Source organism: uncultured Dysosmobacter sp., assembly GCF_947631635.1.
In the GTDB taxonomy this organism is placed as follows: domain Bacteria; phylum Bacillota; class Clostridia; order Oscillospirales; family Oscillospiraceae; genus Oscillibacter.
In genome coordinates this window covers 1-56,257 of record NZ_CANRMB010000008.1, presented here as the reverse complement: position 1 = coordinate 56,257, position 56,257 = coordinate 1, and the positions used below count along the sequence as shown (strand labels likewise).

Annotated in this window: 53 protein-coding genes, 1 pseudogene and 1 other annotated feature (1 of these 55 cut by a window edge); of the genes and pseudogenes, 31 read left to right on the top strand and 23 right to left on the bottom strand. The window is 60.9% G+C overall.

The annotated features are described in order from the left end of the window. From Q0Z71_RS06065 to Q0Z71_RS06050, 4 genes are all read left to right on the top strand, one after another. A protein-coding gene (locus tag Q0Z71_RS06065; protein WP_298019621.1) for an ABC transporter substrate-binding protein crosses the window boundary here: on the top strand, positions 1-1,013 show its 3' portion. It extends 58 nt beyond the left edge of the window; 1,013 of the gene's 1,071 nt are visible here — the last part of the coding sequence; its start codon lies off the left edge, out of view; it ends in the stop codon at positions 1,011-1,013. A gap of 1 nt (position 1,014) precedes the next feature. Further along, the gene (locus tag Q0Z71_RS06060) at positions 1,015-2,082 is read left to right on the top strand and encodes an iron ABC transporter permease (RefSeq protein WP_298019619.1); all 1,068 of its coding nucleotides are present in this window, start codon (positions 1,015-1,017) and stop codon (positions 2,080-2,082) included. Further along, positions 2,079-2,873 carry an ABC transporter ATP-binding protein gene (locus tag Q0Z71_RS06055; RefSeq protein ID WP_298019616.1) on the top strand — a complete coding sequence of 265 codons (795 nt, stop codon included), beginning with the start codon at positions 2,079-2,081 and terminating at the stop codon, positions 2,871-2,873. The genes Q0Z71_RS06060 and Q0Z71_RS06055 overlap by 4 nt, the downstream gene beginning before the upstream one ends. A gap of 228 nt (positions 2,874-3,101) precedes the next feature. Next, a complete protein-coding gene (locus tag Q0Z71_RS06050) occupies positions 3,102-4,004 on the top strand; it encodes a DMT family transporter (RefSeq protein ID WP_298019614.1) in 903 nt (300 codons plus the stop codon). Positions 4,005-4,038: 34 nt separating this feature from the next. Here Q0Z71_RS06050 and Q0Z71_RS06045 read toward each other — a convergent pair whose 3' ends face one another. The 5 genes and pseudogenes from Q0Z71_RS06045 to Q0Z71_RS06025 form a co-directional block, all read right to left on the bottom strand. Then, entirely contained in the window at positions 4,039-5,703 is a 1,665-nt protein-coding gene (locus Q0Z71_RS06045; protein ID WP_298019612.1) for an S-layer homology domain-containing protein, read from the bottom strand. Between the two features lie 305 nt (positions 5,704-6,008). Next, positions 6,009-7,385: a permease prefix domain 1-containing protein gene (locus Q0Z71_RS06040; RefSeq protein WP_298019610.1), complete on the bottom strand. Its 1,377-nt coding sequence runs from the start codon at positions 7,383-7,385 to the stop codon at positions 6,009-6,011. Beyond that, positions 7,355-8,728, bottom strand: coding sequence for a permease prefix domain 1-containing protein (locus tag Q0Z71_RS06035; RefSeq protein ID WP_298019608.1), 1,374 nt, complete (start codon positions 8,726-8,728; stop codon positions 7,355-7,357). Before Q0Z71_RS06035 ends, Q0Z71_RS06040 begins: the two co-directional genes overlap by 31 nt. Beyond that, positions 8,715-9,062 carry a PadR family transcriptional regulator gene (locus Q0Z71_RS06030; RefSeq protein ID WP_298019606.1) on the bottom strand — a complete coding sequence of 116 codons (348 nt, stop codon included), beginning with the start codon at positions 9,060-9,062 and terminating at the stop codon, positions 8,715-8,717. The genes Q0Z71_RS06035 and Q0Z71_RS06030 overlap by 14 nt, the downstream gene beginning before the upstream one ends. A gap of 101 nt (positions 9,063-9,163) precedes the next feature. After that, a pseudogene (locus Q0Z71_RS06025) lies at positions 9,164-9,981 on the bottom strand (MerR family transcriptional regulator). A 280-nt stretch (positions 9,982-10,261) separates the two neighbouring features. Here Q0Z71_RS06025 and nrdR point away from each other — a divergent pair. Continuing rightward, entirely contained in the window at positions 10,262-10,717 is a 456-nt protein-coding gene (gene nrdR / locus Q0Z71_RS06020) for a transcriptional regulator NrdR (RefSeq protein ID WP_298019604.1), read from the top strand. A gap of 7 nt (positions 10,718-10,724) precedes the next feature. Here the strand turns inward: nrdR and Q0Z71_RS06015 are convergent, their stop codons facing one another. Further along, positions 10,725-11,108: a DUF4363 family protein gene (locus Q0Z71_RS06015; RefSeq protein ID WP_298019602.1), complete on the bottom strand. Its 384-nt coding sequence runs from the start codon at positions 11,106-11,108 to the stop codon at positions 10,725-10,727. Continuing rightward, the gene (locus Q0Z71_RS06010) at positions 11,105-11,788 is read right to left on the bottom strand and encodes a DUF421 domain-containing protein (RefSeq protein ID WP_298019600.1); all 684 of its coding nucleotides are present in this window, start codon (positions 11,786-11,788) and stop codon (positions 11,105-11,107) included. Before Q0Z71_RS06010 ends, Q0Z71_RS06015 begins: the two co-directional genes overlap by 4 nt. 469 nt (positions 11,789-12,257) lie before the next feature. On the opposite strand from Q0Z71_RS06010, the gene glmS reads away from it, so the two are divergent. Beyond that, the gene (gene glmS, locus Q0Z71_RS06005; RefSeq protein ID WP_298019599.1) at positions 12,258-14,096 is read left to right on the top strand and encodes a glutamine--fructose-6-phosphate transaminase (isomerizing); all 1,839 of its coding nucleotides are present in this window, start codon (positions 12,258-12,260) and stop codon (positions 14,094-14,096) included. Positions 14,097-14,380: 284 nt separating this feature from the next. Beyond that, positions 14,381-15,061: a GyrI-like domain-containing protein gene (locus Q0Z71_RS06000; RefSeq protein ID WP_298019596.1), complete on the top strand. Its 681-nt coding sequence runs from the start codon at positions 14,381-14,383 to the stop codon at positions 15,059-15,061. Here Q0Z71_RS06000 and Q0Z71_RS05995 read toward each other — a convergent pair. From Q0Z71_RS05995 to Q0Z71_RS05970, 6 genes are all read right to left on the bottom strand, one after another. Continuing rightward, complete coding sequence (locus Q0Z71_RS05995; RefSeq protein WP_298019594.1) at positions 15,013-15,540, bottom strand: hypothetical protein; 528 nt, start codon at positions 15,538-15,540, stop codon at positions 15,013-15,015. The genes Q0Z71_RS06000 and Q0Z71_RS05995 overlap by 49 nt on opposite strands. A 70-nt stretch (positions 15,541-15,610) precedes the next feature. Beyond that, positions 15,611-16,117, bottom strand: a complete 507-nt coding sequence (locus Q0Z71_RS05990) for a hypothetical protein (protein WP_298019592.1) — start codon at positions 16,115-16,117, stop codon at positions 15,611-15,613. Between the two features lie 85 nt (positions 16,118-16,202). Then, entirely contained in the window at positions 16,203-16,571 is a 369-nt protein-coding gene (locus Q0Z71_RS05985) for a type II toxin-antitoxin system PemK/MazF family toxin (RefSeq protein ID WP_298019590.1), read from the bottom strand. Between the two features lie 169 nt (positions 16,572-16,740). Continuing rightward, positions 16,741-17,907: an alanine racemase gene (gene alr, locus Q0Z71_RS05980; protein WP_298019588.1), complete on the bottom strand. Its 1,167-nt coding sequence runs from the start codon at positions 17,905-17,907 to the stop codon at positions 16,741-16,743. A gap of 30 nt (positions 17,908-17,937) precedes the next feature. Further along, positions 17,938-18,543, bottom strand: coding sequence for a hypothetical protein (locus tag Q0Z71_RS05975; protein WP_298019586.1), 606 nt, complete (start codon positions 18,541-18,543; stop codon positions 17,938-17,940). A gap of 50 nt (positions 18,544-18,593) precedes the next feature. Then, positions 18,594-20,138, bottom strand: a complete 1,545-nt coding sequence (locus Q0Z71_RS05970) for an NAD(P)H-hydrate dehydratase (protein ID WP_298019584.1) — start codon at positions 20,136-20,138, stop codon at positions 18,594-18,596. 391 nt (positions 20,139-20,529) lie between these two features. On the opposite strand from Q0Z71_RS05970, the gene Q0Z71_RS05965 reads away from it, so the two are divergent. The 8 genes from Q0Z71_RS05965 (at position 20,530) to Q0Z71_RS05930 (ending at position 28,816) form a co-directional block, all read left to right on the top strand. After that, positions 20,530-21,441, top strand: a complete 912-nt coding sequence (locus Q0Z71_RS05965) for a helix-turn-helix domain-containing protein (RefSeq protein ID WP_298019582.1) — start codon at positions 20,530-20,532, stop codon at positions 21,439-21,441. A 340-nt stretch (positions 21,442-21,781) separates the two neighbouring features. Further along, positions 21,782-22,837: an ankyrin repeat domain-containing protein gene (locus tag Q0Z71_RS05960; protein WP_298019580.1), complete on the top strand. Its 1,056-nt coding sequence runs from the start codon at positions 21,782-21,784 to the stop codon at positions 22,835-22,837. A gap of 71 nt (positions 22,838-22,908) precedes the next feature. After that, on the top strand, positions 22,909-23,934 hold the full coding sequence (gene pheS, locus Q0Z71_RS05955; RefSeq protein ID WP_298019578.1) for a phenylalanine--tRNA ligase subunit alpha: 1,026 nt from the start codon (positions 22,909-22,911) through the stop codon (positions 23,932-23,934). Positions 23,935-24,048: 114 nt separating this feature from the next. Then, entirely contained in the window at positions 24,049-24,201 is a 153-nt protein-coding gene (locus Q0Z71_RS05950; protein ID WP_298019576.1) for a hypothetical protein, read from the top strand. 2 nt (positions 24,202-24,203) lie between these two features. Further along, positions 24,204-26,927: a phenylalanine--tRNA ligase subunit beta gene (gene pheT, locus Q0Z71_RS05945; protein ID WP_298019574.1), complete on the top strand. Its 2,724-nt coding sequence runs from the start codon at positions 24,204-24,206 to the stop codon at positions 26,925-26,927. A gap of 169 nt (positions 26,928-27,096) precedes the next feature. Continuing rightward, positions 27,097-27,342 (top strand): IreB family regulatory phosphoprotein, encoded by a 246-nt coding sequence (locus Q0Z71_RS05940; protein ID WP_022290582.1) that lies wholly within the window; start codon positions 27,097-27,099, stop codon positions 27,340-27,342. Between the two features lie 218 nt (positions 27,343-27,560). Further along, positions 27,561-27,869 (top strand): hypothetical protein, encoded by a 309-nt coding sequence (locus Q0Z71_RS05935; RefSeq protein WP_298019572.1) that lies wholly within the window; start codon positions 27,561-27,563, stop codon positions 27,867-27,869. 47 nt (positions 27,870-27,916) lie between these two features. Further along, positions 27,917-28,816, top strand: coding sequence for an SH3 domain-containing C40 family peptidase (locus Q0Z71_RS05930; protein ID WP_298019570.1), 900 nt, complete (start codon positions 27,917-27,919; stop codon positions 28,814-28,816). Positions 28,817-28,858: 42 nt separating this feature from the next. On the opposite strand, the gene Q0Z71_RS05925 is transcribed toward Q0Z71_RS05930, so the two are convergent. Then, positions 28,859-29,650, bottom strand: coding sequence for a hypothetical protein (locus Q0Z71_RS05925; RefSeq protein WP_298019568.1), 792 nt, complete (start codon positions 29,648-29,650; stop codon positions 28,859-28,861). Positions 29,651-29,874: 224 nt separating this feature from the next. Here Q0Z71_RS05925 and Q0Z71_RS05920 point away from each other — a divergent pair, with 224 nt between their 5' ends. Continuing rightward, positions 29,875-31,170, top strand: coding sequence for a methionine gamma-lyase family protein (locus Q0Z71_RS05920; protein ID WP_363316686.1), 1,296 nt, complete (start codon positions 29,875-29,877; stop codon positions 31,168-31,170). 37 nt (positions 31,171-31,207) lie between these two features. On the opposite strand, the gene Q0Z71_RS05915 is transcribed toward Q0Z71_RS05920, so the two are convergent. Then, positions 31,208-32,026, bottom strand: a complete 819-nt coding sequence (locus Q0Z71_RS05915) for a DUF368 domain-containing protein (RefSeq protein WP_298019564.1) — start codon at positions 32,024-32,026, stop codon at positions 31,208-31,210. A gap of 255 nt (positions 32,027-32,281) precedes the next feature. Next, positions 32,282-32,525 (top strand) — a binding site (T-box leader). 71 nt (positions 32,526-32,596) lie between these two features. Between Q0Z71_RS05915 and Q0Z71_RS05910 the strand changes: the two genes are divergently transcribed. The 4 genes from Q0Z71_RS05910 to Q0Z71_RS05895 all read left to right on the top strand — a co-directional run bounded on the left by Q0Z71_RS05910 (position 32,597) and on the right by Q0Z71_RS05895 (position 36,860). Continuing rightward, on the top strand, positions 32,597-33,637 hold the full coding sequence (locus tag Q0Z71_RS05910) for a methionine ABC transporter ATP-binding protein (protein ID WP_298019727.1): 1,041 nt from the start codon (positions 32,597-32,599) through the stop codon (positions 33,635-33,637). Then, positions 33,630-34,370, top strand: coding sequence for a methionine ABC transporter permease (locus Q0Z71_RS05905; protein WP_298019562.1), 741 nt, complete (start codon positions 33,630-33,632; stop codon positions 34,368-34,370). The genes Q0Z71_RS05910 and Q0Z71_RS05905 overlap by 8 nt, the downstream gene beginning before the upstream one ends. A gap of 102 nt (positions 34,371-34,472) precedes the next feature. After that, entirely contained in the window at positions 34,473-35,303 is an 831-nt protein-coding gene (locus Q0Z71_RS05900) for a MetQ/NlpA family ABC transporter substrate-binding protein (RefSeq protein WP_298019560.1), read from the top strand. A 165-nt stretch (positions 35,304-35,468) separates the two neighbouring features. Next, positions 35,469-36,860, top strand: a complete 1,392-nt coding sequence (locus Q0Z71_RS05895; protein ID WP_298019558.1) for an MATE family efflux transporter — start codon at positions 35,469-35,471, stop codon at positions 36,858-36,860. Positions 36,861-36,892: 32 nt separating this feature from the next. Here Q0Z71_RS05895 and Q0Z71_RS05890 read toward each other — a convergent pair whose 3' ends face one another. The 3 genes from Q0Z71_RS05890 to Q0Z71_RS05880 all read right to left on the bottom strand — a co-directional run bounded on the left by Q0Z71_RS05890 (position 36,893) and on the right by Q0Z71_RS05880 (position 40,557). Beyond that, entirely contained in the window at positions 36,893-37,195 is a 303-nt protein-coding gene (locus Q0Z71_RS05890) for a hypothetical protein (RefSeq protein WP_298019556.1), read from the bottom strand. Positions 37,196-37,382: 187 nt separating this feature from the next. Continuing rightward, on the bottom strand, positions 37,383-38,750 hold the full coding sequence (locus Q0Z71_RS05885; protein WP_298019554.1) for a penicillin-binding transpeptidase domain-containing protein: 1,368 nt from the start codon (positions 38,748-38,750) through the stop codon (positions 37,383-37,385). After that, positions 38,737-40,557 (bottom strand): FtsW/RodA/SpoVE family cell cycle protein, encoded by a 1,821-nt coding sequence (locus tag Q0Z71_RS05880; RefSeq protein WP_298019552.1) that lies wholly within the window; start codon positions 40,555-40,557, stop codon positions 38,737-38,739. The genes Q0Z71_RS05885 and Q0Z71_RS05880 overlap by 14 nt, the downstream gene beginning before the upstream one ends. A 238-nt stretch (positions 40,558-40,795) precedes the next feature. Here Q0Z71_RS05880 and Q0Z71_RS05875 point away from each other — a divergent pair, with 238 nt between their 5' ends. Then, positions 40,796-41,683, top strand: a complete 888-nt coding sequence (locus Q0Z71_RS05875) for a 4Fe-4S cluster-binding domain-containing protein (protein ID WP_298019550.1) — start codon at positions 40,796-40,798, stop codon at positions 41,681-41,683. Positions 41,684-42,000: 317 nt separating this feature from the next. After that, a complete protein-coding gene (locus tag Q0Z71_RS05870; RefSeq protein ID WP_298019548.1) occupies positions 42,001-42,822 on the top strand; it encodes a polysaccharide deacetylase family protein in 822 nt (273 codons plus the stop codon). Positions 42,823-42,864: 42 nt separating this feature from the next. On the opposite strand, the gene selD is transcribed toward Q0Z71_RS05870, so the two are convergent. The 4 genes from selD to yqeC are packed head-to-tail and all read right to left on the bottom strand — an operon-like array spanning position 42,865 to position 46,082. Further along, complete coding sequence (gene selD / locus Q0Z71_RS05865; protein ID WP_298019546.1) at positions 42,865-43,905, bottom strand: selenide, water dikinase SelD; 1,041 nt, start codon at positions 43,903-43,905, stop codon at positions 42,865-42,867. Then, positions 43,898-44,581 (bottom strand): hypothetical protein, encoded by a 684-nt coding sequence (locus tag Q0Z71_RS05860; RefSeq protein ID WP_298019544.1) that lies wholly within the window; start codon positions 44,579-44,581, stop codon positions 43,898-43,900. Before Q0Z71_RS05860 ends, selD begins: the two co-directional genes overlap by 8 nt. A gap of 11 nt (positions 44,582-44,592) precedes the next feature. Next, entirely contained in the window at positions 44,593-45,393 is an 801-nt protein-coding gene (gene yqeB / locus Q0Z71_RS05855) for a selenium-dependent molybdenum cofactor biosynthesis protein YqeB (protein ID WP_298019542.1), read from the bottom strand. Then, positions 45,387-46,082: a selenium cofactor biosynthesis protein YqeC gene (gene yqeC, locus Q0Z71_RS05850; RefSeq protein WP_298019540.1), complete on the bottom strand. Its 696-nt coding sequence runs from the start codon at positions 46,080-46,082 to the stop codon at positions 45,387-45,389. The genes yqeB and yqeC overlap by 7 nt, the downstream gene beginning before the upstream one ends. Before the next feature lie 137 nt (positions 46,083-46,219). Between yqeC and moaA the strand changes: the two genes are divergently transcribed. The 8 genes from moaA to Q0Z71_RS05810 all read left to right on the top strand — a co-directional run bounded on the left by moaA (position 46,220) and on the right by Q0Z71_RS05810 (position 52,589). After that, positions 46,220-47,164, top strand: coding sequence for a GTP 3',8-cyclase MoaA (gene moaA / locus Q0Z71_RS05845; protein ID WP_298019538.1), 945 nt, complete (start codon positions 46,220-46,222; stop codon positions 47,162-47,164). A 3-nt stretch (positions 47,165-47,167) separates the two neighbouring features. Continuing rightward, positions 47,168-47,647, top strand: a complete 480-nt coding sequence (moaC, locus tag Q0Z71_RS05840; RefSeq protein ID WP_298019536.1) for a cyclic pyranopterin monophosphate synthase MoaC — start codon at positions 47,168-47,170, stop codon at positions 47,645-47,647. Positions 47,648-47,831: 184 nt separating this feature from the next. After that, a complete protein-coding gene (locus Q0Z71_RS05835) occupies positions 47,832-48,275 on the top strand; it encodes an MOSC domain-containing protein (RefSeq protein WP_298019534.1) in 444 nt (147 codons plus the stop codon). Continuing rightward, complete coding sequence (locus Q0Z71_RS05830; RefSeq protein WP_298019532.1) at positions 48,272-49,291, top strand: molybdopterin-binding protein; 1,020 nt, start codon at positions 48,272-48,274, stop codon at positions 49,289-49,291. Before Q0Z71_RS05835 ends, Q0Z71_RS05830 begins: the two co-directional genes overlap by 4 nt. Positions 49,292-49,414: 123 nt before the next feature. Then, positions 49,415-50,281 carry a molybdate ABC transporter substrate-binding protein gene (gene modA / locus Q0Z71_RS05825; RefSeq protein ID WP_298019530.1) on the top strand — a complete coding sequence of 289 codons (867 nt, stop codon included), beginning with the start codon at positions 49,415-49,417 and terminating at the stop codon, positions 50,279-50,281. A 74-nt stretch (positions 50,282-50,355) separates the two neighbouring features. After that, complete coding sequence (modB, locus tag Q0Z71_RS05820; RefSeq protein ID WP_298019528.1) at positions 50,356-51,036, top strand: molybdate ABC transporter permease subunit; 681 nt, start codon at positions 50,356-50,358, stop codon at positions 51,034-51,036. Continuing rightward, complete coding sequence (locus Q0Z71_RS05815) at positions 51,036-52,079, top strand: sulfate/molybdate ABC transporter ATP-binding protein (protein ID WP_298019526.1); 1,044 nt, start codon at positions 51,036-51,038, stop codon at positions 52,077-52,079. Before modB ends, Q0Z71_RS05815 begins: the two co-directional genes overlap by 1 nt. A 12-nt stretch (positions 52,080-52,091) precedes the next feature. Beyond that, the gene (locus Q0Z71_RS05810; RefSeq protein ID WP_298019524.1) at positions 52,092-52,589 is read left to right on the top strand and encodes a molybdenum cofactor biosynthesis protein B; all 498 of its coding nucleotides are present in this window, start codon (positions 52,092-52,094) and stop codon (positions 52,587-52,589) included. Between the two features lie 261 nt (positions 52,590-52,850). Here Q0Z71_RS05810 and Q0Z71_RS05805 read toward each other — a convergent pair whose 3' ends face one another. Further along, complete coding sequence (locus tag Q0Z71_RS05805; RefSeq protein WP_298019522.1) at positions 52,851-55,487, bottom strand: transglycosylase domain-containing protein; 2,637 nt, start codon at positions 55,485-55,487, stop codon at positions 52,851-52,853. Between the two features lie 295 nt (positions 55,488-55,782). Here Q0Z71_RS05805 and Q0Z71_RS05800 point away from each other — a divergent pair, with 295 nt between their 5' ends. Beyond that, the gene (locus Q0Z71_RS05800; RefSeq protein WP_298019520.1) at positions 55,783-56,070 is read left to right on the top strand and encodes a DUF1292 domain-containing protein; all 288 of its coding nucleotides are present in this window, start codon (positions 55,783-55,785) and stop codon (positions 56,068-56,070) included. Positions 56,071-56,257: the final 187 nt, after the last annotated feature.

Genomic DNA, 56,257 nt, shown 5'->3' with positions numbered 1-56,257 from the left:
TGGCCGGCTGTACGGCCGGTGAATCATCCCCGGAACCGCCTTCCGAAGCAGCCGCCGATCCCGCCGAGGCCCCCCAACAGGAGAGTTCCTCGGATACCATTACCATCGTAGATTTTAACGACCGCGAAGTTGAGGTCCCCCGGGATGTACAGCGGATCGTGGCGGGATGGGGCATCAAAAACTACATCTGCATGGATGTGGACGACAAGATCGTCAATTCGACAACAGACGATTTCTGCCTGATGATCAACCCTGATCTGGCCAACAGAGGCTCTATCAAAAGAGACGGAACTACCAGCGCCGAGGCCATTGCGGACCTGGAGCCGGATGTGGTCATCATGAAGTGGAACAGCAAGCTGATCGACACGCTTGATGAGCTTGGTATTCCTACTCTCGCGCTCAGGATGGAGACGGAGGAAGAGGTCCTGTATGCAATCGATATGTTCGGCAAGGCTTTTGGCAAAGAGGAGCGCGCCAAGGAGCTGATCGATTATTATGAAAAGCTGACGGGCATGGCGGAGGACCTGGTGGCGGACATTCCTGACTCCGAAAAGCCGACCGCCATCTTCCTTGGCGAATATGTGGGTTCTACGGCCCCGGATACGATGCTGCAGGGCATGGCTCTCGAAAAAGCCGGTGCCGTCAATCCCGCTGCCGCAGTCGGCAGAGGTGAGCTCTGGGCGCAGGTCGGCATGGAACAGATCATGGAGTGGGACCCGGATTATATCTTTATGGCCAACGATCTGACCAGCAGAGACTATACCCTGGAGAGCTTCATCAATGACCCTGCCAATGCAAGCCTCAAGGCCGTTCAGAATGGCCATGTATATGAATCTCCCGCTGATATCGACCTGTGGATGTATCCCGGCTTTGTCATTTCTCTGGGTACATTGTGGCTTATCCACACCATGTATCCCGACCGCTTGAGCGATGCGGAACTGGAGGAAATCGCGCTGGAATATTACGACACTGTTTACGGTCTGACTCTGACGAGAGAAGAACTGGGCTTCTGATATGTACAGCAAAGATAAGGCCGCAGATCTGAAATCAAATAGAGTGGGCAGAAAGTATGCTCTGCCCACTCTCATTTGGGTACTTATTCTGGCAGTGCTGCTTCTGTTTATATCGCTGGTCTGCCTGTGTCTGGGGCAATATTCCATGACGATGGGGGAAAGCATACAGGTCCTTTTTGGAAAGATGCTGCACACCCAAGTGACCTGGAAGCCCATGATGGAGAAGGTCATATTCTATCTAAGGCTCCCCAGGATCATCGCCGCCGGACTGGTTGGGGCCTCGCTGGCTCTGTCAGGCTCGGCATACCAGGGCATTTTCAGGAATCCCCTGGTATCCCCTGATCTCCTGGGCGTTTCCTCCGGCGCCTGCGTGGGCGCCGCGCTGGCCATATTGATGGGATTAAATGGAACGTGGATCCAGCAGGTGATGGCTTTTGGCACCGGCCTGCTGTCCGTTGGCCTCACACTCCTGATCCCCAAAATGCTGGGCAGCACCTCCAACATCATGCTTGTGCTCTCCGGGGTGATCGTTTCCGGCCTGATGAGTTCGGTCATGGGCATGATCAAATATGTGGCCGATCCACAGAGTCAGCTGCAGGCCATCACCTTCTGGCAGATGGGCAGTTTCGCATATGTGAAATACGATGAGATCGGGAGCGTTCTTGCTCCCATGGCTGTCGGGACGGTCATTCTGCTTCTCATTTCATGGTGGATCGATATCCTTTCCATGGGTGAGACGGAAGCAAAGCTTTTGGGCGCCAATGCAAGGCCCATCAGAAATGTCGCCATCCTGTGTTCTTCCATCTTGACAGCAAGCGCTGTCTGCTTATGCGGGACCATCAGTTGGGTCGGTTTGGTGATCCCCCACTTTGCGCGTATGCTGGTAGGGCCAAACAGCACGAAACTGATGCCGGTGGCATGCCTGCTGGGCGCTATATTTATGATCGTAGTGGACACCTGTTCCCGTAATATAGCCGGAGTGGAACTCCCCGTCAGCATCCTGACCAGCCTTATCGGGGCCCCATTTTATATTATGCTGATGAAACGCCAAAAAGGAGAACTGCAGTGATATACGATGTACGAGGTTTGCGGTTCGCTTACCCTGGCGGACGCACCGTTATAAAGGACGCCTCATTCACATTGGACAAAGGAGAAGTACTGACTATTTTAGGTCCCAACGGGGCTGGGAAAAGCACGCTCTTCAACTGCCTTGCAAACATTCGCTCTCCCAGCTCCGGCACGATCCTCTTGAACGGAAAGCCCATGGCTGAAATGTCTGTGCGGGAGATCGCCGGCGTGATCGGATATGTGCAGCAGTCTCACATCCCGGTATTCGACTATACCGTGCTTTATTTTGTGATGATGGGTCGTGCCGCTAAAATAGGGGTCTTTTCCAAGCCCAAAGAAGAGGACCGCCGGATAGCCATGCAGTCACTGGAGACACTGCATATCGCGCATTTGGCGGAAAAACCTTATACCGAGATCAGCGGCGGAGAGCGGCAGCTGGTTTTGATCGCCAGGGCACTCACCCAGCAGCCCCAGGCCATCCTGCTGGACGAGCCCACATCTCATCTGGATTTTGGCCGTTCCACATACATCCTTGAGCTTGTGCAGAACATGAGCGCCAGCGGATATTCCATCATTATGACCACCCATGATCCCAACCACGCGATCCTGCTTGGCGGCAAAGCGGCGATATTGGACAGGGACGGCGTCCTGCATGTCGGGTACACACGCGAACTCGTTACAGAGGAATGCCTGCGGGATCTATACCGCAGCGAGCTGCACCTGATCGATGTACCGCAGCTGCACCGGACTGCCTGCCTAAGTGCAGGACTTCGCTGTCATTGCCATACTTAGAGGATCCTTGATGCAGGCGAAAAGGCGGATCGAAGATCGAAGGCGTGTACAATAGACCGCGCAAATTGGAAAAGGTCAAAACTCCAGTCCTCCGGCGGCATGTAAGGAGTGGGGAAAAAGTCTGCGCAATCCCCTGCCGGACATGTACAAATCGTTGGTTGCGCTCCCCCTTGAAGTGTGCTATCATAGCCACTGATATCAAATTTTCCCAGGAGCGGTCGAATCAACATGGAAACACGTCAAAAACACATCGGGCGCCTGTTCGCCCTCTTCACCATCACGGTCTGGGGCTCCACCTTTATCTCCAGCAAAAAGCTGCTGGCCATCTATACGCCAGCCCAGATCATGCTGACCCGCTTTCTGCTGGCGTACTGCGCGCTGTGGCTGCTGCGGCCCAGGAGGCTTGCCCTCACGCGGAAGCAGGAGGCCGTTTTCTTTCTGATGGGCCTGACGGGATGCTCCGTCTATTTCTACACGGAGAACACGGCGCTGACCTACACGCTGGCCTCCAATGTCAGCATCATCGTGGCCGCCGCCCCCATCCTCACCGCCATCCTGGCCCACTTCACCGGAGAGGAGCGCTTTCACCGCGGCACCCTCTGGGGCTTTCTGACCGCCTTTTCCGGCGTGGTGCTGGTGGTGTGCAACGGCACCTTTGTGCTGAAGCTGAATCCCCGGGGGGATCTGCTGGCCCTGGCGGCCGCCGCCTGCTGGGCGGTGTACTCCATCCTGCTGCGGCGCATGGGCCAGGGACTGGACCCGGTCCTGGTGACCCGGCGTACCCTGTTTTGGGGTGCGGTGACTGCCATTCCCCTTGCGGTGCTGGGGGGAGCGCCCTTCCCCGCCGCGCCGCTGCTGACGCCGGTGGTGGCCGGAAACTTCCTCTTTTTGGGCCTCATCGGCAGCGGCCTCTGCTATGTGCTGTGGAACAAGGCCTTCCGCCTGCTGGGCGTGGTGGCCACCAACAACTTCATCTATTTGAACCCCTTTGTCACCATCGTGACCGCCAAGCTGTTTTTAAACGAGCCGATCTCTCCCCTGGCCCTGCTGGGTGCGGCCCTCATCACCCTGGGCGTTGTGATTTCCCAGCGTCCCGCAAAACAGGAGACAGAAAAAAGCTGTGCCGGATGACCGGCACAGCTTTTTCATATTTCATATCCCAGACTCAGCGGATGAATTGGATATTTGCGTCCACCCGGCCCGTGATGCCGTCGATGGAACAGCTGCTGGAGAACTGCCAATAGTCCATCTGGTAATAGAAGGTGGGATACTGCTTTTCGGAGGTCTCGTTCTTGTACTCCGGATACCAGTAGAGATAGGGAGCCATGGCGCCCTGGTCATATTTGATGTAGCTGACATACTGTCCAGCGTAGATCATCGGCTCATAGCCCGCCTCCGCCACGCGCTCACAGAAGGCGATGGCGCAGGCCGTGGCCATCTCCGGCGTGGTGCCGTAGACCCGATAGGAGGCGTCGTGCATCTCCCAGTCGTAGGCAACAGGGCCGTCGATGTCATAGTCCCGCAGAAGCTCGATGACGTAATCCGCCTCCTCAATGGCCTCCTCCACGGTGATGGCCTGGGCGAAGAAGTACACGCCGGTCTCGATGCCCGCATCCATGGCGCCCTCGATGTTCTTTCCGTAGAAGGCGTCCGTGTTCAGAGAGCCTGAGCTGTATCCCCGGAAGCCCGCGCGCACCATGACAAAGTCCACGCCGTCCGCCGCCACGGCCTCCCAGTCGATGGTCTTGTCGGGGCAGGACTGGTTCTGGAAGGAGGAGACGTCGATGCCGAAGCGGGTGTCAAAGCGGTCCCCCACATAGACCAGACGGTCGTCCTCCCACACGAAGTCCCCCTCGCCCAGCCGGATGGGGTCCGCCTCCTCATAGACCGGGATGCGCTTGCCGCTGTATTCGATGTACTCCCCTGTGGTCTCTCCGGGCGTATAGACCTCGCTGGGCTGGATGCCCGGCACCACCGGGTCCTCAGGCTCCTCCGGGTCCATCGGGTCCTCAGGCTCCTCCGGGATAACGGGGTCCGTGATCGTCGTCGGCAGGATGGCGCTGAAATTCCGGGTGTGTCCCATGACCGTCACGTTGGAGAGCGTCACATCTCCCACAACACCGGGGGCCAAAATCAAATCGCCGTAAATGGTCATGTCCTCCAGGGCCGCGCCGTCGGCGGCGTTGATCATCAGCGTCCCATGGACATCCTCCGAATAGGTCCCGGAGGTATGGATCAGGGTCTGGATCATATTGCCCAGGATGTTGACGATCTCCGCCCGGGTGATGGGCTCCTGAGGGCGGAAATTGCCGTCCCAGCAGTCCGTGATATAACCCCGGACCGTCATCTCTGCCACCGGCCCCTTCGCGTACTCCGCGAACTGCTCCGCGTCGCCGTAGGGCAGGTCGGTGGTGGAGGCGTCGATGCGGAAGGCACGGGCGATCATCGTCACAGCCTGCTGGCGGGTGATGGTGTCCCCCGCCAGGGCCTTGCCGTTGTTGCCTAGGTAGACCCCCGCAGCATGGAGCTTCAAAATGGCGCTCTCCCAGTAATTCCCCCGGATGTCGGAGAAGGTTTCCGCCCCGGAGATGGTCTGGAACTGCAAAAAGCGGTCCATGATGCCCGCGAAAGCGCCCCGGGTGATGGAGTTGTCCGGGCGGAAGGTCCCATCCTCATATCCTTGGATGATGCTGTACTCCTCGCTCCACTTGGCGATGGAGTTCTCGGCCCAGTGTCCGGCGGTATCGGAAAACGCGGCTACGGGCGTCAGCGCCAGAGCAGCGGCCAGTGCCGCGGATGCCAGCCGTTTCGGCAGTCGAATGTGATGCATGGCAGTTCCTTTCTGTCGTTTTTTGTCGGTTCGGATGTTAAAAAACGCCGCAGCCCGTACTTGGGCTGCGGTGTTATGTCACCTATTTGGCAGCGCCTTTTTTTATTATAACGGAGGTTGCTGCTCCGGTCAAGCCGCATGTGGGGATTTGTCAAATAATGTTATGTCTCCCAATACAGGGGAGGTCTGCCTCTCCTGCCTCCATCTGTAAGACGAATGGACGCCGGGTTTTGTTTCACCCTGCAAGAAAAACTGGCAAAACCCCCAAAAAAGTTTTCCTTTTTGGAGGGTTTTGCCCAATAAAGCTATGTGGTTTCTCGGGGAATGTACGACCGTCTCCGGCTGTCCTCCCGGACGATGGAGCCATTGCGGAACACCGACGCCAGCAGCCCCAGCAGGGCGCAGTCCGCAGCCAGAGCCGTGCCGCCGTCGGAGATCAACGGGTATGGGAAGGGCGTCAGCAGTCCCTGATAACCCAAGAGGCCTGTCAGCGTCTGGATCACATACGCGGCGGCCTGCCAGGTCAGCGTCAGCAGGATGGCAGCGGCCAGCAGCCGCCCCAGCGCCGCCGTCTGGCGGCGGCACTTCCTCCAGCCAACGGCCAGCAGGACCGCCATGGGGGCCTGCACCGCCAGAAAAGCCAGCCAGCCGAAGTTCGCCAAAATCGCCAGCAGCATACCATCATACATTTCATAGCGGAGCAGCCAGCGCAGGTCCTCCAGCCATTGCGCCGGATTCTCCACGCCCTCCGGGATATCGGCCATGTCCACAAGACCGGCGTTGGACACAAGCTCCCGGACATACTGCTTCTGCCAGATGATATAGTCATCATTTCCCCCCTGCGCCCGCAGAACGGCGTCGATCAGGGAATAGGGCGCTCCGTCAGCCAGGACCGTCAGCGCCAGCAGGATGGCTCCCAGCGCTGCCAGGGCATAGCCCGCCACCAGCAGCCAGTTCCGCTTCTGTCCGCCGAACCAGCCGCTCTTCACGGCTAGGGCCAGCAGCGCCGTGCCGCACAGCAGCGTGGGCCAGAGCATCTGCACCCACCCCAGGGCGATCCACGGAAGCGCGGGCGCAAGCCCCAGGGCGCAGCAGGCCGCAAGTCCCCTGCTCCCCTTTTCCCGCAGGGCGTAGATGGACAGCGCCATGGCAAGCGGCAGCAGCAGGGGCAGATAATCCCCCACGTCAAGCGGATAATCCATGGTGATCTCCAGAAGAGGTCGGCCGAATACCGCCGCGGTCAGCAGCATTGCCGCCAGCAGCGGCCTTTTTCCCAGAAAGGTATAGTCCAGAAAATACAGCAGTGCCATGACCCCCAGCGCCAGAGCCAGAGTGCCGCCCCAGCGGGGGAAATAATAGCCCGTGAGCGCGCTCACGCCCCAGTGCTGGAACACCCGGAAGCCCAGCCAGACCGCCAAGGAAAGCAGTGCCGGGATAAAGATCCCCCAGCTGGGCCGGGGGCGGTGGATGCGGTCCAGCTCCGTGCCCACGGATACCGGGTCTCCCATCTCCTCCATAGCCAGGCGCTCCGCCTCCTCCGGGGTGCTTCCCTCCTCCGCGAAAGCGTCCCGCTGGTCCTCTAAGTGCCCCTTGAGTTCCAGCGCCACTACGGGCCCTGCCCGCTTCCAGCGGATCTGTTCCTCCACCGCTGTCAGATATTCCTGAATGGTGCTGCAAGCCAATGGGGCCACCTCCCCTCCCCCATGGATGGCGCAGTGCTTTCCGGGCAGCTCTCCCGAACAATGGAACTGCCGCGGAATACAGAGAGGGCCAGGCCGATCAGGGCCATGTCGATCACAGTATGTAAATTGCCGCCTAACAGGGGCATACAGACGTTTGCTACTATTATATAGCCCATATTCATGAAAAGGCTGAATACCGCTTGGATAGTGAGCGTCATCACCACGGCCAGGGCAATCAGCCGCCCCGCCTGGTTCCGTTGGCGCAGGCAGCGCCGGAACAGCCACACCAGCAGGGCAGCGATGGCGGCGGCCAGCGCCAGGAAGGGCAGCCAGCCCAGCTTATAGACCATCTCGCTGAGCAGGAAATCCTGTGGCCAGTCCAACACACCCAGGGCATACGGTGAAACCGTCTCCCGGTCGGCGCTGCCCAGCAGATGGGAAAGCCCCAGGCTGGTTTTGACGGACATCGACAGATAACCAGCACCAGATGCGTCCAGCTCCGGGTGGAGCAGCTGTGTCAGCCTCTCCGCCAGGGACAGGCCTCCCCTCCAGATCGAGAATATGGCCAGCGCCGCCGTCACCCCCAGAGTCGCTTTGACAGTCTTTTTCCGTCCCACGCCGAACCAGTCCATCCCGGCGGCGCAGACCATCAGGGCAAAGCCCGCCAGGAGCAGCGTCAGCAGTCCCGCCGTGGTCGGTACCACGACGGTCAAAGCCGCCAGCAGCACGCCGCCAAGGGCCGCAAGTAAAATTCCTTTCCAGCCCTTTCCCCTGCAAATATACAGCCAGGCGGCATAGACCACCGGGAACAGCAGTACCAGATAACCGGCATAGTAGTTCCGCCCGCCGGAATAACGCGGTGTCAGCAGCAGGCCGGCCCCGGTCAGCAGCAGCGTGCCAACGTACACCACCCCCGCGTGGCGGACCAGCCAGGTGTAGTCCAGGAAATAAGCGCCCAGCAGACAGGCGGTTCCCAGAAGCAGGGCCGCCGCTGTCCGGACGGGGTCTGCGGCGTAAATATGAGAAAAGACGCCCGCCCGTTCCAGCAGCACCCGCAGCAAGGCTCCGGTCACAGCCAGCGCCACCGTCAACAGCAGCAGCCCCCACTGGGGCCGGGGGCGGTGGATGCGGTCCAGCTCCGTGCCCACGGATACCGGGTCCCCCATCTCCTCCACAGCCAGGCGCTCCGCCTCTTCCGGGGCGCTTCCCTCCTCCGCAAAGGCGTCCCGCTGGTCCTCCAGATGCCGCTTCAATTCCAGCGCCACCACAGGCCTTGCCCGCTTCCAGCGGATCTGTTCCTCCACGGCCGCCAGATATTCCTGTATCGTTTTACGCTCCGGCACAGCAGGCACCTCCTTTCAGGACCCGGCCCACGGCGCGGGCATAGGCGTTCCAGGATTCCTCCTTCTCCCGCAGGGCCGCGCCGCCCTCCTTCGTCAGATGATAGTACCGCCGGGGCTTTCCCGCGGCGGCCTCCCGCTCATAGGCTGTGACGAAGCCCTTCTCCTCCAGGCCGTGGAGCAGCGGATACAGCGTTCCGGCCTTCAAGTGGAAGGTGTCATCGCTGCGCCGCTTCAATTCCTCGATCATCTGATAGCCGTACTTGTCCCCATCCTCCAGCAGCTTCAGCACCAGCAGCGCCATACTGCCGCTGACCAGGCTCTTGTCCAGTTCCATACCGCTTCCTCCTTATATAGATCATCTATATATCGGATTATATATCGATATCCTATATATGTCAAGGAAAAAAACGGCGTACGAAAGGTCCGCCGTTTTTCTCACTTGCGCCGCACCGGGTAGCAGACCTCGGTGACGAACTGATCAGGGTCCCGGGTCTCGTGGGGGCTGACATGGTAGATGTTGAAAAACAGGCCGTCAAAGACATAGCCGTTGTCCCTCACCCAGGCGGCCACCGCCTCGTTGACCTCGCTGATCTGGCCGTAGCTGCCCCGGAAGGTGGCGGAGGCCACCTGGACCGCGGGGACGGTCTTGAATCTCACGTGCTCGGTGTCGGGATACGTCCCCTTCACGCTCTTCTGGATCTCCACATCCACGTCGCCCTCCTTGAACTCGCCGTCGTGGTAGATGCCGGTGCACAGGGCCGGGTCGCCCTCCTGGATGTCCATGTGGGCGGTCTCCCTCACAAAGATATGCCACAGGTCGCCCTCCCGGTCATAGCTGGGGATGATCTGCCGGACGCTGGCCACATACCGCTCCGGCAGGGTCTTGATCGTCACATCATACTTCATGGCTGTCTTGTCCTTTCTCAGCCGTTCAATGGCTGTGTCCAGGAGCCGCAGGCGCCGTGCCGCCTCCGCCGCCTCTTCCTCCGCCTCCGCCCGCTTTTTCAGCAGGCGCCCCTCCAACGCCGCCCGGTCGTCCCAGCAGGCCAGCAGCTCTGCAATGCCCGCCAGGGAAAAGCCCATGTTTTTCAGTGCGGTGATCCGATTGGCCGTGATGAGCTGGGCCTCACTGTAATAGCGGTAGCCGGTGAAAAGGTCGATGCTCTCCGGGCCAGAAGGCCGATCTCGTCGTAATGGCGCAGCATGCGGATGCTGACTCTGGACAGTTTTGAAAATTCGCCGATCTTCAGCATGGGTTCCCTCCACATCGATGTGATTCTTGAGCTCAGGTACAGCATACGCCCTCCCTCCATGAGAGAGTCAAGGGGGAACTTCAAATTTTTTCTCCGGCCCGCTGGTCCGTCTTGGCAGCAGGGCGCTGAAACTTGAAAAATTTTTGTAAATATGAGAATTATGTATACCATATTTTGTGGTGCTATGATATAATATCCCCAATTCCGGAATGTGTCTGGAATTGTCGCCGCATATGAAAAACCGCCGGGTATCCCCGGCGGAAAATTGGGAGGTCCCGCTATGAAATGTCCGTTTTGCGGATACAGTGAGAGCAAGGTCATCGATTCCCGCCCCGCAGATGAGGGCGCCAGCATTCGCCGCAGGAGGGAGTGCCTCTCCTGTTCCAAGCGGTTCACCACATATGAGACGGTGGAGAGCCTGCCCATGGTAGTGGTGAAAAAGGACGGCAGCCGGCAGAGCTTTGACCGCCGGAAGGTGCTGGGCGGCATGATCCGGGCCTGTGAAAAGCGGCCTGTTCCCCTGGCGGAGCTGGAGCGCATCGCCGAGGAGATCGAGCAGGACCTGCAAAACTCCATGGAGCGGGAGATCAGAACGGAGACCATCGGCGAGAAGGTCATGGACCGCCTGCGGACGGTGGATCAGGTTGCCTATGTCCGCTTTGCCTCCGTGTACCGTCAGTTCAAAGACATCGACACCTTCATGGCGGAGCTGAACAAGCTTCTGGCCGAAAAGTAAATATCCTTTACAGCACGTTTTTGACGCTGAACCGCTCCATATCCGCCAGCAGGCGCAGCTGATCCCGCAGGTCGGAGATCTCCGCCCGGAATTCCGTGATCTCCCGGGTGGCGGCAAAGGCCATGGCGCGGCGGTACATGGCCTCCGCGTCCTCCACCGCGTCGTGTTCGGAGACGATGTGGAGATACGTTTGGCGGTCAGACCAGTCCGCGTAGCTGTCCGAGAGGGCGGAGAGGGCCTGGGACCAATCCTCCGCCTGGGCCAGCGCATCCGCCTGTTGGAGCTGTTCCCGCCAGCGCTCTGTGTGCGCGGACATCCTGCCGCTGTTCCAAAGGGCAAAGGCCAGGATCGCCGCCAGAACGGCGATGGGGGGCAGAAACGCTTTTCTCATGCCGGTCTCTCCTTTTTGACGCAGATCACCTGTCCGTGTTCGTCCAGTGTGAGGAGAAAGACCTCTTTGGGCGAGGACAGGTGCCGTTTTCGCAGCTCCTCCTGGAGCCACTGCTCGTCCTTCCCGCAGGAAATGAGGTTTTTCCGCAGGGCGCGGCCGTCGTTGACAAGGACCACCGGCAACGTGACGTCATCCTCCAACTTCAGTCCCAGCTGGCTGGCAGTGGGCGGCTTCTGCCGCGTCCAGGGCAGGATGGACAGCTGACCGGAATTCTCCAGGATCGCGTATTTCACATCCTCGATGCCGGAGATGCCCTGGCCCCGCAGCTCCTCCAGCAGCTCATCCAGTGTGTAGCGGTTTTTCCGCATGGCCTCCTGCTGGAGCTGGCCGTTGCGGATCAGGATGGACGGCGTGCCGCACACCAGCGCCCGGAAGCGCAGGTTGTGCAGGGACAGCTGGCTCAAGAGCATGGAGAGGGACAGCAGCGTCAGGATGGGGATGATGCCCGCCAGCAGCGGGATGCCGAAATCCTGCATGGGAACGGCGGCCAGGTCCGAGAGCATCATGGTCAGGACCAGCTCGCTGGGCTCCAGCTCGCCGATCTGCCGCTTGCCCATCAGGCGCAGGCCGATCATAATGAGAAAATAGAGTATCACAGTGCGCGTAAAGGCGGTTATCATAGGCAGTCTCCTCCATTGAAGAAGTATCTGCCTTTTTCCGCCGTTCCATACGTGGATAATGCTCCCACGGGGGAGTTTTATCATATACTACATTGAAATCGCAGAGGTGAAAGGAGGCTCATGGGAGAGATCCCATCATAAGCGCCATGTGCCTGCCGGACGGACGGTCCGGCAGGACGACGAGGTGAGGGAAGCACAGCACGGCATCCAGCGCCGCGGCCGCCCTTTTGCGGCCGCAGTCCGGTGGGACGCGTGCTGTCACACAGGTCTTGGAAGCCGCGGAAAAATTTCCGGCAGGCGGCCTGTGGGATCGAAGCATTCGGCGGATGTCCCTCCGTGCCCGCGGGCATGTGACACAGTCGGCAAATATGCGGGCGACCGCAAAACAGAGAGGCTGTGACCGCGGTAAAAGTGACAAATGACTGCGCGTTTGTCCTTTTGATATCATAGATCATCAGGAGGATCTTTTATGTGCGGAATCATTGGATTTGTGGGCAGCGAACAGGCGGCCCCGATCTTGCTGGACGGATTGGCCCGGATGGAATACCGGGGCTATGACTCCGCCGGCATTGCGGTGCGCTCCGAACAGGCAGGGCTGCAGGTGAAAAAGGCCAAGGGCCGTTTGCAGGTCCTGGCGGACCTGACCCACGGCGGCGCCGACCTGAAGGGGACGCTTGGCATCGGACACACCCGCTGGGCCACCCACGGCGAGCCCAACGACATCAACGCCCACCCCCATATCAGCGAAAACGGCAGCATCGCCCTGGTGCACAACGGCATCATCGAAAACTATCTGGAGATCAAGGAGCATCTGATCCAGCGGGGCGTCACCTTCACCTCGGACACGGACTCCGAGGTGGTGGCCCAGCTGCTGGAATTCCACTACAACGAATGCCACAGCATGCTGGAGGCCGTGGGCCGCGTCCTGCGGCGCATCAAGGGTTCCTACGCCTTCGGCATCATCTGCTCCGACTATCCCAACGCCCTCATCGCCGCCCGGAAGGACAGTCCGCTGATCCTGGGCTTTGGCGAAACCGGCAACTTCATCGCCTCCGATGTGACGGCGGTCATCAAATACACCCGGGACGTGGTCTACATGGATGACGGCGAGATCGCCGTGGTGACGTCCGACAGCGTGGATGTGTTCGACGACGAGCTGGTCCCGGTGGAAAAGCAGCACGCGCTGGTGGACTGGGACGTCTCCGCCGCGGAAAAGGGCGGCTACGCCCACTTCATGTTCAAGGAGATCATGGAGCAGCCGGAGGCCATCCGCAAAACCGTCTCCCCCCGCATCCGGGATGGCCGGGTGGTCCTGGACGATGTGGCGATGACGGCGGAATATGTGAAAAACATCTCCCGCATCTTCATCATCGCCTGCGGCTCGTCCTACCATGTGGGCATGGTCAGCAAATACAACTGGGAGCGCCTGCTGCGCCGCCCGGTGCAGGTGGAGCTGGCCTCCGAGTTCCGGTACAGCGACCCGCTGGTGGATGAAAACACCCTGGTCATCGTCATCAGCCAGTCCGGCGAGACGCTGGACACCATGGCCGCCATGCGGGAGGCCAAGCGCCGGGGCGCCCGGACGCTGGCCGTGGTCAACGTGGTGGGCAGCTCCATTGCCCGGGAGGCCCACGATGTGCTGTACACCTGGGCGGGCCCGGAGATCGCTGTGGCCACCACCAAGGCCTATTCCACCCAGCTGGTGCTGATGGATCTGGTGGGCCTGTATCTGGCGGACCTGCTGGGGACCGTGGAGCACCAGGAATACGACGCCATCCTGGCGGAGGTCCAGAGGCTGCCGGAGAAGATGGAGCACTTCCTGGAACACTTCGAGGATGTGCAGTATTTTGCCTCCCGGTATTTCAACCACAACTCCATCTTCTTCATCGGCCGGAACCTGGATTACGCCCTGGGCCTGGAGGGTTCCCTGAAGCTGAAGGAGATCAGCTATATCCACTCCGAGGCCTACGCCTCCGGCGAGCTGAAGCACGGCACCATCTCCCTGATCGAGCCTGGCACCCTGGTGGTGGCCCTGGGGACCTACACTCCCCTGTTCGACAAGGCCATGAGCAATGTGGTGGAGGTGAAGGCCCGGGGCGCGGAGGTCCTGGCCGTCACCACGGAGGCATTCCAGGAGAAGATGGAAAAGACCGCGGACTCCACCATCGTGATCCCGGATACCCACCTGATCCTCCAGCCCTCTCTGGGCGTGGTGCCGCTGCAATTGTTTGCCTACTATGTGGCGCTGCAGCGCGGATGCGATATCGACAAGCCCCGGAACCTGGCGAAATCCGTCACCGTGGAATAACGCACAAGCCCGTGCCGTTCCGGCACGGGCTTGATCACTCTTGACTCTCCCATCGTGTGAGGCTCTATCATGGTCTTATAATCAAATAACTTGAAAAGTGGTAAATCCACTTTTCAAGTGTCGCAGCGCACATGTGCTGTGACAGGCCGCGGACCGCGGCCTCGATTTGCATTTCATAGTCCATCACTGTGTGCTTTACGCACAGCGGGCATCGCCCGCTTGAAAAATCCCATGGGATTTTTCAAGTGAATGGACTATATCCACAGAGGAAGGAGATGACCACCATGGCATTTGACTTTAAAAAAGAATATAAAGAACTGTATGTCCCGGCGGAGAAACCGGAGATCATAACAGTTCCCCGGATGCGCTTCGCGGCAGTCCGCGGGGCCGGGGACCCCAACGCGGAAGGCGGGGCCTACCAGCAGGCCGTCGCCATTCTGTACGCGGCCTCCTATGCGCTGAAAACCAGCTGGAAAAAAGGCCGGGAGATAGAGGGCTTCTATGACTACGTGGTGCCGCCGCTGGAGGGGTTCTGGCAGCAGGACGGCACCGCGGACGTGGACTACGGCCGCAAAGAATCGTTCCGCTGGATATCGGTGATCCGCCTGCCGGATTTCGTGACGGAGGCCCATTTCGCCTGGGCCGTTGAAGCCGCGGCGCAGAAAAAGAAGCTGGACTGCTCCGCCGCGGAATTCTGGCCCCTGGAGGAGGGCCTCTGTGTACAGATGATGCACAGGGGGCCCTTTGAACGGGAGCCCGCCACAGTCGCCGTCATGGACGCTTATTTGCGGGAAAACGGATATGAAAACGACTTCTCCGACTGCCGCCTGCACCATGAGATCTACCTCTCCGACGCCCGGAAAGTGCCGCCTGAAAAGTGGCGGACCGTTATCCGTCACCCCGTCAGAAGGTGTTCTCACCAGAACACCGGCGTCTCCCGGTCATCGAAGGCGAATACGGCATAAGCCTCTCCCCGTATGCACTTGATCCGCGCAAAGCAAAACAGCGTCGTTATGGGAAAGGGTTTTCCCTTGTCATACGGAAGTGCTAGATACCGGCATCCGCGCGCTGTCCGCGTCAAGGCTCCTTCCCTGCCCCGCAGCCGCTGCCGCAGCCATCCGGCCCGGAACAGCTCCTCCGGCTTTGGCGCCGCCTCCCACCTCTCCGCCTCCGGCCGCCCGCCGGCCAGCCGCAGCTCGCCCCGCAGGACCCGTCCCAGGGGCGCCGTCATCTGGCCTGAAAACCGCCGGCGGATAGACGCCTGCCTGCCGTCGGGTTCCAGCAGCCCCAGGCGCAGCTCGCCCCGGTCCCCCACCACCCAGGCGCACCACAGGCCCGCCCGGGGCAGCTGACAGCGGGCGGAAAACCAGGTGTAGAGCGCCTCCCGCTCTATTGTCAGCTCTCCCAGCGCCTTGCCATCCCACAGCAGAGGAAACTTGTCCATGCCCCCTGGCCCCCTTTCAAAAAAAGCCCGCCTGCGCAAGACTATGCGCAGACGGGCTTTTTTATGTGAGTCAGGTGATGGTATAGGTCCCCCGCACCAGCAGCTTGGTGGTGGCGGAGGTGGCTTTCACGCCGCGGCCCTCAATGGTCATCATATACAGGTGGTTCTGCGCCAGCGCCCCGCCGTTGTTCAGGGTCCCGGCTGTGGTCTCGTCGATCAGGCCCGGACTGGAGGGTGACACGCACGCGGCGCCGCCCACCCGCAGCATCACCTCGCAGCCAATGTCTCCGGTGAGGATCTGCCCGCTGGACAAGGTCACCACCGTAAAGGTGGCGGAGGTGCCTGTCCCGCCGTTTAAGACCAGGCCGCCCTCCTGGGCCAGCTGGCTGTTCCGAACGGCGATCTTCTGGTCCACACGCTGCATGATGGTGTTCATGAACGTATCGTTCAGATAGCTCAAGGTGACCAGCGGGTCGCTGGAGGAGCCCGCCTCCGCCGCCAGCGACACCGTCGTATTCAGTATGCCGCAGACCAGCAGCAATACCACCATCCGCAGCACCCATCTGTTCTTTTTCATATGTACCTCCGTTATCCTCTGTGTTGGAAAACTGTTCTCCCGGAAAGAAGCCCCTTCCGGGAGAACCGCCCATCAAATCCACCTGTCAGACCAGCTGGTCGTGAGGCAGGCCAAAACTCACCGCGATCGCGGTATCGACTTTTCCCATCACGGTCTCCTCCACATGGCCCATCCGCTCCCGCAGCCGCTTTTTGTCCAGGGTCCGGATCTGCTCCAGCAGAACGACGGAATCCCGGCTCAGGCCGCAGTTCTGGTCCACGGGAAGGTCGATATGTGTCGGCAGCCGTGCCTTGCCCGTCTGGGAGGTAATGGCCGCCGCGATCACAGTGGGGCTGTAACGGTTGCCGGTGTCGTTCTGAATGATCAGAACGGGCCGGACGCCGCCCTGTTCGCTGCCCACCACCGGGGAGAGATCGGCATAGTAAATATCGCCGCGCTTGACACTCGTATCCACAAAGTTCACACTCCGCCGAAAGAAGTACCCGTCACCGAAGGCTCGTTCGGTGAGGCCACTTTCATTCTCCCACGCAGTTTCGGAATTTATACGCTGTCGGGAAGGCAAAATTCCGGCGTCCTTGCCCCGTACTATCCTATGCATGGGACAGGGCATGAGTGTATTGGGCCTATAACAGCCGCAGGCTCCGCTCCACCACTTCTTCCGCCTCCATGTACAGGCGGGGCACCCGCTTGCTGACCGCGCAGGTCAATTCGTACGGGATGGTGCCCAGGATATCCGCCAGATCGTCCACACGCTGGCAGGGCCCAAACAGCTCCACCGTGTCCCCAACGTGGACATCCGGCTTATCCGTAAGGTCCACCATGGTCATATCCATGCAGATCCTGCCCCGGACAGGCGCCCCTCCCTGGCTGGTCTGGACCGCCATGCGGTTGGAGAGACCCCGGAACAGTCCGTCCGCGTAGCCGATGGGCAGCACGCCCATCCGCGTCCTGTCCGCTGTGCGGAACGTCCGCCCATAGCTCACATCGGTCTCCGGGTCGAACACCTTGATGGTGGAGACGCAGGACTTCAGGGCCATCACAGGCCGCAGGTCCAGCCGCCGGGCGTCTGCACCCACGCCGTACAGGGCAATGCCGGGGCGCACCATGTCCAGATACATCTCCGGATACCGGGCCAGGGCGCCGCTGTTGGCGCAGTGCCGGATGGCGAAGGTCCGGCCTCTGTCCGCCAGCGCGCTGATGACGCCGGTAAACACCGCGAACTGCTCCCGGGTATAGGCTTCATCCTCCTCGCCGTCCTCATCGGCAGCGGCAAAGTGGGTGAAGATCCCCTCCGGCTCCAGATGAGGCAGGGCGCAGGAGGCGCAGATGGCCTCCACGCCGCCGTCAAAGTGCCTGCCCCGAACCAGGAAGCCCAGGCGGGACATGCCGGTGTCCACCTTGATGTGGACCTTCAGGGTGCCGCCGCATTCTGTCGCGGCGGCGCTGTACGCCTCCGCCTTGGCCTGGGCGGAGACGGTCTGTGTGATGTGGTATCGAATGAGCTGCGGCACCATCTCCGGCGGCGTGTGCCCCAGGATCAGGATGGGCATCTCAATGCCACCGTGCCGCAGTTCCCGGGCCTCATCCAGGCTGGAGACCGCCAGATAGTCCGCCCCCAGCGCCTCCAGCTTTCGGGAGACCTGGACCGCGCCGTGGCCGTAGGCATCCGCCTTCACCACGCCCAGATATTTCGTCTGTGGTCCGGTGAGCCGCCGGGCCTGTTGATAATTGTGGGCCAGGGCATCCAGATCGATCTCCGCCCAGGTCCGCCGCAAAACCGTGTCTTCCATGGATCGCTCCCCTCTCCTGTTCCGCAGGGGTCAATTCTCTTGAGTTTCCATTGTATCATAAAAGGCAAAACTCGTAAACTCCGCTGTCAAAATAATTTCTCCGTCCACGGCGATCTCCCCCCGCAGCGGCGTGCCGTCATCCCGCCGGAGCCAGACTGTGGAGACGATCTTGCCGTCCTGGGCGCCGCTTTGGTCCACGGTGACCCGCAGGCAGGGCACATCGTTCCATTCCTCCTCATTCTCCTCCAGCAGCCAGCCGTCCCGCAGGGCGTTCATCAGCCGGGGCAGGCACATGGCCGGGCTGATCTCCTCCTGGCTGAGCGTCCCGGCGTTGAGACACAGATCCTCATATTCCAGCCGCCAGTCCGTGTCGTTCAGCACCGCTTTCACCCCGGCGATGGTCTCCGGCGCCAGGACCTCCACGGTGCTCTCCCCGCCCGGGATGTAGCCGCACCGCAGTTCCGCCTCCCACGCAAGCCCCTCCTGGTCGCAGGAGACCAGGGCCTCCATGGTGCAGCCGGTCATATCGTGATAGAGGTCCCGCAAGTTCGCCGCCTCCGCCTCCCCGCTCCCGCCGCAGGCGGTGAGCAGCAGGCACAGGGTCATCATTGGTACGTACTTCAGCAGTTTACGCATCGACGCACCTCCAAATCCAGATAGAAGCGATCCATGGCTCCTATCTGCTGCTATCCCAATATCTCCCAAAATGCCTCCGGCATTTTTCGGATCACGTCCTCCGGCGTCATGCCGTAGGCCGTCAGCGCCTGGGCCGCCAGGTCTCCGGCCCGGCCGTGGAGCCAGACTCCGGCTGCCGCCGCCTGGACCGCTGTGGCTCCCTGGGCCAGCAGGGACGCAATGACGCCCGTCAGCACATCGCCGCTGCCGCCCTTTGCCAATCCGGAGTTCCCGGTGGTGTTCACCAGCACATTTCCCTGCGGTGCGGCGGTCACGGTCCGGTGGCCCTTCAGCACCAGGGTGCAGCCGTGGGTCTTTGCAAAGTCCCCGGCCGCCTGTACCCGGCCCGTCTGGGACAGCTCCCCGCCGATCCGGGCGAATTCTCCGTCATGGGGCGTCAGGATGGTGACCCGGCCCCGCCGCTGGTCCAAGACATCTATATGTCCCGCCAGGGCATTTATGCCGTCGGCGTCCAGGACCACCGGCTTTTCCGTCCGGAGCAAAAGCTCCCGGACCATCCAGGCCGTCTGCTCGTTCCGCCCAAGACCAGGCCCCAGGGCCAGCACGTCACAGGCGGACAGCTTTTCCAAAATGGCGGGCAGGGCTTTCTTCCCCAGATACGAGAGCTTTCCCGGCAGGGGGAACGGCATGGCGGAGACGCACTTTGCCGCCTCCACCGCCCAGATGCCCGCCGGGACCCCCAGATACACCAGTCCGCAGCCGGAGCGGGCCGCCGCCGAGGCCGTGAGATAGGGCGCGCCGGTGTATCCCTCCGCGCCGCCGACGATCAGAAGCTTGCCGAAATCCCCCTTGTGGCCGTCGGTCTTTCGGGGCGGCAGAGCGGTCCTTACAAAATCAGCCTCCACCGTCTGCACCGGGCAGGCCGCCTTCTTGATCAAATCGGCGGGGATGCCGATGTCCCGCACCTCCACCTCGCCGGACAGCAGGAAACCGTCTCCCACCGCCTGGCCGATCTTTTTCGCTGTAAAGGTAACTGTCCTGTCAGCTTTTATCCCGCAGCCCAAAACCCGTCCTGTGTCCGTTTCCACGCCGCTGGCGATATCCGCCGCCACCACCTTGCCCCGGCATTCGTTCACCAGGCGGATGGCAGAGGCAAAGGCGGAATCCGAAGCGATCTCCCGGGAGAGGCCCACGCCGAAGATGGCGTCCACCAGCACATGACAGCTCCTGACCCAGGCGGTCTGGTCCCCGTTCTTTGGGTCAAAAGGCTCCAGCTCCACGCCGCACTCGGAAAGCCGCCGGGTCTCCTCCAGGGCGTCCGGCGTCAGCTTTTCATACGTTCCAACCAGAAAGGCTCTTACCTTTACACCTTTCAAAAACAAAAGGCGTGCCGCGGCGATGCCGTCTCCGCCGTTGTTGCCCGCGCCGCAGAACACCGCCGCCCGGCACTTCCCCGGCCTGTCTGGCAAAAGGTCCAGCGCCGCCTGGGCCACGCCCTCCGCCGCCCGCTCCATCAGGTCAATGGAGGGAATGCCCCGTTTCTCAATGGCCTGCCGGTCCAGTTCCCACATCTGTGCCGCTGTCGCCAATTTCATCGTCCACGCCTCCTGTGTCGTTTTTTCTCATTATAGGGGGAATGCTTCGGTATTGCAATCCGATTTTCCCTTTCTTTTCCCCAAAAATGTGTTATAATCAAATAACTTGAAAAGTGGTAAACCCACTTTTCAAACGTCACAGCGCGTATGCGCTGTAACAGGCCGCGAAAGCGGCCATGATTTGGATTTCATAGTCAATAACCGTGCGCTTCGCGCACAGCGGGCATCGCCCGTTTGAAAAATAGCTTTGCTATTTTTCAAGTTCATTGACTATATCATGATGCTGTGCAACCGAAACTGTACACGCTTTTCTTCAAACGCAACACAAAATCGCTGGAATTGCGTCCGGCACAGCTGTAGAATAGCCCCATCAAATTTTAGGAGGTCTCCCATGGCATTTTCTGAAAATCTGCAATTTATCCGCACCCAGGCGGGTGTTACACAGGAACAGCTGGCGGAGCAGCTGGAAGTCTCCCGCCAATCCGTGAGCAAGTGGGAGGGCGGACAGAGCTTTCCCGAGATGGACACCCTGCTGCGCATCTGCGATCTCTATGACGTGAATCTGGACACCCTGCTGCGGGGCAGCGTGGAGGAGAGCCGGGTCAGCGACACTGCCCAGTACGACGCCTTCATGAACCGTTTCGCCAAGCGGATCGCCGGGGCCGTCGCCGCCATCATCGCAGCCGTGGGCGTGTTCTTCCCCACCTCGGAGCTGTGGGGCGGCAGCACCGCCGAGCTGCTGGCGGGGACGCTATTCATGCTGGTGGTCACGGTCTCCGTAGTCGTTCTGGTAGCCACCGGCATCCAGCACGGGAATTTCCGCAAGCGCTATCCCGTTCTGGCGGATTTCTATACCCAGGCAGAGAAGGACGCCTTCCACCAGAAATTTGTCTGGTACATCGCCGGGGGTGTGGGGGCCATTCTCTTCGGCGTGGTACTGATATTTCTGTTCGCCACCGTCTTTGGAGAGGAAAAGCAGCCCTATGAGACCCTCAGCACCGGCCTTTTTCTGCTGTTGACGGCGGGAGCGGTATACTGCTTTATCTACGGCGGTATCATGGATGACAAGTACAAGATCTGGAAGTACAACCGGGACAACAATCCCACGCCGGAGGCTAAGAAAAAGCTGGACCTCATCGGCGTATGCTGCGCCGTCATCATGCTGGCGGCCACCGCCATCTACGTGGCCCTGGGCCTGGGCTTCGGACGCTGGGGGACGGAATCCGTGTGGCTGTTCGCTGTGGGCGGCATTCTCTGCGGCGCGGTGAGCGTCATTCTGAATCCCTATAAGGGCGAGGACTGAAATTTTCCCCCAGGCCGCCGAAATCGGCGGAATGGGGGATTTTTCTCTTGCATTTCCCGGTTTTCTATGGTATAAGTGGTATTTGATATCAGCGATGAACGGGAAAATAACGAGTTCGCGCCGCCAAGAGAGGACAGGCCACCGGCTGAAAGCCAGTCCGCGGTGTTTCGTTTGGTTCGCCCGGGAGCCGCCATGGAGACATGGCCGGAGGCCCACCGTTACAGGGGCTTCAAGTGCGCGCCGGACAAGGGCGTGAATTTGGGTGGTACCGCGGAAGGCATGCCTTTCGTCCCAACTGTTGGGACGGAGGGCTTTTTTATTGTGTCAGGAGTGAAATCGGATGGCAAAAAAACGATCGACGCTGCCTAAGGAGCTGGACGCTCTGCTGGAGGCCGGGGATATCGAGGGGCTGAAAACCCTCTTTGCCCGGTGCGAGCCCAACGCCTTGACCAGCAGGACCTACGGCTCCAACATCTTCTCCAAAACGCCGCTCCCCCGTGACTTCGCTTTCTGGGCCAGGGAGCAGGGCGCGGATGTGAATTTTGTGGACTACTACGGCAAAACGCCCATTTTCCATCAGGCCGGCTCCTGGCGGGGCGAGGTGCAGCTGCTCATTGATTTGGGCGCGGAGGTCCGGGTAGCCGCGGGCGGCGTCACGCCCCTGCACTATGCTGCCATGTATGGCCGCCCCAAGGCGGCGCAAGCCCTGCTGGACGCCGGGGCGGATGTGGAGGCCCGGCCCGAGGATAAGCTCTTTCACACGCGGCAGTCCCCTCTGGAGATGGCCCTGGAGCAAAACCGCGTGCCCTTTGCCACGCTTTTAGAGGTCTGCGACCTGCTGCTGGAGCGCGGTGGGAAGATCACCGAGGCGGCCCGAAAGTCTGTGGCTGGGATCGGTGAGCAGTTTGAGCGGGTCAAGCCTGGCATCCAAAACCCGGAGTTTCTGGCCCAGCAGACAAAATCATTACAGCGGCTCTACGAGATCTTCGATGTGGCGCCGGCAAAACCGGTGGAGATCCACGACGGGGTCTCCCCCATCGTGATCACGGAGGAGGGGTTTGCCCGGCAGTACCAAAAGCTGTGGGACTATTTGGTGCCGCCCCGCGGCCGGGCCAGGACCGCCCAGGGCGAGGCCATCCGCATCGTGGGCCGGGTCTCCCATGAGATCCTGGACAACGGCGGCATGAACTGGGACAGTGATTTTCCCAAAATGCTGCGGGTCCTGCCGGAGTATTTCAAGCTGGGCAATCCCCTGCCCGAAGAGGCCCTGGCCGACGTGAGCCGCCTGACCCGCGCCCTTCGGAACGGCCGGGGCTGGGACGAGCCGGAAAAACTGTGCGCCTACGCGGTGGCATGGGTGCTGAAAAACCCGGACGTGCTTCCGCTTCTTCCATAGGATTATAACCGATGACCGATAGATACCGTCCAAATATGAAATAAAATCCATCCATAAAAGGAGTTTTAGAAATGAAAGAACAACTGGAAGCCATTCGCAAGAGTGCGCTGGAATCCATCGCCGGCACCCAGGCGGGGGCCGACCTGGAGGCCCTCCGGGTCAAGTACCTGGGCAAAAAGGGCGAGCTGACCGCTGTTTTGAAGCAGATGGGCAGTCTGTCTGCCGAGCTGCGGCCCGTCATGGGCCAGATGGCCAACGAGGTCCGCGCCAGCGTGGAAAAGGCCATCGAGACCCAGTCCGCCATCCTGGCGGAGAAGGCCATGGAGGCCAAGCTGGACATGGAGACCGTGGACGTGACCATTCCCGGCAAAGCTGTGAAGCTGGGCCACAAGCATCCCATGTACCTGGCTCTGGACGAGATCAAGGACATCTTCGTGGGCATGGGCTTCACCGTGCTGGACGGCCCCGAGGTGGAGCTGGCCGAGCTGAACTTCGACCGCCTGAACGCCGAGGAGGGCCATCCCTCCCGGGACTGGTCCGACACCTTTTATTTCGACGAGGACAGCCGGGTGATGCTCCGCAGCCAGACCAGCCCCATGCAGGTCCGGGCCATGGACTCCATGCCCCTGCCCATCCGCATCATCGCCCCCGGCCGGGTGTACCGCAAGGACGAGGTGGACGCCACCCACTCCCCCATGTTCCACCAGGTGGAGGGCATGGCCATCGACAAGGGGATCACCATGGCGGACCTGAAGGGCACCCTGAACACCGTGGTCAAGCAGCTGTACGGTGAGAACACCGTCACCCGCTTCCGCCCCCACCACTTCCCCTTCACCGAGCCCTCCTGTGAGATGGACGTCCAGTGCCACAAGTGCGGCGGCGTGGGCTGCCCCACCTGCAAGGGCGAAGGGTGGATCGAGCTGCTGGGCGCCGGTATGATCCATCCCCGGGTGCTGGAGATGGCCGGCATCGACCCGGAGGTCTACTCCGGCTGGGCCTTCGGCATGGGCTTGGAGCGCACCGCCATGCGCCGGTTCAAGATTGCCGACCTGCGGCTGATCTTTGAAAACGACGTGCGGTTCCTGGAGCAGTTCTGATGTGCCGGGGGCGGCATTCGCACCGTCCCGCTCCCGCAGGGCAAGACACAGGGCGGCAGAGACCGTTGTCTCCACGAATGCAGCACAGGGCGGCGCGCAGAGGCTGCCGTCTCCATGAATGCAGCGCGGGGCGGCGCAGAGGCTGCCGTCTCCATGAATGCAGCGCGGGGCGGCGCAGAGGCTGCCGTCTCCATGAACGCAGCACGGGGCGGCGCAGAGACCGCCCCCTACGACGAAAAACACGACCTGAAACAGAAAGGGTTTTGAATATGAATCTATCTCGTAAATGGCTCAGCGAATTCGTCACCGTTGACGCCAATGACAAGGATTTCTCCGAGGCTATGACGCTGTCCGGCTCCAAGGTGGAGGTCACTGTGGACCTGGGCGCTGAAATCTCCAACGTGGTGGTGGGCCGCATTAAGAAAATGGAGCGCCACCCCGACTCCGACCATATGTGGGTGTGCCAGGTGGATGTGGGCCAGCCAGAACTGGTCCAGATCGTCACCGGGGCCTGGAACATCCACGAGGGGGACCTGGTGCCCGTGGCCCTGCACAAGTCCACCCTGCCCGGCGGCAAGAAGATCGAGAAGGGCAAGCTGCGGGGGGTGCTGTCCAACGGCATGCTCTGCTCCCTGAAGGAGCTGGGCCTGGACGAGCGGGACTTCCCCTATGCCGTCATCGAGGCTGCCGCCCTGCTGAACGACTATCACCCCATCGATCCGGAAAAGCCCTCCATCCCCGCGGATATCAAGCCCGGCGATAAGGTTTTCGGACCGGTGGTAGCCGCTGAGGTCCAGGTGGTGCTCAACGACGGCGGCGGCTACTGGACCATCGCCCTGAACTGGGGCAGCGGCAGCGGCAATGTCCACCAGACCCGGCTTCAAAACGTCCACAAGGGCGATCTGGTGGCTTACAATACCAAAACCGGCATGATCTGCACCCTGGCGGACCTCCACGCCGAACAGCGGGAGTTCCCCCATTGCATCACCGACGGTATTTTCGTCCTCCACGAGGACTGCAAGCCCGGCGACGACATCAAATCTATCACCGGGCTGGACGACCATGTGGTGGAGTTTGAGATCACCCCCAACCGGCCCGACTGCCTGAGCGTCATCGGCCTGGCTCGGGAGGCAGCGGCCACCTTCAACGTCCCCCTGCACCTCCATGAGCCGGTGGTGAAGGGCTGCCCCGAGGACGCGGACAACCCCCTGGCCCGGACTCTGCCTGAACTGCTGGACGTGGAGACCCCCGCCGCCGACCTGGTGCCCCGGTATACCGCCCGGATGGTCCGCAACGTGAAGATCGCCCCCTCCCCCAAGTGGATGCGGGAGCGGCTCCGGGCCATGGGCGTGCGCCCCATCAACAACATCGTGGACATCACCAACTATGTCATGCTGGAATACGGCCAGCCCATGCACGCCTTTGACTACCGCTATGTGAAGGGCGGCAAGATCATCGTCCGCCGGGCGGAGGAGGGTGAAAAGCTCACCACCCTGGATGGCAAGGAGCACACCCTCACCGCGGGCCACCTGGTCATCGCCGACGAGACCCGGGCCGTGGGCCTGGCGGGTATCATGGGCGGATTGAACAGCGAGATTGTGGCCGACACCACCGACGTGGTGTTTGAGTCCGCCTGCTTCGACGGCACCTGCATCCGCAAGGGTGCCCTGGCCCTGGGCATGCGCACCGAGGCCAGCGCCAAGTTTGAAAAGGGCCTGGACCCCCTGAACACCCTGCCCGCCGTCAACCGGGCCTGCGAGCTGGTGGAGCTGCTGGGCGCCGGCGAGGTGCTGGACGGCGTCATCGATATTCTGAACTATGTGCCCCAGCCCACGGTGCTGAAACTGGAGCCGGAGAAGATCAACGCCCTGCTGGGCACCGACGTATCCCGTGAGGAGATGGTCCGCATTCTGGAGAAGCTGGACTTCCAGGTGGACGGCGACCAGGTCACCGTGCCCTCCTGGCGCGGCGACGTGCAGCGGATGGCGGACCTGGCCGAGGAGGTGGCCCGGTTCCACGGCTACAACAACATTCCCTCTACCCTGATCCGGGGCGAGACCACCCGGGGCGGCTACTCCCCCGCCCAGAAGCTGGAGCAGACCCTGGGCAGCGTGTGCCGCGCCTGCGGATATGACGAGATCATCACCTACTCCTTCATCTCCCCCGCCTACTACGACAAGATCCGCTGGCCGGAGGACTTTGTCCGGCGCAAGAGCTTCAAGATCCTGAACCCCCTGGGCGAGGATACCTCCATCATGCGCACCACGGTCCTGCCCTCCATGCTGGAGATCCTGACCAGAAATTACAACTACCGCAACAAGTCCGCCAAGCTGTATGAGGTGGGCCGCGTCTATCTGCCCGGCGGTGAGGACGGTCTGGCCAACGAGGCCAAGGTGCTGTCCATGAGCGCCTATGGCGCGGACATGGACTTCTTCGCCATGAAGGGCGTCGTTGAGGCCCTGCTGACCGAGATCCGGGCCGGGGACGTGCACTTTGAACCCGCCGATCCCACCCTGCCCCAGTACCAGTCCTACCACCCCGGCCGCTGCGCCACCGTGTGGAGCGGCAGCGGCTGCATCGGTGTGTTCGGCCAGATCCATCCCCTGGTGGGCAAGAACTACGGTGTGGACAGCGAGTTCTACTGCGCCGAGCTGAGCTTCGACGCGCTGATGAACGCCCGGGGCGCCGATCCCGAGTACGTGCCCCTGCCCAAATTCCCCGCCGTCACCCGGGACATCGCCGTGGTCTGCGACGAGGCCATCACGGTGGGCGCGCTGGAGGACTGCATCCGCCGCGGCGCCAAGGGCCTGCTGAAGGACGTGTCCCTGTTCGATATCTACCGCGGCAAGGGCGTGGACGCGGGCAAGAAGTCCGTGGCCTTCAACCTCACCCTCCGCTCCGACGACCGCAGCCTCACCGCCCAGGAAGCGGACGAGGATGTCAGGAATATTCTGGAGCTGCTGAAAGACGAGCTGAGCGCCGTTCTGCGCTGAGGCTGACCCGGCACCTCCGTCTGGCCCATGCTGCATGCCCTTTCGGCATGGGCCAGTAAAAATCTTTTGTAAAATTCCCAACGAAAAGCTTTACAGTTTTTAAAAAAGCGAGTATACTATCTTTATATTGCTGTAAGCTGATCCACAGAGAAAGAAAGGTGGTGTCTGTATGGACGATTTTACCCGGAAATTCAGCATTGCGATGGAAAAGGACGCGGAGATTCACCAGATCCTGTCCACTGTCTATCAGGCATTGGAGGAAAAAGGCTATAACCCCATCAACCAGATCGTGGGGTATATTCTCTCTGAGGACCCCACCTATATCACCAATCACAACAACGCGCGGACCCTGATCCGCAAGATCGACCGGGACGAATTATTGCAGGTATTGGTGCGCAAATACCTGGGTCAGTAACAAAAGTTACAATTTGTCATTTTTTCAGACGGCAATTCCGCAGGTCTCAAGTCGGCCTTTTTTAGGGCAAATGCTTGTATCTGCGGAATTTTTTTGCGTTTTTTGTGCACTTTTCAGAGAATTGGCGAATTTTTTCCGCAAATTCTCGAGGTCGTATCATTGACAAAGCGGAAAAATTCTGTTACAATTTGGTTACAATTTTTCAAAGGAGTGTTTCCATGGCAGAATCCAAAGCCGCAAAAGCGGAAGGCTTGATCTACAAGGGCCACCCTCTCCGCCGGGTAGACAATCTGATCTACTACGGGTCGATGGCCGAAAAATATATCATCATGATGCAGGTTCTGGACACCAAGAAGGAGCAGGATCTGGACATGGCCACCAGAGTCTCCGTTCAGTTACAGCTGACCGACTCCAATCTGCGGTCCCGGGACCGTATCATCAAGAAGAGCGAAAAGGAAAGCCTCTACGCGGCAATGGATATCGCCGCCATCTGGCTCAACCGTGCGCTGGCCGGCAAGGAGAAATAAGCGTACTTCCCGTACACAAAAGATCAAACGAAAGGAAGCATCCACTTATGACACACTTCGCAGGAAAAGCAGCAAAGGCTGTTGTCCTCTCTGCTATCACAGTTTTGTTGCTGTCCGCCTCCGCTCTGGCCGCTGAAAGTGAACAGGCCGTTGCCGTGGGCGCCACCACCGGCTCCTCTCTGAGAATGCGTGCGGAGGCCTCTACCTCCGCCTCTGTCGTCACAATGCTGGACAAGAACGTAGCCGTCGCCGTTTTGGACGACACCCTGGACGGCTGGTACGAGGTCAGCTACAACGGCAATCGGGGCTTCGTGTCCGCTGATTTCCTCATCATTGATCGGGACAATGTCTTTGAATCCTATGGCCGCATCAACGGCGACGGCGTGAATGTCCGCTCCGAGGCCTCTACCGACAGCGATAAGCTGGCCGCCCTGGACAGCGGCGAGATCGTCACCGTCACCGAGTTGGTGGACGGCTGGTACGCGGTCACCTGTGAATACGGGACCGAAGGGTACATCCGCAGTGATTTCGTGGATCTGACCTCCTCCAGCTCCAGCTCTGCCGCCAGCGGCATCGTGGACTATGCCAAGCAGTTCCTGGGCACCCGCTATTCCTACGGCGGCTCCTCCCCCAGCGGCTTTGACTGCTCCGGCTTCACGATGTACATCTATAAGCAGTTGGGCTATAACCTGCCCCACACCGCCACCGGCCAGTGGCAGAGCGGCATCGGCACCAGGGTCTACAGCATCAGCGAGCTGCAGCCCGGCGATCTGGTGTTCTTCAACGATCCCAGCCGCAACGCCGGAAAGGCCTGCTCCCACGCCGGTATCTACATCGGCAACGGCCAGCACATCCACGCCTCCTCTTCCCGGAGCAACGGCGTCATCATCAGTGACCTGACCAGCGGTTATTACAACCAGTACTTTGTGGGCGGGATCCACGTCTGAATTTCAATACATAAACGCGGCACGCAATGCGTGCCGCGTTTTTTATACCCGCTTCACTGCGGTCTTTTGCCGGTCTCCCGGTGTATTCACATCTAAATATGGCACACTTATGCTGAAAACCTCCCTGCCAAATCGCTCAAGCAGCACAAACGTGTTTCCGCGCCACTCCGCCTTTGCATACAGGCGGCTGTTCAGCCGGTCTACATATCGAATACCACCGCCGATCATCTCCTGAGAGAAAATGTTCCCCTTTCGGTCCGTAATCTTGAGATACCACCCCTCCCCCACTTCAGCGGAGAGGACCCGATAAACATGTGCGGTCAATCCGGTGCTCTGGGAGCGTTTGGTCAGCTTGTCAATGCGTTCCTCCCGTACAAAACGACTGCTGACGATCTCTTCAAACGCCCGCCTGATCTTTTCAACCGTATTTTCGGGACACTGATTTCGCCGCGCGATATCCAACAAGGCGTTTCTCAAAATTCCCAAAACGACCATCGGCTCCGTATCTTTGTCCGCCTCTTCAATTTGCCGGATCTCCGCTTGTTCCAGATAATAGATCGAGACATGAAACTTTTGATCGCAAATGTATTTTTCTCTCCCTGGAACAAGACCATCCCGGTGGGCACAGACCGTTATTTTTCCGCTTCCATCCAAGGTGACACCTTTGAGCGCCTCCTCGATCATACGGCACAAATAGAAGCTTCTATTGCGCAGGGGCGGCCGGTCCTCTCGCCATTTGCGGCGCAGGTACTCTTGTTTCGTGTACACGGGCAGGTGTTCCTTTTTCTTTTCAGCTTTTTGATCCCCTTCAAGTACAAGTGTATGGAATTTCATCGCAACGACCTCCTGTGCCGCATGGTATGACATGCGGCTTTTTTTGCCCCGCGCTAAAATGACAATCATGCCGGACACGTTTGCAGGCAGGCGGAGCAGCGGCAGCGTCTGCCTGTTTCACAGGTTTCCCCATACTTGCTGCACATGATTTTGGGGAGATACCGCTTGCTATTTCTCCAAGAGCCTGCTATAATTCGCATTTGTGTGAGAAATACAGAAAAAGGATGGAATTTATGGAACTGGAAAGCATGTATGAACAGCTGGGCATCAGCCGGGCCGTGTATGGATTCGGCGAAGCGGTGCTGCGGGACCTGCGGCCCCGGTTTGACGCCATCGACCAGACGGCGGAGTACAACCAGGCCAAGGTCATCGCCGCCATGCAGAAAAACCGGGTGAACGCCACCCACTTTGCCGCCACCACCGGCTACGGCTACGACGACGAGGGCCGGGACAACCTGGAGCGGGTCTACGCCGACGTGTTCCACACCGAGGCCGCCCTGGTCCGCCCTCAGATCACCTGCGGCACCCACGCCCTGACCGTGGCTCTCTCCGCCAACCTGCTGCCGGGGGACGAGCTGCTCTCCCCTGTGGGCGCTCCCTATGACACGCTGGAGGAGGTCATCGGCATCCGGGAGAGCAAATGCTCCTTGAAGGAGTACGGCGTCACCTATGCCCAGGCGGACCTGAAGGCCGACGGCACCTTTGACTATGACGCCATCCGGGCCGCCATCAATGGCCGGACCAAGCTCATCACCATCCAGCGCTCCAAGGGCTATGCCACCCGGCCCTCCTTCTCCGTGGCGCAGATCGGCCAGCTGACCGCCTTCTGCAAGTCCGTAAAGCCGGATGTAAAGGTCATGGTGGACAACTGCTACGGCGAATTCGTGGAGACAATAGAGCCCTCGGACCTGGGCGCCGACATGGTGGTTGGCAGCCTTATCAAGAACCCCGGCGGCGGTCTGGCCCCCATCGGCGGCTATATCTGCGGCACCAGGGAATGCGTGGAGCGCTGCGCCTACCGCCTCTCCGCCCCCGGTCTGGGCCAGGAGGTGGGCGCCAACCTGGGACTGATGCCCGCCTTCTATCAGGGCCTCTTCCTCTCCCCTACGGTGGTCTCCGGCGCTTTGAAGGGGGCCATCTTTGCCGCCAACGTCTATGAAAAGCTGGGCTTCGCCTGCGTCCCCAACGCCGCGGAGGACCGCCACGACATCATCCAGGCCGTGACGCTGGGCAGCCGGGAGGCCATGGTGGCCTTCTGCAAGGGCATCCAGGCCGCCGCTCCGGTGGACAGCTATGTCACCCCCGAGCCCTGGGCCATGCCCGGATATGACTCCGACGTTATCATGGCGGCAGGCGCCTTTGTTCAGGGCAGCTCCATCGAGCTGTCCGCCGACGGTCCCATCCGCCCGCCCTACGCCGTCTACTTCCAGGGTGGCCTGACCTGGTATCACGCCAAGCTGGGCATCCTCATGAGCCTGCAAAAGCTGGTGGAGGCCGGACTGGTGAAGCTCCCCATGTAAAAAATCTCCCTGTGCCGCGGCGCAGGGAGTTCTTTTTTCAGGCGGCATCCTGGAGCCGCCGGTCCATGCGGTCCAGGAAAAAGGCCAGCAGGAACCCGCCCAGGCAGCAGAGGATGGAGAGAAGGACCTCTCCGCCGCTTCTGTACGCCGTGGGAATGATGACCAGCGTGGACGCCAGCACAAAGCCCAGAATGCCGTGGAACGCCACAGCGTAATGGGTCCGGAAGAACCAGGTCACCAGCCGGGCCAGCAGGATGATCGACAGGAACATCCCGGGAAGGCATGCGGACAGCACCAGCAGGTCCAGATTCGCCAGTCCCTCCAGCATGGGCTGGTACAGGCCCAGCGCCATCATCACGGAGGAGGACGTCATGCCGGGGATCACGATGCTCATGCCCCAGAGGACACCGCAGAAATTATACCACCAGAAGTTGGGCTCCACGCAGACGCAGACGATCCGGCTGATGTAAAACAGTCCCCCAAACACGGCCAGCGCGCACAACACAAGGCTCACCCAGGCCGAAGCGCCGCGCCCCTCCTTCCCGGCCTCCCGAAAGAGGGATGGTCCCGTCCCGACGATCAGTCCGATGAACAGCCAGGTGGTCACGGTGCTGGAGCTGTCAATGGCCGCCGCGATCCCCTTGGCAAAGCCCAGAAACCCGGCGCACCAGCCCAGCGCAATGGGCGGGAACCATTTCCAATATTTTTTCACAGCGGTCCGGGGATGGGTCAGAAGCTCCATGAAGGGGCGGTAGATGTCGAACACCACCGCAAGCACGCCGCCGGAGACCCCCGGCAGGATCGCCCCTGCGCCGATCAGCGCACCGCAGAGCAGGTCCCGCAGCCAATGCATCATAAAGTTTTTGCTCCGCGGCCGCCTCATCTGCTGCTCCCTCCACCGGTTTGATCTTATTTATGATAGCAGTTTTGCCCGCCCGTTTCAATCCGATACTGTATCTTTATTTGTAAAAAATGCCGGTGGTTTCCAGCGGATTGTGCATCCTGTCCATATCTCTCCTGCTGTATCTCCGACTTTTTGAGTTGTTTCACCGGTTGACATATTAAGTGATAACGTGTAAACTGCAAAACAGATAACAAACAACTGCATATTGCAAAGACGATGAAGAGAAGAGTACGCAGGCAGATATGTCACAGAGAGCCTCGGTTGGTGGGAAGAGGTACGGAAGGGCTTGCCGAACATGGTCTCGGAGTTGCGTGGCCGACTGCGGAGGCATAGGTTACGACGTGTGCGCACGTCACAGCGCAGGGGTGTGTTGGCACTCTCAAAGGCCGTTTTCGCGAGGAGACGGCGAACCAAGGTGGTACCACGGCGTAAAGTTACGTTCGTCCTTGAAGCATTTGCTTCAAGGACTTTTTTGTTGTCAAAAATCATCCGAAAAGGAGTTACGATCCTGTGAGTGAATCGATCATTCAAATTCAGCATCTGACCAAGACCTTCGGCACCGGCGAGAGCGCCGTCCACGCCCTGGAGGATATCAATCTGGATATCAAGCAGGGTGAGATCTTCGGCATCATCGGCCTGTCCGGCGCGGGTAAGTCCACGCTGGTCCGCTGCATGAACCTGCTGGAGCGCCCCACCTCCGGCAGCGTGACTGTCAACGGCCGCCGCCTGGCCTGGATGGAGCCGGACGGCGATGGGGAAACGCCGGCCTTCGTCAGTGAAAAAGAACTGCGGCTGGCCCGGCGGGAAGTCACCATGATCTTCCAGAGCTTCAACCTGCTGATGCAGCGCACCTGTTTGAAAAACGTCTGCTTCCCCATGGAACTCAGCGGCACCCCTGCCGCCCAGGCGAAAAAGCGGGCGCTGGAGCTGTTGGACATCGTGGGCCTGCGGGACAAGGCGGACGCCTATCCCGCCCAGCTGTCCGGCGGGCAAAAGCAGCGGGTGGCCATCGCCCGCGCCCTGGCCACGGACCCCAAGGTGCTTCTGTGCGACGAGGCCACCTCCGCCCTGGACCCCACCACCACCGCCTCCATCCTGGGCCTTTTGAAGGACCTGAACCAGAAGCTGGGCGTCACCGTGGTGGTCATCACCCACCAGATGAGCGTGATCGAGGAGATCTGCTCCCAGGTCGCCATTCTGGACGGCGGCGTGGTGGCGGAGCAGGGCAATGTGGAGGATATCTTCTCCCATCCCTCCACCGACGCGGCCCGCCGCCTGGTGTATCCCGGCGGCGCCAGCGTGGAGCAGTACCCCGCCGGCACCCGCGCGGTCCGCGTGGCCTTCAACGGCGGGACGGCCTATCAGCCCCTCATCGCCTCCCTCGCCATCGACTGCGGTGTGAAGGTCAACATCCTGGGCGCCGACACCCGCAACATCGACGGCAGGGCCTTCGGCACGATGCTGCTGGGCCTCCCAGACGATCCCAACGAGGCCGCCAAGGCCCTCTCTTACATCCGGGCACAGCCCAACGTTACCGCGGAGGAGGTGGAATACCATGCTTGAGATCTTTACCGCTGATTTCTGGAGCCAATACGGTCCCCTGCTGTGGGACGGCACGGTGGACACCCTCGTCATGGTGGGCATCTCCACGGTGTTCGCCTATATCCTGGGCCTGCCCCTGGGGGTGGCGCTGATCCTGACCCAGGCCCACGGCATCCGTCCCAACCGGGCCGTCAACCGCATCCTGGGCTGGATCATCAATGTGGGCCGCTCCCTTCCCTTCATCATCCTGATGATCGCCATCATGGATTTCACCAAGCTCATCGTGGGCACCAAGATCGGCGTCAGGGGCGCCATCGTTCCCCTGGTGGTGTCCGCCGCCCCCTTCATCGCCCGCATGGTGGAGACCTCCCTGGCGGAGGTGGACGCCGGTGTGGTGGAGGCGGCCCAGTCCATGGGCGCGTCCACCTTCCAGATCGTCTGGAAGGTCTACCTGCCGGAGGCGAAGCCCTCCCTCGTCCTGGGCGGCGCCATCTCCATCGTCACCATCCTGGCCTATACCGCCATCGCCGGTGCCGTGGGCGCGGGCGGCCTGGGCGACCTGGCCATCCGCTACGGCTACCAGCGCAAGGTCCCCTCGATGATGCTGGTGACCATCATCTTCCTCATCGTGCTGGTGCAGGTCATTCAATTCATTTTCAGTCACGTGTCGAACCATATCGACAAGCGCCTGGACCCCACCGCCCGGAGCTTCAAGGGCCTGGACCTGCTCTCCCGCTTCGCCCATACCAAGTAATCCCCTGTGTTTTCATCGCCTGTCTCTGGAATTCCGGCAAGCGTTTTGAAATACCCGAACCATTGGTTCAAAAATCTGAAAGTTTTATTGGAGGAAACAAACATGAAAAAGAAGTACCTGGCCCTGGCACTGGCTCTGGTCCTGTGCCTGTCCCTGGCCGCCTGCGGCGGCAAGAAGGACCCCGCCCCCGCTGAAAATGAAACACCCGCCGAAACCGTCACCCTGAATGTGGCCGCCTCCCCCACCCCCCACGCCGAGATCCTGGAGCAGTGCGTGCCCATCCTGGCCGAGCAGGGCATCGATTTGCAGATCCACGAGTACGGCGACTATGTCATCCCCAACACCGCTGTGGAGGATGGTGACGAGGACGCCAACTACTTCCAGCATATCCCCTACCTGGATAACTTCAATGTCGAGAACGGCACCCACCTGGTGAGCATGGCCGGCGTCCACATCGAGCCCATGGCGATCTATGCCGGTAAGACCGATTCTCTGGACGCACTGGCCGACGGCGCCTCCGTGGCCGTTCCCAACGATGTGACCAACGAGGCCCGCGCCCTGCTGCTGCTGGAATCCCAGGGCCTCATCAAGCTGAAGGAGGGCGCCGGTCTGGAGGCCACGCCCAACGACATCGCGGAGAACCCCAAGAACCTGGTCTTTACCGAGCTGGAGGCCGCCATGGTCCCCACCGTCCTCACCGAGGTGGATATCGCCGTTATCAACTCCAACTTTGCCCTGCAGGCCGGTCTGAACCCCGTGGCGGACTCCCTGGCCATCGAATCCAGCGATTCCCCCTATGTGAACATCCTGGTGGTCAAGGAGGGCAATGAGGAAAACGCCGCCGTCAAAGCCCTGGTGGAAGCCCTGCACTCCGATACCGTCCGCGACTTCATCACCGAGAAGTACGACGGCGCCGTGGTCCCCGCGTTCTAAGACATCGATCTCTGCGATATGCACAAGAGTCCAGGACATGTCCTGGACTCTTTTTTCCGCAAAATTTTCGTCGGATACGGTAGCATTTCCGTAAAGACCGTGTTAAAATGGGAGCGCTGCCCACAGATGTGAGCAAGATCCAAGTCCAACGGAGGGCTGATCCATATGGCGCTGAAGCCGGGAAAAAATTATGAGATCGACATGTGCAGCGGCCGGATTCTGCCGAAGATGCTGCAATTTGCGGTGCCGCTGATGTGCTCCAGCATTTTGCAGCTGCTGTTCAATGCGGCGGATATCATCGTGGTGGGACGCTGGGCCGGGGACAACTCCCTGGCGGCGGTGGGTTCCACCACCTCCCTGATCAATCTGCTGATCAATCTCTTCATCGGCCTGTCCGTGGGCGCCAATATCCTGGCCGCCCGGTTTTACGGCGCCAATGAAAAAGAGGGGCTCCGCCAGACGGTGCACACTGCCATGCTGCTGAGCATCATCAGCGGGTTCTTCCTGACGGCGGTGGGCGTTTTCGGCGCCCGGACCATCCTCATCTGGATGCAGTCCCCCGCCAATGTCCGGGGCCTTGCCACCCTCTATCTCCGCGTCTACTTCCTAGACATGCCCGCCACCATGCTCTACAACTTCGGCGCCGCCCTGCTGCGGGCGGTGGGCGACACCCGGCGGCCCCTGTACTACCTGTCCATCGCCGGTGTGGTGAATGTGGTCCTGAACCTGTTCTTCGTCATCGTCTGCCACCTGGATGTGGCGGGCGTCGCCATTGCCACCGTGGTCTCCCAGTGCATCTCCGCCATCCTGGTGGTCCGGTGCATGATGCGGGAGCAGGGCGCGGTGCACCTGGAGCTGCGGGAGCTGCGCATCTGGAAGGTCCGGCTGAAGCAGATCCTGCAGGTGGGCCTTCCCGCCGGGTTCCAGGGCATGCTGTTCTCCCTGTCCAATGTGGTCATCCAGTCCTCCATCAACTCCTTTGGAGAGATCATTGTGGCCGGAAACTCCGCCGCGGCCAACATCGAGAATTTTATCTACGCCTCCATGAACGCCTTCTATCAGGCCAACGTCTCCTTTACCAGTCAGAACTACGGCGCCGGACGCTATGACCGCATCCGCCCCATCCTCCTGCGGGCGCAGGGATGCGTCGTTGTCCTCGGCATCATGCTGGGCGGAGCGGCCACCCTGTTCGGCCCCCAGCTGCTGCAGATCTACTCCAAGAGCCCCGCGGTCATCAGCGCCGGGATGTCCCGCGTTTGGATCCTCTTTCCCCTCTATGCCATCTGCGGCATGATGGATGTGATGGTGGGCTCCCTGCGGGGATTGGGCTATTCCGTGATGCCCATGCTGGTCTCTCTGATGGGGGCCTGCGTCTTTCGGCTGGTCTGGATCGCCACGATCTTCCAGAGCCCGGCGTTCCACACGATCCAGACGGTCTATTGGTCCTATCCCCTCTCCTGGACCGTTACATTTCTGACCCATCTGATCTGCTATTTCTGGGCCATGCGGCGCTTAAAACAGCATCTGGAAACAAATCAAACGCTGCGCACCAATTGAGGTGCGCAGCGTTTTTCTCCATGCTCACAGACTCACAGGCCCAGCCACAGCTTGATGGTCAGCACCGCGCAGCCGCCCAGCATCAGTGCCAGGGCGCCTGTGCCCCACAGCAGGCTGTAACTCACAGCCTCCTTGTCCCGGTTCCGGACGGCCGCGGCGGATGCAAAGGTCCACACCGCCACCGCCGCAAAGGCGATGACTGCAATATCCGCTATCAACTGCTGTCCAATGGCAGAGAGCGCCAAATACAGCAAAAATCCCACGCCGGAGACCCCTGCTCCGATGCTGATCTGTCTGGTGGTCTGGAACAGCGGTCCCTTTTTCTTGTCGTTCATATTCCGGTCTCCTCAAATCAAAATACCAATTTGATATCGTTCATTTATTTGAAAAATTGAATGGATTTTTCAAGCAGGCGATGCCCACTGTGCGAAAAACGCGCAGCGATTGACGATGAAATGCAAAGCAAGGCCGCGGTCCGCGGCCTGTCACAGCGGATGTACGCGCTGCACGGCGCTCCCGGGCTTAGTATCCATTGACCATAATATCCAGTACCCTTCCCGCCACGGTGCCGGCCACAGAATTTCCGCCGCCGCCGTTTTCCACCATCACCACAAAGGCGTAGGGCGCGTCCTCATTCCGCAGAAAGCCCGCGAACCAGGCGTGGGGCGCCTGCCCCTCCCCCACCTCGGCGGTGCCGGATTTGGCGCAGATGTCCATGTTGGGGAATCGTTTAGTGCCATAGGTCTTTTCCACATTGGCGGCCATCAGGTCCGCCAGGGTCTCTGCCGTGCCGCCGGACACCAGGGTCCCGGTCTTTCGGGGCAGGTGCGGCAGGGACGGCAGCCCCAGTGCGGAGACGGTCTTTTGGATCAAATACGGCTCCGCTGCCCTGCCGCCGCTGGCAATGGCCCCCATGTACACCATCAGGGCGCAGGGATTCACCAGATCCCTGTACTGGCCCACGCCGGCCCAGCCCAGCGCCCCGTCGGAGACAGATCCCCAGTCAAAGGTCCCTTTGGCGGTGGGCAGGCCGTCCAGGTCATAGCTGTCCGTCAGTCCCGCTTTCTCCGTATACTTTTTCAGGGTATCCGCGCCCAGCTCCACGGCGATTTGGGCAAAGGCCACGTTGCAGGAGTTGGCAAAGGCGTCGCCGATGTGCTGTTCCCCGTGGGTGCCGGAGCACACGATGGTTTCCTCCCCGATCTGGATGGAGCCGTCACAGGTCCAGGTCCGCTCCTCCAAATCCGGGAGATTTTCCAGAGCCGCCGCCAGCGTCACGGTCTTATAGACGGAGCCGGGCGTAAAGGTGGAGGAGAGGAAGCGGTTCAGGTAAGCGCCCTTGTAGCGGTCGTTGCTCTCGATGTCGGCGGGCACATGCAGGGGATCATAGCTGGGAGCCGAGACCATGCACAGGACCTCTCCGGTCTTATAGTTATACACCGCCACCGTCCCCGCGTGGCCGTTCAGGGCCTGGTATGCCTCGTAGTTGTACCGGGCATCGATGGTCAGATACAGCTGGCTGCCCCGGTCCGCGCCGAAGGCGCCGTTCAGCAGGCTGTATCCCGTCAGCTTGTCGGCAAAGGCGTTCAGCGCCCCGGTGCCGATGCTGCCCTGGAGGTCGCCCACCGCGTGCAGCGTGGCCTTCCGGACCGTCTCGCTGTCGTAATAGGTGCGTTTTCCGTTCTCTGCTGTGGACAGCACATCGCCGTCCCGGTCCAGCACCGTGCCGGTGGACAGCACGCCGTCGCTGTTATAGAGGTGGCGGTTGAAGGCGGAGGACGCCCAGTCCCCACCGCTGGTCAGATACTTCACCAGAAATACCCCCAGCCCCGCCGCCAGCAGCAGCGCCAAAATGCTGCACACGATGGCCCGGCGTTCAATCTTCTTCATCCCTGGCCTCCTTTTCCGAGCCGAAGGGGTCCCTCACCGGCTCTGTCCGGCAACGGGCCGCCTCGGTCAGCTTCCGCTGGGAGCTTCGCCGGATGGCAAAGCTGGCGTTCTCCCGGGTATCCGTGGCCTTTAGAAAGGCCAGCAGGCCCCAGGCGGACATCATGGCCGAGCCGCCGTTGGAAACAAAGGGGAAGGTCACGCCTGTGAGAGGCAGCAGGTCCACGGAGCCAAACACGTTCAGGCAGGTCTGGAACACCAGCAGAGACCCCGCCGCGCAGGCGGCGATGGTGTAAAAGCTGGACCGCCCCACCCGGCAGGTCCGAACCGTGAAAAAGGCCAGGGTGATGATGGCGGCCACCGCCAATACCGCGATCAGCAGCCCCCACTCCTCGCACAGCATGCCGAACACCAGATCGGTGTCCGCCGCCGGGACCCGATGGAGCCAGCCGTTTCCGGCTCCCATGCCCAGCAGGCCGCCGGAGGCCGCCGCCGACATGGTGCGGGTCTGCTGGTAGCCGGTGGTGGAGGCGCTCTCCCAGGCGTGGCCCCAGGAGGCAAAACGGCTCAAAATGTAGGGTTTGAATTTTACGATGATGCCCGCGCCGAACACCGCCGCGCCGCAGATCAGGGACAGGGTGGCAAAATCACCGGAGCGCAGATAGGCGATGACCAGGAAGGTGACAAAAAAGATCGCCGCCGTTCCGAAGTCGCTCATAAGGCCCAGACACCCGATACAAACGCCGGTCAGCAGGATGAACAGCGTCAGGTTCCGCCGGTGGAACAGGCGCTCCAGCGTGGCGGAGCCGGCAAAGATATAGCAGATCTTGGCGATCTCCGACGGCTGGAAGGACAAAGGACCAATGGCGATCCAGTTGACGGCTCCGTATTTGGATTGGCCGATCACCAGCGTGATGCCCAGCAGTCCGATGGCCATGGCGGCCATGAGCCAGCGGTTCTTCTGCACCCGGCCCAGGTCCCGCAGGAACAGGCCCAGCACCAGAAACAGGACTAGGCCCAGCAGGACCGCCAGGAACTGCTTGAAAAGGCTGGCCGGCGCGCTGGAGGCCGTCACCGCCAGGCACAGTGTGGAGAGGAAAAAGGCGATGGTCTCCATCTCAAAGCCCACGCACCGGGTGCACCGCAGGATGACCACATACAGCCACATCAAAACCGTCAAGCCCAGAAACGCCAGGGGGATGGACGGGGACACCTCCTCCCCCGCCGCCACGATCAGCTGCAGACAGGTCAGGACCTGGAACACCGTCAGCCACAGAAAGGACGGCCAGATGGCGGCGGGCCGTTCCGCCCGGCGCTTTTCCTCCAGTTCCTCCCGCTCCGTCACCGTCTGCGGCAGGAACACCAGGGGAACGCCTCCCAGGGTGATGGTGTCCCCCAGCTTCACCGGGGCGGAATACTCCACCTTCTCCCCGTTCACCAGAGTCCCGCCCTTGGAGCCCAGGTCGTAGACGATCCAGTTTTCATCCTCTCCCCGGCACAGCGCTGCGTGCTGCCGGGAGATGCTGGGATAGCTCAAACAGACGTCGGCGGTCCTTCCCCGGCCGATGATGTTCTCCCAGTGCGTCAGCAGGATCGGCGCGCCGTTGGGCAGGCTCAGCTGGCCCCAGATCTCCGGCGTGTGGGGGATCTTCAAAAGCGAACGCACCGCCCGGAATAGGATCAGCACCGCCAGCACCGGGAAGAGAAAGCGGACAAAGGCCGTGTACCACTCGCCTGCCATCGGGTGCTCCGCCAGCAGGGCCGCCGCCTGATCCAGAAGTTTCCGGATGGGAGCTGTCAGCTGTTCCATATCGTCCGCCTCCTTTTTTAAATATGGGTTTTAGTATATCACTTTTCCGTTCTTCTGTACAGAGGTCCCATGTTTTCAAAAATTACCCTGGCACAATTCTTTTCAAATTTTTCATTTTCTCTTGACCTTCTGTTAAAAATCCATTAAAATGTTCTACTGTACATGAAATTTACCAGGCGGCATTTTCGGCCGCTTCAACGTATGTCCCTATCCACTTTACGAAAGGCCGATCAACGATATGAAACATCCCTACAAGACGCGTGAGGGCGGCGCCACAGTGACGATCTTTGTTCCCTATGACTGCAAAAACCACTGCCCCTTCTGCATCAACAAAGGCGAGTACGCGGACCTGACGGGCTTCTCCGCGGAGAAGATCTGCAAGAGCATCGAGCGGATGGACGCCATCACTCCCTACTGTGATTTTGTATTTACCGGCGGCGAACCCTTTGCCAATCTGGAATCCCTCCAGATGATGCTGGACAAGATCCCCACCACCCACAAGGTCTATATCAACACCACCCTTCCCGTGTCCGAGCACCAGTCCGAGGCGGACATTCTGGCGTTTGTGGAGAAGAATAAGCACAAGATCACCTGCATCAACGTGTCCCGCCACATGCAGAAATACGTGGTGGAGTCCAACGACGGTCTGCTGGCCCGCCTGCCGGTGCCCTTCCGGGTGAACTGCGTGCTGTACAAGGATTATCCCGCCGAGAGCCTGGTCCCCTTTATGGAGCGGTTCCATAAGATCCCCGGCGCCTCCATCCAGTTCCGCTTTGACTACACCGCTACCACCTCGGAAAACCTCTATGAGGAAAAGGGCGACAAGATCCTGCAGGACCTGAAAAAGATCGCCCGCTACACGGGCCTCGACGGCTGCCGGATGCGCTGCGGCTTCCACTTTGACTACAAGGGCATGGAGCTGACCTACCACAAGACCCTGCCCTACTCCACCATTGAGGAAACGGACCCCGCCGACGGCGTGACCTATGACATCCTGTATGATATCCTGATCAAGCAGAACGGTGACATCCATTCCGACTGGACTGGCGTTCTTCTGGATGTGGACGCCTATGAAAAGGTCATTTTTGAGCCCTATGATTTGAAATGGCTGGAGCGCATTGCATAAATATCTAAAAACCGGCGGATGCCTCCGCCGGTTTTTTCTGCAGTGAGAAGTTTTTTATCATGAGGGCATCAAAAGCGCGGGCGCCATGCGGAAGGCGTCCTACTGGGGCGGAGCCGCAAGCGGCGGAGGCCTCTGGTCATCCGGGGCCATCCTCCCCGGAGCCATGGCCGTCCTGACCGGCTGAAGGGCTCCATGCATCGTCCGTCATGGCTGTTACCATTTTGTTTCTATTTGCAATCAAACTGATACTGACTTTTTCCCCGCTTTCCGTCAAAATAAGCATATCAGAAAATATACCAGAAAGCAGGGCATCCGCTATGAAATCCTTCCTCTCCCTCCTCCTTGTCCTCTCCCTTGCCACCGCTTGCAGCACAGGCGGCGCCATACAAACGGTATCGTACTCTGTCCAGTCCCCTCCTGCCGACACACCGGAGCCGCCGGTGGAGGAAGCGCCTGCCCCCGTTCGTACGGTCGATCCCAGCCGCCCCATGGTGGCTCTGACCTTTGATGACGGTCCCCACGCCCAGTACACAGACCAGCTCCTGGATATCCTGGAGGAGCATAACGCCGTGGCCACGTTTTTCGAGGTGGCGAAAAACCTCTCCAACGATCCGGATGCCGTCCGCCGGGCGGCGGAGATGGGCTGCGAGATCGGCAGCCACTCCTACCGCCACGCCAATCTGGGCAAGATGAAGCTGGAAGCTCTGCAGGCGGATCTGGCGGCGGCGGACGCGGCCTTTATCGATGTGCTGGGCGCCGCTCCCACGCTGCTGCGCCCGCCCTACGGCTCCACCAACAAGGCGCTGAAAACCGCCTGCGGCCGTGTCATCGTCACCTGGTCCATCGATCCGGAGGACTGGAAATGCCGGAACGCGGAGAAGGTGATCGCCCACATCCAGCGCTTTGAAGATCTGGACGGGCAGGTGATCCTGCTCCACAGTACCTATGAAAGCACTGTGGAGGCCGCACGGTTCCTGGTCCCCTGGCTGGAGGAGCAGGGCTATCAGCTGGTGACCGTCAGCGAGCTGATCACGCTCCGCTTTCAGGATACGGTGGATGGGAACCGCCTGTACAACTTCGACTATTTCCGCTTCCAGGTCCCGCCGCTGGCAAAGCCAACGGAAGAAACCGCCGCGTAAGGACGCAGCAAGGCCGGTCCCCATGGGACCGGCCTTGTTTTCTTATCGCAGGAAGATCCGCTTGCCGCCCCGGTAATCCCGGACCACCCCGATCCGCTGGGCGTTTGGCACAACGTCCTTCAGCTCTTCATACAGCGCGCCGGCATCCGCCGGGTCCACCGCCATCAGCAGCCCCCCGGCGGTCTGGGGATCGTACAGAAGATCCTGCTTGCAGAGCTCCGTCTCCCCGGCATCCACGCCGCTCTCAGCAAAGCTGCGGTTCCGGTACATGCCCTCCGGCAGGATCCCCATTTTGGCAAACTCCACCGCCTCCGGAATAAAGGCAATGTCCGCCACATGAAGCTCGATCTCCACATCGCTTCCCTGGGCCATCTCAAAGGTGTGTCCCAGCATGCCAAAGCCCGTCACGTCCGTGCAGGCGTGGACGCGGTATTTCACCATGGCGTCCCGGGCGGCCTTGTTCAGCATCGTCATCAGCTGGTTCGCCAGCGCTATCCCCGCAGGAGAGGCCATCTCCGCCTTGGCGGCGGTGGTCAGCACGCCGATCCCCAGAGGCTTGGTGAACAGCAGCACATCTCCCGGCTTCGCCCCGGAATTGGTCAGCACCCGGTCCGGATGGACGAAGCCCGTCACCGCCAGTCCGTACTTCGGCTCGTCATCCAAAATGCTGTGGCCGCCGGTGATCAGCGCTCCGGCCTCGTATACCTTATCGTATCCTCCCCGCAGCAGCTGGTGGACCGCCTCCTTCGGCATGGAGGCGGGGATCGCCATGATGTTCAGGCACAGCTTGGGCTCGCCGCCCATGGCGTATACATCCGACAGGGCGTTGGTGGCGGCGATCTGTCCGAAGAGGTACGGATCGTCGGCAATGGGCGGGAAAAAGTCCACCGTCTGCACCAGAGCCAGCTCGTCGGAGACCTTGTAGACCGACGCGTCGTCGCTCTTGTCAAAGCCCACCAGCAGGTTTGGGTCCTGGTGGACACGGATGCCGTCCAGCAGCTGGGCCAGAACGCCTGCGCCCACCTTTGCGCCGCACCCGGCGCACTTTGCCAGTTTGGTCAGCTTTACTTCATTTTCAGGCATGTTCGCTCTTCCTTTCCGATTCCAATAGATGGATCAGCTCCGCGCGGATATCCTCCACGCAGATCAATTTCTCCGGCTGGCGGTGGTATAAGTGACGCCAAACCGCCGCCAGCCGGTCATTTCGTATCCGCTGGGGGACGCCCGGGCAAGTCCGGTATTGCCACCGGGACAGGCCCAGCGCTGCCAGCGCCGCTTCTCCCTGACGCACAGTCTCATGCCAGCGCCGGTTAGAGGCCTCCGCGTCCTCCGTCCATTCCGGAAGATGGAACAGGGGCTCCAAAAGCGCCCGGTCCTCCGCGATCACCGTGACGCTGCTGCTGTCCTCCGACATGATCTCCAGAAACGCCAGCGGATGCTGCGGCCGGAGCACATCTGCCAGATAACAGCTCTCCCCGTTTTCATCCTCAAAAAAGGCCGGAAGCGGGTGCTCCAACACCTGTTCCCGCGGATAGCCCGCCGGGATTGCGGACAGAATGCCCCAGATAAACTGTACCCCCTCCGCGTCCCGCAGCAGTTCTGCATGGGAGAGGAGCACAGGCTCTTCCCAATCGCGCCCATCCTCCCGGTCTACGACTTCCAGTCCGGTCAGCAGCCAGTTGCAGTCCCAATGCTCCGCCCCCAATTGACGCAGGATCTCCGGTAAAACGCCCCTGTTTTCGATCAGGACTCCAGCCAAATTCTAATACCTCATTTCTGCTCTGTCAGCACCCCCGACAGAGCCAGCACCGCCTCCAGCACGCCGCCACCCACCGCCAGGGCCTTGTCGCTGGCGCAGTAGCAGTGCTCGATCTTGCACCGGGGATCGATATCTCCGGCCTTCATGCCCTTGAACACCGGCGTTCCCTCCGCCAGGATGCCCCGCAGAACGCCGTCCAGCGTGCAGGCCATGGGTTCTCCGTTCACGGTGGCGGCGATGTCGCCCATCTTCACCTGGGCGCCGATGTCCAGCAGCTGGTGGAACACGCCGTCCGCCGGGGCCCGGAGCACCCGCTCCCCCGCGAAGCCGCCGATCAGCCCCGGGACGCCCGTGTTGGGAATGGCGCCGCCCTCATGGATGACCCGGCCCAGATAGTGGCCCCGCATGGTCTCCACCACCGCGTGGCAGTCCTCCCCCGCGGTAAAGCCGGGCCCCACACCGATGACTACCGGGGCGTCGGTGATTTTGGTACCCAGGTTTTTCTTTGCAAGGATGGCGTCCACCACCGCGTCCGGCCGCAATGCCGGGATGCAGGCGCCCTCCGGATCTGCCAGCACCGGAATGATGCCGTCCTCCAGCAGCGCCAGCGCCTGTTCCGGCGTCTCCGCCTTTCGGGCCGTGACATCCTCCACCCTGGTCTCCCCATGGACGATGGCCTGGGAAAAGCACACCGTCCGGCGGATGGCCGTGGGATTTGCGATCTCCGTCATGACCACCCGGATGTGGGCCCTCCACAGCCGCAGGGCGATCCCCGTGGCCAGGTCCCCGGCGCCTCGAATCACTGTTAACATGAAAAATACTCCCCTCTGTACAAACTTCCCGCCAATACCGGGCAGTCCAGCAGCACCGCCAGCTCCCTGGCCCGCTCCCGGTCCGCCTGCGTCTCCGCCTGATTGACATAGACCCGGCTATGCAGGTCTTCCGCGCTCAAAACCCGCGCCTCCGTCTCCGGCGAGGCAGGGGCCTCCTCTGAAACGCCTGCCAGTCGGGCATACAGCTCCGGCCGGTGGGCCGCCTCACAAATGGGCCGTCCAAACCCAGACGCGCCCACCACGCAGATGGTCTGGTCCGCCTCGGCCGGGATCACCGGCTCATGGCCCGCATGGGCTTTCAGCGGCCGCTGGGCCGAGCCGTCGGCCTCCACCAGCACATAGTCGAAGCGGAGCCGCAGTTCCGCCATGGAGGCGTCCAGCGCCGCCAGTTTTCCGGTCCCGGGAACGGCTCTCCCGCCGCAGAGCAGACGGTGCCTCTCCCGCAGCGCGTCCAGCTCCGCCAGCGTCCCGGCGCACGGCATCTGCGGAAACGGAAATATTTTGGTGGTGGTGCACAGCAGCACCCGGTGCTCCCGCGCAAGCTCCTCTCCCAGCGTCCGCAGCAGGGTGGTCTTTCCCCCGCCGCCGATCACTGCGGTAACGCCGGGACGGATCTCCAACAGTGCCGCAAGCTCCACTGCGCCGCCTCCCTTCGTTCTTCTTTTCATAGAATAGCACCTGGCTGCTTCTGCCGTCAAGCCCGCAGACTGGAAATGTTTTCTTTTTCCTTGACTTTTCCGCTGAACATGATATGATGTTATTATCGTTAATCTCAATCAAGGATCACGGTTAGGAGGATTTTCCCATGCAGGACGGCTGTGGCCGGACAATTGATTATCTGCGGCTGTCGGTGACAGACCTGTGCAACTACCGCTGCCGGTACTGTATGCCGGAGGAGGGCGTCTGCAAGCGGGACCACCGGGAGATCCTGTCCGTAGAGGAATGCATCGAGATTGCGGAGGCTTCTGTCCGATGCGGTGTAAAGAAGATTCGCTTAACAGGTGGAGAGCCATTGGTCCGGCAGGGATTTCTGGAGATCTGCCGTGGAATCCGTCAGATCCCGGGCCTGGAGGAGCTGTGCATCACCACCAACGGCGCTCTGCTTCCAGAACTGGCAAAGCCTCTGCGGGAGGCTGGCGTGGACCGGCTGAACATCAGCCTGGATACCCTGCGCCCGGAGCGTTTCGCCCACATGACCCGCCGGGGCCGCCTCTCCGACGTTCTGGAGGGCGTGGCCGCCGCGGAGCGGGCGGGCTTTTCCGGCCTGAAGTTTGATGTTGTGCTGATCGGCGGATTCAATGACGATGAGGTGGGAGATTTTATCGAGCTGACACGGGAGCATCCCTGGGAGATCCGCTTTATCGAGCTGATGCCCATGGGGCCCTGCACTGGCTGGGATAAGCGCTGTTTCCTCCCCGGAAACACGATCCTGGAGCGGTTCCCGGCCCTGCGGCAGGTCGAACCGCAAGGCGTGGCCCTGCGGTTCCAGCTTCCCGGCGCAAAAGGCGCCATCGGCCTTATTTCCCCGGTGAGCCATGAATTCTGCGGCCAATGCCGCCGCATCCGTGTGACGGCGGACGGCAAGCTGAAGGGCTGTCTCCATGCCCGGGAGGAGATCTCCCTTCGGGGCCTCCATGGCGGGGAGCTGGAAGCGGCCATTCGCAGGGGCATCCTGCAAAAACCCCTGCGGCATCACCTGTCGGAGCGGGCCAGTGACACGCCCCGAACCATGAATCAGATCGGAGGCTGACCGATGGCGGAGTTGACCCATTTCAATGAACAGGGCCGGGCGAAAATGGTGGATGTGACGGAGAAGGCCGTCACCCACCGGACGGCGGTGGCCGCCGGTGAGATCCATATGGCGCCGGAGACCCTGGAAAAGATCAGAGCCGGCACCATGAAAAAGGGCGATGTGCTGGCGGTGGCCCAGGTGGCGGGCATTCAGGCCGCCAAGCACAACTGGGAGCTGATCCCCATGTGCCACCCCCTGCCCCTGACGGGCATCGACATCACCTTTGCGCTGTCCGACGAGCCCTGCATGGTGGAGATCTCGGCCCGCGTCACCTGCACCGGTGTGACCGGTGTGGAGATGGAGGCCCTCACCGCCGTGTCCGTGGCGGCGCTGACCATCTATGACATGTGCAAGGCGGTCCAGAAAAATATGAAGATCACCAACATCCGCCTGCTGAAAAAATCCGGCGGCAAGAGCGGCGATTATAATCAAATAACCTGAAAAGCGATCCATTCACTTTTCAAGTGTCACAGCGCATGTGCGCTGTGACAGGCCGCGGTCCGCGGCCTTGATTTGCATTTCATAGTCGATCCCTGTGCGCTTTCCGCACAGCGGGCATTGCCCGCTTGAAAAATCCTGTGCGATTTTTCAAGTTCATTGGCTATATCAAGCGGAGGAATAGATCATGGCAAATGTGGTATCAGTGAATATCAGTGAAAAAAAAGGCGAGCAGAAGCACCCGCTGCCGGAGATCCAGCTGAAGCTCCGGCACGGCATCGTGGGAGACGCCCATGCCGGGGACTGGCACCGGCAGATCTCCCTGCTGGCGGAGGAGAGCGTGGACACCATGCGGGCCGCCTGCCCCATCCCCCTGAATGCCGGGGTGTTCGCGGAGAACATCAACACGGTGGGCATCGACCTGAAGAACCTGCCCATCGGCACCCATCTCCGCATCGGTGAGACGGAGGTAGAGGTCACCCAGATCGGCAAGGAGTGCCACAGCGACTGCGCCATCAAAAAGGCCGTGGGCAAGTGCGTCATGCCCACGGAGGGCATCTTTGCCGTGGTGGTCCGGGAGGGGACCGTCCGCCCCGGGGATGAGATCGAAATTCTGGAGGCGAACACATGAAGCTCATCAAAACCGAAGAGGCCGTGGGCCACGTGCTCTGCCACGACATGACCCAGATCATCAAGGATACCTACAAGGACGCCCGCTTCCGAAAGGGCCATGTGGTGACGGCGGAGGATATCCCCGTGCTTCTCTCCATGGGCAAGGAGCACCTCTATGTCTGGGAGATGACCCCAGGCATGGTCCACGAGAACGACGCGGCGGAGCGGCTGTACGCCCTGTGCGCCAATGAACACATGGACCGCAGCGCTGTCAAGGAGGGCAAGATCGAGCTGACCGCCGCCTGTGACGGCTTTTTCCGGGTGAACAGCGAAAAGCTCATCGCCGTCAACTCCCTGGAGGACATCATGATCGCCACCCGCCACGGCGGCACCGCTGTCCGCAAGGGCGATAAATTGGCGGGCATGCGGGTCATCCCTCTCATTATTGAAGAGGAAAAGCTCCAGGCCGCCGAAAAGGCCGCGGGAAACGCCCCCCTGCTGGAGCTGCTGCCCTATGTGAAAAAAACCGCCGCCATCGTGGCCACCGGCAGCGAGGTGAAAAAGGGTCTGATCCAGGACACCTTCACCCCGGTGGTGAGAGACAAGCTGGCGGCCTACGGCATTCAGACTGTCTCCATCACCTACTCCGGCGACGGCGTGGAGAACGTGGCAAACACCATCGCCGAGGCTCGGAAGACCGGAGCGGAGATCATCCTCTGCACCGGCGGCATGAGCGTGGACCCGGACGACAACACCCCCGGCGGCATCAAGGCCAGCGGTGCCCGCATCGTCACCTACGGCGCGCCGGTCCTGCCCGGTGCCATGTTCCTGCTGGGCTACTATGATGACGGCACCGTGGTCTGCGGCCTGCCCGGCTGCGTCATGTACGCCGGAGCCACCATCTTCGACCTGGCCCTGCCTCGGATCGCGGCGGGCGTGGAGATGACCCGGGCGGACTTCGCCGTGATGGGCGAGGGCGGTCTGTGCCTGGGCTGCAAGCCCTGCCACTGGCCCGTCTGTCCCTTTGGAAAATAAAGCGCAAGCGCCGGACCCTCCGGCGTCGCTTTTTAAAAAGCGTTAATCTTAACCGAGTATCACGTTGGATTGCCCCTTGCGGGATACAAATCAATCATATATAATACGAAAGGAAGAAATCTGATGAAAAAGCTGTTTACCCTGCTGCTGAGCCTCTGCATGGTTCTGTCTCTGGCCGCCTGCGGCGGACAGAAGGACATGCCCGCCCCTGTTGAAGGCAAAACTCCTGAGATGGAGGAACCCGCTGCGGAACCTGTGGAGCTGTTCGTCTTCGCCGCTGCCTCCATGACCGAAACCATGGATCAGATCATCGAGCTGTACAAGTCCGTTGCCCCCAACGTGACCATCACACCTACTTACGACTCCTCCGGCACCCTGCTGACCCAGATCAAGGAGGGCGCTGACTGCGACCTGTTCATCTCCGCCGCCCCCAAGCAGATCAACGCGCTGGACGGCTCCCTGAAGGACGACGCGGACAAGAACCCCGACGGTTTGGATATGATCGTTCAGGACAGCCGTCTGGACCTGCTGGAAAACAAGGTCACCCTGGTGGTTCCCGAGGGCAATCCCAAGGGCATCGAGACCTTTGACCAGCTGGCGGAGCTGCTGAAGAGCGGCGATGTGATGCTGGCCATGGGCAACAGCGACGTGCCCGTGGGGCAGTACACCCAGAAGATCTTCGCTTCCTATGAGATCGACGAGGCCGCCATCGCCAGCAAGCTGACCTATGGCTCCAACGTGAAGGAAGTCACCACCCAGGTCAGCGAGGGCACTGTGGACTGCGGCATCATCTACGCCACCGACGCCTTCTCTGCCGGTCTGACCGTGGTGGACGCGGCTGCCGCCGAGATGTGCGGCCAGGTCATCTATCCCGCCGCTGTCCTGAATGGCAGTCAGCATTTGGACGAGGCCCAGGCTTTCCTGGACTACCTGACCGGCAGCGAGGCCAGCGCCGTCTTCGAGAGTGTCGGCTTCACCGCTCTTCAGTAAATCACTTACCGTACAGGGGCGGGGAGGTCATCCCGCCCCTGTCTCCTCGATTAACGTTTCCGGAGGTCATGTCCATGGATTGGTATCCTCTTTTCAACTCCCTGCGGATCGCGGCGATCTCCACCGTGGCCGTCTTTTTTCTGGGGATCGCGGCCGCGCACTATATCGCGAAGCTGCCACGGCTGGCAAAGGGCGTCCTGGATGTGGTGCTGACACTGCCGCTGGTCCTGCCGCCCACAGTGGTGGGCTGGCTGCTGCTGGTACTGCTGGGGCCCAAGCGGCCTGTGGGCGCTTGGGCGCAGAGCACTTTCGGCATCAAGCTGGTGATGACCTGGTGGTCCGCTATCTTCGCCACGGTGGTGGTGGCCTTCCCCCTGATGTACCGCACCGCCCGGGGCGCTTTTGAGAGCTTCGACCAAAATCTGGCGGATGCCGGGCGGACCCTGGGCCGTTCCAACACCTGGGTTTTCTGGAGGGTGCAGATGCCCGTCTGCCGGCAGGGCATTTTGGCGGGCACAGTGCTGGCCTTTGCCCGGGCGCTGGGCGAATACGGCGCCACCTCCATGATCGCGGGTTATACCCCGGGCCGCACCGCCACCATCTCCACCACGGTCTATCAGCTGTGGCGCACCAACGACGATGCGGGTGCCCTGCGCTGGGTGCTGGTGAACGTCGCCATCTCCGCTGTGTTCCTGCTGGCGGTGAACCTGCTGGAGACCCGGCAGCGGCAGGCACGGAAAGGAGGCGTCCGCTGATGGCACTCTCCGTTGACATCAAAAAACAGCTGGGAGACTTTTGTCTGGAGACCAGCTTCACGGTGGAAAATACGGTGCTGGCCCTGCTGGGGGCCTCGGGCTGCGGCAAGTCCGTGACCCTGCGGTGTATCGCAGGCATTTTGACGCCGGACGAGGGAAAAATCGTGCTGGATGGCACTGTCCTCTACGACAGCGCCGCCAGGATCGACCTGCCGCCGCAGAAGAGGCAGGTCGGGTATCTCTTCCAGCAGTATGCCCTGTTTCCCAACATGACGGTCCGGCAGAACATTGCCGCGGCAGTGCGGGACAGGGCCCGCCGTCAAACCGTGACAGCGGAAAAGCTGCGGCAGTTCCAATTGGAAGCCGTGGCGGACCAGAAACCCTGGCAGCTCTCCGGCGGGCAGCAGCAGCGGACCGCTCTGGCCCGCATCCTGGCATCGAAGCCGAAAGCCATCCTCCTGGACGAGCCCTTCTCCGCGCTGGACAGCTATTTGAAATACCAGCTGGAGGCGGAGCTGGCGGAGACGCTGGAACAGTTCCCCGGCACGGTCCTGTGGGTCTCCCACGACCGGGGCGAGGTGTTCCGCAACTGCCGCCAGGTCTGTGTGATGGACCAGGGGCGCTCTCAGGGGCTCTTCACTCTGCGGGAGCTGTTCCATGAGCCGGTGACGGAGGCGGCCGCCCGCCTCTCCGGCTGCAAGAATTATGCAGACGCGGTTCCAGCGGGCAGCGCCGTGTCCCTGCCGGAGTGGGGGCTCACCTTGGACTGTGGGAAGCCTATTCCACCGGACATCCGGCGCATCGGCGTCCGGGCGCACCATGTCGCCCTGTCAGCGCCTCATGCCCCCGGAGCCTTCCCCTGTGATGTGCTGCGGGTGGTCCAGGATGTATTCAACACCATCGTCCTGCTGCGGCCGGAAACCGCTGCGCCGGACGCGCCGCCCCTGCGGATGGAGCTGAGCCGGGAGGCCTGGTACGCCGCAGCGGACAAACGCCATGTCTGGATCGCCATCCAGCCGAGAGATATTTTATTGTTGAAGTAAGGAGAGATCGTCATGTATCAAGCCGCTGTTTTGACCGTCAGTGACCGCAGTTTCCGGGGAGAGCGCCCCGACGCGGGCGGCCCCCTGGTGGCGGAGCTTCTGAGCGCCGCCGGATACGAGGTCGCCAAAACCGCCATCGTCCCGGACGAACAGCCGGAGATCGAGGCGGCTCTGAAAGCCATTGCCGACGCGGGAGATGTCCAGCTGTTGGTGACCACCGGCGGCACCGGATTCGCGCCCCGGGACGTGACGCCGGAGGCCACCCTGGCCGTCTGCGACCGGATGACCCCCGGCATCCCGGAGGCCATGCGGTACGCCTCCATGCAAGTGACGAGCCGCGCCATGCTGTCCCGGGCCCAGGCGGGCATTCGGAAGGGGACCCTGATCCTCAATCTCCCCGGCTCTCCCAAAGCCGCCAGGGAAAATCTGGAGGCCATCCTCCCTGCCCTGTCCCACGGTCTGGAGATGCTCTCCGGCAGGCCCGCAGACTGTGCAAAACTGGCGGACTGACCCCAAGTGCTTCCCGGCCATGGGACAGGCACTCTGTTATAGTCAACACAGTTGAAAAGGAGCTTGTACTCCTTTTCAACCGGCGGACCAATGGTCTGCCGACGCATTAAGCGCGTGTGCGTTTCCTAATAAAGTTAAGCACAGAAGGCCGCATACGAAGCTCGCAGCGCCGTATTTACAAGCACATGGCCTGACCGGAAAATCAATCCTCTCATCATAAAACAATGAGCGCCAGGAGAACTTCTCCTGGCGCTCATTGCTTTATTGCGGTTGTCCTGTGGTCCCCCACAGGTCGTTCCACCAGTCTTCGCCTCCACTGGGGTCGGTGGGCTCGGAGGGTTCCGTGGGTGTTGTGGGTTCCGCCGGCTCCACACCCGTGCCGCCGTTGGGATCGCCCGTATTGCCGCCCTCACTGGGAACAGGCGGGATATAATTGGGGTCGTTGGGATCATTCTCTGGGGGAAGAGCCGGGTTATCGGGGTCCTCCGGCACGTATCCGTCGTGGTGCACCGGACAGCCGCCGGGGCTCTCCTCCGTGGGCTCCAGGGCCTTTTCCATATTGACGATCAGATAGGGATCGTCATCGGCCTTGATATTGGGACCGTAGTCCGTACGCTCATAGTCCAGGAACGCCTTCTGCGCCACGGACTCCACTGGGCAGTTCTCTGTGGCCAGGCACTGGCCCTCCGTGCAGTAGTCCCGGAGCACATGGCGGCTGCACGACTCCTTGGGGCCTGTACCGGCCGCCACCGTCACCGTGGCGACGCGGCTGCCGCGGGAGTCCGCCGAACAGGCCTCCGTGGGTGCCATACCGCTGTCCAGACAGATCCGCACAGTCTCCAGACCGCTGGAGGGCTTTTCAAAGTCCTTGTATGGCAGGTCCGCGTGGACCTGCTGCATGACCTTCTTCCACATGGTGATGGCCGGGTTGCCGGAGTAGCTGATCTTGGCGTTGTACTTATAGCCCGTCCACACCGCGGCCACATAGTAGGGCGTGTAGCCCACGAAATAGCGGTCGTAGTTGTCGCTGGTGGTGCCGGTCTTGCCGGCGATGGCCATGCCGCTGAAATTCGCGCTGCCGCCGGTACCGCTGGCAACGGCGTCCTTCAGCATCTTGGTCATCAGATAGGCGGTGCTCTCCTTCATGGCCACGTGGCTCTCGCCCTCGTTCTCCAGGATCACATTGCCCTCGGAATCCTCCACCCGCAGATAGGTCTTGGGGGAGTTATAGATACCGTTGTTGGCAAAGGCCGCATAGGCCGCCGCCATCTCCACGGTGTTCAAACCGTAGGTCAAACCGCCCATGCCCAGAGCCGACAGGTTCATGTCGTCCGCCACCAGGGGCAGGTTCAGCTTCTCCGTGGCAAAGGCGAACGCCTCGGCAGTGCCCACCGACTGCAGGGCCTGCACGGCGATGGTGTTGATGGAGCGCTTGACGCCCTCCGCCACCGTGGTCATACCCGTGTAACCGCTGGGGGAGTTCTTGGGCCAGGGACTGCCGTTCAGCTCCTGGACCGGATAGTTGTCAAAGACCGTGCCCGGGGTGATGACGCCGGCGTCCAGCGCCGGGGCATAGGCCGTTAGGGGCTTCATGGAGGAGCCCACCTGCCGGTGGATGGTGGCATAGCTGGTGAGCAGGTTGCCCTGCTTGTCCCCGCCCATGTCGCCCACCTGGGCCACAATGTTGCCGGTGTAGGGGTCGATGATGGTGATGCCGGAGTGGATCAGCTGTCCGTCCCGGCTGGTCAGGTTGTTCAGGTTGCCCCGGTCCGCGTAGACGCTCTCGGCAATCTCCTGGATCTTGGGGTCCAGGGTGGTGTAGATGTGATAGCCGCTGTTGTAGAGCTTCAGGCGGGCTTCCTCCACAGAGATCTTCAGCTCTTCCGCCAGGTCGCTGCTCACATCCCGGATCACCTCGTCCACAAACCAGGAGTTGACCTCCACACCGCCGGTGGCCCGCTCCACCAGCTCCTTGGCGGTGGCAGTGTCGTCGCCGTCTGTGAATTGCAGGACCTCCGCCTTGGCGGCCTCCGCCTCCTCCTTTGTGATGAAGGGCTCTCCCGTACTGGGGTCGACGATCTCGGTCATCTTATCCAGGATCCAGCCCTGCCGCCTCTTGTTCGCCTCCCGGGGCGTGGTCGTGGTGCCGTCCTCCCGGGTGATCGTAATATCGTACATCGGCCCGTACATCGACGGGTTGTTGGTGATCGCCACCAGGCAGGCGCACTCCGCCAGGTCCAGTTCGGACACATCCTTGCCAAAGTAGTACTCCGCCGCTGTCTGGACGCCGTAGCAGCCCTTGCCCAGATAGATGAAGTTCAGATACATGGTCAGGATCTGTTCCTTGGTGTTGTTCTTCTCGAATTCCAACGCCCGGAAGATCTCCCGGACCTTCCGGTTGATGGTGCCCGCCTTATCGCCGGTCATGTTTTTCAGCACCTGCTGAGTGATGGTGGAGCCGCCAAAGGTATCGCCACCCTTGAATACGTTCAGCGTCGCTGAGGCGGTTCGCTTCCAGTCCACGCCGTGGTGCTGAAAAAAGCGCTCGTCCTCAATGGCCACGGCGGCCTGCCACAGGTGGTCCGGGATCTGGTCATAGGTCACCAGCACACGGTTTTCCTCCCCATGTACTGTCTGGAAGTTCACCCACTCCCCTGTCTCCTTGTCCTCATAGTAGATAAAGGAGCTGAGGTTCAGGGTGTAGTCGTCCGCGTTGACCTCCAGAGACGGGGCCAGCGTGGTCTCCACATACTTCATGAAAATGCCCGCGATCATCGCGGCTGTACAGATGCCGATCAAAATCAGCGTTCCCAAAACGCCGAACACTTTTCCAGCAACGCCGCCCCGTTTCTTCGCCGGGCGGCGGGGCTGCTGTTCAGCTCTTCTTCCGTGCTCCAATGAGGGGCACCTCCTTCGCATAGATTTGGCAATGCCTCCGCCCCACAGGAGACAGCCCGTGAGCCGAAAGACAACAATACACCATAATACTTTCTATTGTACCATCCCCTGTCAACATTGAAAATGTCGTATTTTTCCGAAAAAAAGTTCCAACTTTGTATGACTTTTTTCGTTTTGGGCAGGATATGCTTCATTACAGAGGCGTTCTTTTCCTCTTTTTCACATCTTCTCCGCTTGCATTCCGGCGGAAATTCAGGTACAATGACCGTACCGAGGAAAAAGGAGGACTTTCCCAATGCGTGAAGACTTCGGCCCCACTTTTATCACCGTCACGGATGAGGACGGCAATGAGATCGTTCTTGAGTTCGTGGATGCTTTGGAATACAACGGCCAGATGTATCAGGCCTTCTTCCCCGCTGAAACGGAGGGCGAGGATGAGGACGATCCGGATAACGGCCTGGTGATCTTGAAGGTCATCCACGAGGACGGCGAGGACCTCCTCTCCACCCTGGACTCCGACGAGGAGCTGGACGCGGTCTACGACCTCTTCACCGAGGCGCTTTTCAGCGAGGAGGAAGATTGATCCCCCCTCTTGCAATCCAGACCCGGATGTGATAATTTGAAAGTGCCCTGCGGGGTTTGTGATAGATCTTTTTTTAACCCACATTTCGTTATACGGGATGCCAGATCAGTCCGTGGTTCGCAGGCCTCCCGGCTGCCGTCTGCGGCTGGAAGTTGGAAGCGATAAAGCGTGCTGGAGGCGACCCACC

Bases quoted from the DNA above. Each gene is read 5' to 3' on its own strand.
- Q0Z71_RS06060 (WP_298019619.1), top strand. From the start codon at position 1,015: ATGTACAGCAAAGATAAGGCCGCAGATCTGAAATCAAATAGAGTGGGC.
- Q0Z71_RS06050 (WP_298019614.1), top strand. From the start codon at position 3,102: ATGGAAACACGTCAAAAACACATCGGGCGCCTGTTCGCCCTCTTCACC.
- Q0Z71_RS06045 (WP_298019612.1), bottom strand. From the start codon at position 5,703: ATGCATCACATTCGACTGCCGAAACGGCTGGCATCCGCGGCACTGGCC.
- Q0Z71_RS06030 (WP_298019606.1), bottom strand. From the start codon at position 9,062: ATGGAACTGGACAAGAGCCTGGTCAGCGGCAGTATGGCGCTGCTGGTG.
- nrdR (WP_298019604.1), top strand. From the start codon at position 10,262: ATGAAATGTCCGTTTTGCGGATACAGTGAGAGCAAGGTCATCGATTCC.
- Q0Z71_RS06015 (WP_298019602.1), bottom strand. From the start codon at position 11,108: ATGAGAAAAGCGTTTCTGCCCCCCATCGCCGTTCTGGCGGCGATCCTG.
- Q0Z71_RS06010 (WP_298019600.1), bottom strand. From the start codon at position 11,788: ATGATAACCGCCTTTACGCGCACTGTGATACTCTATTTTCTCATTATG.
- glmS (WP_298019599.1), top strand. From the start codon at position 12,258: ATGTGCGGAATCATTGGATTTGTGGGCAGCGAACAGGCGGCCCCGATC.
- Q0Z71_RS06000 (WP_298019596.1), top strand. From the start codon at position 14,381: ATGGCATTTGACTTTAAAAAAGAATATAAAGAACTGTATGTCCCGGCG.
- Q0Z71_RS05995 (WP_298019594.1), bottom strand. From the start codon at position 15,540: ATGGACAAGTTTCCTCTGCTGTGGGATGGCAAGGCGCTGGGAGAGCTG.
- Q0Z71_RS05990 (WP_298019592.1), bottom strand. From the start codon at position 16,117: ATGAAAAAGAACAGATGGGTGCTGCGGATGGTGGTATTGCTGCTGGTC.
- alr (WP_298019588.1), bottom strand. From the start codon at position 17,907: ATGGAAGACACGGTTTTGCGGCGGACCTGGGCGGAGATCGATCTGGAT.
- Q0Z71_RS05975 (WP_298019586.1), bottom strand. From the start codon at position 18,543: ATGCGTAAACTGCTGAAGTACGTACCAATGATGACCCTGTGCCTGCTG.
- Q0Z71_RS05970 (WP_298019584.1), bottom strand. From the start codon at position 20,138: ATGAAATTGGCGACAGCGGCACAGATGTGGGAACTGGACCGGCAGGCC.
- Q0Z71_RS05965 (WP_298019582.1), top strand. From the start codon at position 20,530: ATGGCATTTTCTGAAAATCTGCAATTTATCCGCACCCAGGCGGGTGTT.
- Q0Z71_RS05960 (WP_298019580.1), top strand. From the start codon at position 21,782: ATGGCAAAAAAACGATCGACGCTGCCTAAGGAGCTGGACGCTCTGCTG.
- pheS (WP_298019578.1), top strand. From the start codon at position 22,909: ATGAAAGAACAACTGGAAGCCATTCGCAAGAGTGCGCTGGAATCCATC.
- Q0Z71_RS05950 (WP_298019576.1), top strand. From the start codon at position 24,049: ATGAATGCAGCGCGGGGCGGCGCAGAGGCTGCCGTCTCCATGAATGCA.
- pheT (WP_298019574.1), top strand. From the start codon at position 24,204: ATGAATCTATCTCGTAAATGGCTCAGCGAATTCGTCACCGTTGACGCC.
- Q0Z71_RS05940 (WP_022290582.1), top strand. From the start codon at position 27,097: ATGGACGATTTTACCCGGAAATTCAGCATTGCGATGGAAAAGGACGCG.
- Q0Z71_RS05935 (WP_298019572.1), top strand. From the start codon at position 27,561: ATGGCAGAATCCAAAGCCGCAAAAGCGGAAGGCTTGATCTACAAGGGC.
- Q0Z71_RS05930 (WP_298019570.1), top strand. From the start codon at position 27,917: ATGACACACTTCGCAGGAAAAGCAGCAAAGGCTGTTGTCCTCTCTGCT.
- Q0Z71_RS05925 (WP_298019568.1), bottom strand. From the start codon at position 29,650: ATGAAATTCCATACACTTGTACTTGAAGGGGATCAAAAAGCTGAAAAG.
- Q0Z71_RS05920 (WP_363316686.1), top strand. From the start codon at position 29,875: ATGGAATTTATGGAACTGGAAAGCATGTATGAACAGCTGGGCATCAGC.
- Q0Z71_RS05915 (WP_298019564.1), bottom strand. From the start codon at position 32,026: ATGATGCATTGGCTGCGGGACCTGCTCTGCGGTGCGCTGATCGGCGCA.
- Q0Z71_RS05905 (WP_298019562.1), top strand. From the start codon at position 33,630: ATGCTTGAGATCTTTACCGCTGATTTCTGGAGCCAATACGGTCCCCTG.
- Q0Z71_RS05900 (WP_298019560.1), top strand. From the start codon at position 34,473: ATGAAAAAGAAGTACCTGGCCCTGGCACTGGCTCTGGTCCTGTGCCTG.
- Q0Z71_RS05895 (WP_298019558.1), top strand. From the start codon at position 35,469: ATGGCGCTGAAGCCGGGAAAAAATTATGAGATCGACATGTGCAGCGGC.
- Q0Z71_RS05890 (WP_298019556.1), bottom strand. From the start codon at position 37,195: ATGAACGACAAGAAAAAGGGACCGCTGTTCCAGACCACCAGACAGATC.
- Q0Z71_RS05885 (WP_298019554.1), bottom strand. From the start codon at position 38,750: ATGAAGAAGATTGAACGCCGGGCCATCGTGTGCAGCATTTTGGCGCTG.
- Q0Z71_RS05880 (WP_298019552.1), bottom strand. From the start codon at position 40,557: ATGGAACAGCTGACAGCTCCCATCCGGAAACTTCTGGATCAGGCGGCG.
- Q0Z71_RS05875 (WP_298019550.1), top strand. From the start codon at position 40,796: ATGAAACATCCCTACAAGACGCGTGAGGGCGGCGCCACAGTGACGATC.
- Q0Z71_RS05870 (WP_298019548.1), top strand. From the start codon at position 42,001: ATGAAATCCTTCCTCTCCCTCCTCCTTGTCCTCTCCCTTGCCACCGCT.
- selD (WP_298019546.1), bottom strand. From the start codon at position 43,905: ATGCCTGAAAATGAAGTAAAGCTGACCAAACTGGCAAAGTGCGCCGGG.
- yqeB (WP_298019542.1), bottom strand. From the start codon at position 45,393: ATGTTAACAGTGATTCGAGGCGCCGGGGACCTGGCCACGGGGATCGCC.
- yqeC (WP_298019540.1), bottom strand. From the start codon at position 46,082: ATGAAAAGAAGAACGAAGGGAGGCGGCGCAGTGGAGCTTGCGGCACTG.
- moaA (WP_298019538.1), top strand. From the start codon at position 46,220: ATGCAGGACGGCTGTGGCCGGACAATTGATTATCTGCGGCTGTCGGTG.
- moaC (WP_298019536.1), top strand. From the start codon at position 47,168: ATGGCGGAGTTGACCCATTTCAATGAACAGGGCCGGGCGAAAATGGTG.
- Q0Z71_RS05835 (WP_298019534.1), top strand. From the start codon at position 47,832: ATGGCAAATGTGGTATCAGTGAATATCAGTGAAAAAAAAGGCGAGCAG.
- Q0Z71_RS05830 (WP_298019532.1), top strand. From the start codon at position 48,272: ATGAAGCTCATCAAAACCGAAGAGGCCGTGGGCCACGTGCTCTGCCAC.
- modA (WP_298019530.1), top strand. From the start codon at position 49,415: ATGAAAAAGCTGTTTACCCTGCTGCTGAGCCTCTGCATGGTTCTGTCT.
- modB (WP_298019528.1), top strand. From the start codon at position 50,356: ATGGATTGGTATCCTCTTTTCAACTCCCTGCGGATCGCGGCGATCTCC.
- Q0Z71_RS05815 (WP_298019526.1), top strand. From the start codon at position 51,036: ATGGCACTCTCCGTTGACATCAAAAAACAGCTGGGAGACTTTTGTCTG.
- Q0Z71_RS05810 (WP_298019524.1), top strand. From the start codon at position 52,092: ATGTATCAAGCCGCTGTTTTGACCGTCAGTGACCGCAGTTTCCGGGGA.
- Q0Z71_RS05800 (WP_298019520.1), top strand. From the start codon at position 55,783: ATGCGTGAAGACTTCGGCCCCACTTTTATCACCGTCACGGATGAGGAC.